Here is a 57,671-nt window from a genome sequence, read left to right on the forward strand (position 1 = left end):
TTATTTAACAACTAACAGAATTGTTCTTCCTTCTCCTTGGTACTCAAAATGGCCTATTCTCTTTGTTGAAAATGTCCGTTTCCAAACATTTTCCTACGCTGTCAATTCAATATGTCTATGAACTTTTTTATTATCCCTTAAGGCGTTTATCTCTTAAGCGGGTGCAAATATAATTACTCTTTTTTTTACCCACAATGTTTTTTGAAAAAAAATTGAAATATTTTTTCAACCCTCACAAAAAACCCAATAAATCCCCAAGAACTTCCACGCCCTTAAACACATCAGTGCCCCGAACGAGGGCGCAAATATAAAACCCTTTTCCTTTCCCAAACAAACTTTTTTTGATAATTTTTTTAGGCCAATCAAACCAACCCTTAATATCAAGGAGTTAGATAGAAAATTTATATTTTCATTAACTAATCATTATATATTGTACATAATTATTTATACCATTATCTTTGCCCATTCAAAATAATATATACGTATATAATGATAGAGATTACTTTACCTGACGGTAGCCTAAAATCAGTTGAGAAGAATTCCACTCCCATGGATGTGGCTAAATCTATTAGTGAGGGATTAGCAAGGAATGTTATTTCTGCTAAATTTAATGATACTACGGTTGAAACCAAAACACCATTAACCGAAAACGGTAGTCTTATATTATATACCTGGAATGATGATGAAGGCAAAAAAGCCTTTTGGCATTCTTCAGCACATATTTTAGCACAAGCTATTGAAGAATTGTATCCTTCGGCTAAATTGTGGGTAGGGCCTGCCATTGAAAATGGTTTTTATTACGATATTGATTTAGGTGATGCAACAATCTCTGATAAGGATTTCAAACGTATTGAAGATAAAATGTTAGAGATAGCCAGAGGCAAACACGAGTTTAACATGCGTGCCGCATCAAAAGAAGAAGCGCTATCATATTATAAAGATAAAAACGAGTACAAAGTTGATTTAGTAGATAACCTTGAAGATGGCACCATTACATTTTGTGATCATTCTACGTTTACCGACTTATGTCGTGGTGGACACATTCCAAATACAGGCATAGTTAAAGCCGTTAAAATATTGAGTGTAGCAGGCGCTTATTGGAAAGGCGATGAAAACAACAAACAACTTACTCGAGTTTATGGTATTTCGTTTCCTAAACAAAAAGAGCTTACTGAATATCTAGAGTTACTTGAAGAAGCAAAAAAGAGAGACCATAGAAAGTTAGGCAAAGAACTTGAACTGTTTACCTTTTCACAAAAAGTAGGACAAGGTCTCCCCTTATGGCTGCCTAAAGGAGCTGCATTGAGAGAACGCCTAGAAAATTTCCTTAAACAAGCTCAAAAGAAAGCAGGCTATGAAATGGTAGTTACACCACATATTGGCCAAAAAGAATTGTATGTAACTTCAGGGCACTATGCCAAATATGGTGAAGATAGTTTTCAGCCTATTCACACTCCAAAAGAAGATGAAGAATTCTTGTTAAAACCCATGAACTGTCCTCACCATTGTGAAATTTACAAAAGTAGCCAGTGGTCTTACAGGGATCTACCTAAACGTTTTGCTGAATTTGGAACTGTCTACAGATATGAACAAAGCGGTGAGTTGCATGGTCTAACACGAGTTCGTGGCTTTACGCAGGATGACGCACACCTATTCTGTACACCAGACCAATTAGATGAAGAATTCAAAAATGTCATTGATTTGGTTCTATATGTATTTGGTTCATTAGGTTTTGAAAACTTTACGGCTCAAGTGTCATTAAGAGATCCTGAAAATCCAGATAAATATATAGGCAGTGATGAGAATTGGGAAAAAGCTGAAGCCGCTATACTGAATGCCGCTAAAGACAAGGGTCTAAATTATGTAGTTGAAACTGGCGAAGCAGCATTTTATGGGCCAAAATTAGATTTCATGGTTAAAGATGCTTTGGGAAGACAATGGCAATTGGGTACCATACAAGTTGATTACAACCTTCCTGAACGTTTTGATTTAACTTATGTTGGAAGTGACAACCAAATTCATAGACCGGTCATGATACACCGTGCACCATTTGGAAGTATGGAGCGATTTGTTGCCATTTTACTGGAACATACTGCTGGAAACTTTCCTTTATGGTTAGTTCCTGAACAAGTTATCGTCTTATCCATAAGTGAGAAATACGAAAAATACGCCAAAAAAGTTTTAAATTTGTTAGAAAATCACGAAATTCGCGCCCTAATTGACAATAGGAACGAGACTATGGGTAAAAAAATTCGGGAAGCCGAAATGAAAAAAATCCCATATATGATTATTGTTGGTGAGAATGAAGAGCAGGAAAATATGATATCTGTTCGTCAGCATGGAGGTGACGATCTTGGCATGATACGTGTTGAAGAATTTTCACAAATAATAAAAAATGACATAAATAAATCATTAAAGCAATTTTAAAATAAGTTAAACTAAAATTTAATAGCCATAGCAATACGTAGAAGAAAACAAGCTCCCAGGCGAGTAAATCAAGAAGATCAGCACAGAATAAACTCTAAAATCAGAGCCGAAAAAGTGCGTGTAGTAGGTGACAATGTTGAAGTAGGTATCTACTCAACTAAACAAGCATTAGCCATAGCTGATGAACAAGGTTTAGATCTTGTAGAAATTTCACCAAAAGCCGATCCGCCTGTATGTAAAGTAATGGATTATAAGAAATTTCTTTACGAGCAAAAAAAACGTGAAAAAGCTCTAAAGGCTAAAGCTTCTAAAGTTGTTATAAAAGAGATTCGTTTTGGTCCCCAAACCGATGATCATGATTACGAATTCAAAAAGAAGCATGCTGAAAAGTTCTTGAAAGAAGGTGCCAAATTAAAAGCCTTCGTGTTTTTTAAAGGACGATCTATTGTTTTTAAAGAGCAAGGTCAAATATTATTATTAAGACTTGCTCAAGATTTAGAGGAATTTGGTAAAGTTGAACAAATGCCAAAATTAGAGGGAAAGCGTATGACTATGTTCATTGCACCCAAAAAAACAAAATAAATACCCGATTAATTCGGGTTTAAGATAATAAGCGAAGTAATAAAACTAGGAAGAAAGATGCCTAAAATGAAAACCAAATCTAGTGCCAAAAAGCGATTTAAAATCACTGGCACTGGTAAAATCAAAAGAAAGCACGCTTTTAAAAGTCACATCTTAACAAAGAAGTCTAAAAAGCGTAAGTTAGCATTAACTCATAGTACTTTGGTACATGAGAATGATGTTGACAGCATTAAGGAACAATTACGTTTAAAGTAATATTGTTCGGTTAAATTATTTTTAAACCCTGGAGTTAGGCTCATTTAAAGTATTGGAAACAATCGCCTACTACAAAAAACAATTAAAATTATGCCAAGATCAGTAAATTCTGTAGCAAAAAGAGCCCGAAGAAAAAAGGTTCTTAAACAAGCAAAAGGTTACTTCGGACGTCGTAAAAACGTTTGGACAGTAGCAAAAAATGCGGTTGACAAAGCGATGCAATACTCGTATAGAGACCGTAGAAATAAAAAGAGAACATTCCGTGCTTTATGGATTACCCGTATTAATGCAGGTGCCAGACTACATGGTATGTCTTATTCGCAATTTATGGGCAAGTTAAAAGCTAATAATATTGAATTAAACCGTAAGGTTTTAGCCGATTTAGCGATGAACAACCCAGAAGCATTTGCGGCTATTGTAAATAAAGTAAAATAAGGCGTTTCGCCTATTGTAAAACATATTTCGCTTATAAAAAGACCGACTCACTTGAGTCGGTCTTTTTTTTGAACTGTTTTATATTATTTTAATCCAGCAAGAGAGCAAGCATATTCAGAAAAAATATAATTTTACTATATGGAGTATATAATAATTTGCTTGGTTGCTTTTGCAGCATCAATCTTAACATTTTTTTCTGGCTTTGGTTTAGGAACGATTCTACTTCCAGTCTTTTCATTGTTTTTTCCAGTTGAAATAGCCATAGCTCTAACAGGTGTTGTCCATTTTTTTAATAATATATACAAGTTCGTATTGGTTGGAAAAAATGCCAATAAAAATGTACTTATTTATTTTGGGCTTCCAGCTGTTATTGCATCATTTATTGGTGCCTATTTATTATTAAATATTACTGATTTAAAACCCCTATATCAATATCAGATAAGCAACCAAGTATTTACTATTACTCCAGTAAAACTTATAATTGCCATTCTTTTAATTGTATTTGCCATTTTAGAGTTACTCCCTTTTTTCAAAAAACTCCATTTTAAGAAAAAACACTTACCTATTGGTGGTTTATTAAGTGGTTTTTTTGGTGGGCTTTCTGGTCATCAAGGTGCCTTGAGAAGTGCTTTTTTAATTAATGCTGGATTGACAAAAGAAGTGTTTATTGGGTCTGCAGTAGTTATTTCAGCCTTTGTAGATTTCACAAGAATATCCATTTACTCAACCAGATTTTTAAAATCTGGTCTAAAAGATAATATTCCGCTTATCCTTTGTGCAACAATATCCGCTATTATTGGTGCCTACTTTGGTAATAAATTATTAAAAAAGATTACATTAGAATTTATTCAGAAACTGGTTGCTATATTACTGATTAGTATTTCTATAGCTCTTGGGGCTGGATTACTTTAGGTTTTTTGCTTTTTCTTTTTGGCTGCGGGAAACAACACATTATTTAATATCAATCTATAACCAGGCGATGTTGGATATAAGTCCAACTCTGTTTTAGGATCACCTACTCTATGTGTATAATCCTCTGGGTCATGTCCTCCATAAAAGGTAAAAAAGCCTTTTCCTTTAATACCGTGAATGTATTTGGCCTCGCCGTTGGTTTTATTTTCTCCCATCACCAATACATTCGATTTAATCTCATCTCTGGTAAACGCTGTTGTCTGCCCCATAAAACCCTTAACCAAAGCCGTGTGATTTTGACAGAGCATTGTTGGTATTGGATCCCATTTGGCTGAAAAGTCCATTAATGTAAAATAATCTGTCATTTTTGGAATTCTCCGTTTTTGAGTCATATCGATTGAAGAAAATTCATATACTAGAGGATTTCTTTCCAAAGTAAAATCCTTGAAGGCAAATGTTTTGTTATAATCTACTTTAGCCTGATAATTGGGGTCGCTTCCATCTCCATCAAACATAGGTTCACAAATATCAACACCTTCTGCAGATAATGCTATATCAAAGCTATCCGTAGCACTACACATGGCAAACATAAAACCTCCTCCAATGACATAGTCTCGTATCTTTTTGGAAACAGCCAGTTTTTCCTCTGAGACCTTATTGTAACCCAATTTGGTTGCTAATGCTTCAGCCTCCTTTTTTTCCTCAATATACCATGCCGCAGTTCGATAATTACCATAAAACTTTCCATATTGACCTGTAAAATCTTCATGATGTAAATGCAGCCAATCAAATAGTAACAAACCGTCATTGAGAACTTCTTCATCGTAAACGGTTTCATAGGGAATTTCGGCATAGGTTAAAACCATGGTTACTGCATCATCCCATGGCAACTTCCCTTTGGGAGTATAAACGGCAATTTTAGGTGCTTTTTCCAATACCACAGCTTCCATATTTTTACTGGGACTAGAAATTTCTTCCAAAATAGATTCTGCTTTAGCGTTTGAAAGTACCTCATATGAAACACCTCTAATTTGGCATTCACGTTGAATGCGCTCTGAATCTGGCAACAAAAAAGATCCGCCCCGATAATTCAAAAGCCATTTAACTTTTAACTGCTGCTCCAATGTCCAATAAGTAATACCATAAGCCTTTAAATGATTCTTTTGACTTTCGGCATCCATTGGAATTAGAATATAAGATGCAAAAGAGTTAACAGAAATTAATATAAAAAGTGTCAGTAAAATCTTTTTCATATTTGAAATATACTCAAAAAATATACCTTTAAAGAGGTTTTAAAATAAATTTAACCTGAATAAAACTTTAGTGCTTACCCGATAGCAAGTTTGCTACAACTTTTGTATTAGGAAATTGCTCCAACATAATTTTTAGGAACACGGTAATTGGAATAGACATTATCAAGCCCGGAACACCCCAAATATAGCCCCACAACATAAGCATTACCAATACTGTAATCACATTTAATGAAAATGATTTACCCATGAAAATCGGTTCAAGTATTGAACCAAATAACACCTGAACACCTGTTATGGAAACAATAAAAAAGAATAGCGTACTTGTTGGATCCAGTTCAATGAATGCAAAAGCTGATAATAAAACAACTGTTATGATGGATCCCACCATTTGAACAAAATTTATAATAAATGCAAACAGACCCCAAAAAATTGGAAAGCTGACATCAAAGAACAAACAAGCCAATCCGGTTCCAATACCAGTAGCCAAACTCACCAAAAACTTCACTTTAATGAACGTAATCAAATCCTTTTCAATTTTAATAAAAGCCTTTACCGAGGTATGCTTTTGTTTTAAAATTGTGCTATTAATAACTTTTTGGATATTGATGGATTCTGCCAACCATAGTACAACAAAAAATGCAGTCATCAGTATCATGGTTACAAACTTCCTCACAAATTCAATCGTGACTGAAATATCTTCTTTATGAATGAATTCCTTCATAAATTCACGCTTGTTTTCTATTTGAAAACCAAATGTTTCTTGCGCAGTTACTAGTAAATTATCAAATTTTTCTTCTGCTTTTACAAAAAAATCTGTTTCAGAATTTAGAATTTCTCGACTTGAAATCTGAATCAATTCAGCTCCAATTTTTAATCCGCCAATAATTAGTAAAACCACGATAACAATGCTCAAAGGCTTTGGCACCCTTTTTTTTCCCAACCAACGCATTAAGGGTAAGAATAAAAGCGCTATAAACATAGAAAATATCAGCGGAATAAAAATAAACGACAATATTTTCAGTAGATAGAATACTAAAGGAATAACTATAACCAATAAGAGAATATTCGTGGTTCGTCTTTGATCCATGATTAATTTTATAAATAGCTTCTGGAATTATTAAAAAGGTACGTCGCTGTCTTCATCATCAGGTGAGCCAAAAGCCTCATTTGCTGAAGGGAAGTTTTCTGGTTTAAAGGTATCATCATTTGCGGCAGCGTTCATTTTAGAATGAAACTCGTGACCAAAAGGCGAATCGAAATCATCCAAATTATCGAATTTACCCAAATGACCAATAAACTTCAACCGGATGTTGTCCAAACCACCATTTCTGTGCTTAGCAACAATAAATTCTGCTTGGCCTTCGGTAGGAGAACGCTCTTCATCATCCCATTCATCAATTTTATAATATTCAGGTCTGTAAATAAAGCTTACAATATCGGCATCCTGCTCTATGGCTCCTGATTCACGTAAATCCGATAACAATGGACGTTTGCTACCACCACGTGTTTCAACAGCACGGGACAATTGCGAAAGCGCAATAACAGGGACACTTAATTCTTTAGCCAAGGCTTTCAAGTTTCTAGAAATTGTAGAAATTTCCTGTTCCCGGTTTCCTCCTTTTTGGCTTCCTCCAGCAGTCATTAATTGCAAATAATCAATAACTATCAATCGGATACCATGCTGTGATGCCAAACGTCTGGCTTTGGCCCGAAGATCAAAAATGGACAATGATGGTGTATCATCAATAAAAAGTGGTGCTTTTTCCAAGCCTTTTACTTTCACATTTAACTGCTCCCATTCGTGCTTTTCCAATTTACCGGTTCTTAATTTTTCAGAGGATAGGCCAGTCTCGCTTGAAATCAAACGTGTGATTAATTGAACTGATGCCATTTCCAGAGAGAAAAACGCCACAGGAATATTTTGATCTACTGCAATGTTTCTTGCCATTGACAGTGTTAAAGCCGTTTTACCCATACCTGGACGAGCTGCTACGATAATTAAATCGCTATCCTGCCAACCAGATGTTAATTTGTCCAGTTTTGAAAAGCCCGTAGGAATACCACTTAAACCCTCTTTATTGGAGATTTCTTCAATTTTCTTTTTGGCTTGTATAACTAAACTTTGTGCTGTTTCACTTGATTTTTTGATATTACCCTGAGTAACCTCATATAGTTTAGCTTCAGCCTTGTCCAATAAATCAAAAACATCCTGGGTTTCATCGTAAGAATCTTCAATAATTTCAGACGAAATTTTTATGAGGCTTCGTTGAATGAATTTCTGCAAAATAATTCTGGCATGGAACTCAATATGGGCAGAAGAAGACACTTTTTGCGTCAAAGAAATGAGGTAAAAATCACCACCAACCAAATCCAACTTTTGATTTTTCTTGAGTTGACTTGAAACGGTTAATAAGTCAATAGGTTCACTATTCTCAAAGAGTTGAAAAATAGCTTCAAAAATATATTGATGTGCTTCCTTGTAGAATGCTTCGGGACTTAAAATATCAATAACCTCATCAACACCCTTTTTGTCAATCATCATCGCTCCAAGTACAACTTCCTCTAAATCAAGTGCTTGTGGTGGTATTTTGCCTTTTTCAAGATTAATTAAGGTGCTCTTGTCCACCTGATATCCTTTTATTTGGTTTGGTTGTTTCATGTAGGCGAAAGTAATTAAAACAACGCTATAAATAAAGCGCTAAAGAAGTTGGGTTGTCAACTATAAGTTAACAATCTAACTGTTAATAAGTTAATTTTATTGTTGATAAGCATAAAAAAATCTGAAATAAACTATTCCAGATTTTAATGTACATTGATTATAGGGAAGTTATCCTTTAAAGACACCCATTTCCAAATATTTTTCCATTCTGCTGGACACTAAATCTTTTGGTGATAAGTTTTTTAACTCCTCATGGGTTTTTAAAATCGCATCTCTAACCGCCAAAAATGTCTTTTCACGATCACTGTGAGCACCGCCAAGAGGTTCTTTGATAATTTCATCAACTAACTTAAGTTTCTTCATGTCGGTTGCTGTTAATTTAAGTGCATCGGCTGCTTGCTCTTTATACTCCCAGCTTCTCCAAAGTATCGATGAACAGGATTCAGGTGAAATAACTGAATACCATGTATTTTCCAACATTAAAACTTTGTCTCCAACTCCAATTCCCAATGCGCCACCTGAAGCACCTTCACCAATAATAATTGTGATTATAGGAACTTGCAGACGTGTCATTTCCAGTATGTTTCGAGCAATCGCTTCCCCTTGACCACGCTCTTCGGCTTCAAGGCCTGGATATGCTCCAGGTGTATCAATTAAGGTAATGACAGGAATTCCAAACTTTTCGGCTGATTTCATTAATCTTAAGGCCTTTCGGTAACCTTCCGGATTAGCCATACCAAAATTTCGGTATTGTCTTGTTTTTGTATTGTAGCCCTTTTGTTGGCCAACAATCATAAAACTTTGGTCTCCAATTTTACCCAATCCACCAATCATGGCCTTATCATCCTTCACATTTCTATCACCATGTAGTTCCAAAAAAGAATCACCACATAAGGCTTTTACATAATCAAGAGTATACGGTCTGTTAGGATGTCTTGACATTTGAACACGCTGCCATGGTGTCAAGTTTTTATAAATTTCTTTTTTAGTAGCTTTTAACTTCTTTTCAATTTGCTTGCAGGTTTCTGTCACATCAACATCACTCTCCTCGCCTATAATCTGACACTTTTCAAGCTGCTCTTCCAGTTCTTTAATGGGTAGTTCAAATTCTAAATATTCCATAGAAATTTGTTATTAAATTTAGTTAGTGTACAAATATAAAAACTTTAAACGGTTAAAATGTTATGACCGTTTCCTTTTTAGTTTTTTTGAATTTTTAAGAATCCCATTAAATAGAACGATTCCAATGATTATGAAAGCTCCGATATAAAAATTAGGGCTCATTTTTTCCTTTTCAGGAAATAATAAAATGGCTAAAATGATTCCATAAACGGGTTCTAAATTGTAGGTCAAAACAACTGTATAGGGGCTCACATAACGCATAACATAAACAGATGCAATAAATGCATAAGCCGTGCAAACTGATGCTAATATTAATAGGTAAATAACATCAGAAGTAGTCAACTTAAAAAACCCTATTGAAAAGCCTGATTTTGCAAAAAACAAATACAGGCTAATGAACAAGACACCACTTATAAACTCATAAAAGGTAATAACAGTTGCCGTAAACTTTTCCAAAAATTTCCCATTCATTACTGCAAATAACGAAGCTAAAAAGGCCGATACTATCCCCAAAACAATCCCTGTCAAATAACGCAGTTCACTTTGAGTAATGATAAACACACCAACAATGACCAATGCTCCAAAAATCAACTCATACCAAATTATTCTTCTTTTATAAATAATGGGTTCGATTAAAGAGGCAAAAAAAGCACCTGTTGAAAACATTACTAAAGCAATTGAAATATTTGATGCCTTAATGGAACCAAAAAATGTAATCCAATGTAAGGCTATAATTACTCCAGCAAAGCCTAATTTTAAAATTGATTTTAATGAAATCTTCACTTTGGCTTTTGAAATTATTGCGAAAATAGCAATCAACACCAGAGCAAATACCATACGATACCATACCAACGGAATGGCTTCTACCGAAATAAGTTCGCCTAAAATTGCTGTAAAACCAGCAATAAATACCAGAACATGTAAGTGAAGGTAATTTTTAAGTTTAGCGCTTGGCATTATAAAGCAGGTAAAAAGCTAAAATACCAAATAAAACATTTGGAAACCACACGGCCACTAATGGCGGGAAATCAGATTGGGAAGCCAAAACACCAAATATTTTGTCAAAGAACACAAATACCATGGCAATACAAATTCCAAATGCCAAGTTCACACCCATACCGCCGCGGCGTTTAATAGAAGAAACTGCCACAGCAATAATAGTCAAAATAAATACTGAAACTGGTAAACTCCATTTTCGATATTGCACTAATTTATATCGGCTAATGTAAGACGAACCTCTTTTTTCTTCCTTTTTTATAAATCTGTTGAGCTCTCCGTAAGGCAGGGTTTCTGCAATATACTCTACTGGTGTTAAGTCTTCAAGATCAAAAGAAAACAACGTATCCTTTCTTCTAGCATTTTCAATAATGTCCTTATTTTCCGTTATCGTTCGCTTGACATAGTTAATCAATCGATAACTTGAATCTTGTTCTCGATAACGAATAGAAGTAGCACTTATCTTGTAAATCAATTTATCATTTTCAAAATGCTCCAACGAAAAGTTTTGTCCCAAACTTTGGGCTGCGTCAAAACTACTTACATATATATAGTCATTATCATTGATCTGCCTGTAAACATTTACATTATCAACGGCACTTTTGTGGCTTTTAAGATACTTGTAGTTAAAGTCATTAAAACCTTTACTGGCCATAGGAGCCAAATAAAGTCCCAATGCTATTGCTAAAGCAGCTACAATAGCCGCACCGATCATATACGGTCTTAAAAACCTAGAAAATGATACTCCTGAACTTAAAAAGGCTATTACTTCAGTATTATTAGCCAACTTTGAGGTGAACCAAATAACCGAAAGAAACAAAAACAAGGGAAATAATAAATGGGCAAAATAGATGGTGAAATCGTAAAAATAAAGCATGACCTCACCAAAAGGCACCTCATTTTCAAGAATTTTACCAATTTTTTCAGCCAAATGGACCGTTATACCAATTGGGATAAAAAGCAAAAGCATTACAAAAAATGTAAACAAATAACGCTTTAATATGTACCAATCTAAAATCTTCATGCAATTATAAACGCTTATCCATTTGCTTGACCATTTTATTCTTCCAATCTCTAAAATCTCCTGCTAATATATGCTTTCTAGCCTCTCGAACCAACCAAAGATAGAATCCCAAATTATGAATGGTTGCAATTTGAGCTCCCAATCTTTCGTTCACACTAAAGAGATGTCTTAAATAAGCTTTTGTATAATCTGTATCAACAAATGTGATACCCATATCATCAACAGGTGAAAAATCAGCTTCCCATTTCTTATTCTTGATATTAATAGTACCATGGGCCGTAAACAACATACCATTTCTGGCATTTCGCGTAGGCATCACACAGTCAAACATATCAATACCTAAAGCGATATTCTCCAAAATATTAATTGGTGTACCAACACCCATTAAATAACGTGGTTTATCTTCTGGGAGGATATTCGTAACCACTTCGGTCATAGCATACATTTCCTCTGCTGGTTCTCCTACAGACAAGCCTCCAATGGCATTTCCAACTGCTCCAGCATTAGCAATATATTCTGCTGATTGCTCTCTCAAATCCTTATAAGTGCTTCCTTGAACTATTGGAAAAAACGCTTGATTATAATCATATTTTAAAGGTGTTTTTTCTAAATGATTGATACATCTATCCAGCCATCTATGCGTCATATGCATAGAACGTTTGGCATAATTATAATCACATGGATACGGCGTGCATTCATCAAAGGCCATAATAATATCCGCACCTATTGAGCGCTGGATCTCCATCACATTTTCAGGAGTGAACACATGATAACTACCATCTATATGCGATTTAAACTTAACCCCCTCTTCTTTAATTTTTCTATTGGCGGACAAAGAATACACCTGATAACCTCCAGAATCAGTCAAGATATTCCGATCCCAATTCATGAATTTATGTAAGCCACCTGCCTGTTCCAGAATATCTGTCTGCGGTCTTAAATATAAATGATAGGTGTTACCTAAAATAATGTCCGGATTGATGTCGTTCTTTAATTCACGTTGATGAACCCCTTTCACTGATGCCACAGTGCCTACAGGCATGAAAATTGGTGTTTCAATTTTGCCATGGTCTGTAGTAATCAAACCAGCCCGCGCTTTTGACTGTAAATCCTTTGCTTTTAAATCAAATGTCATATGCTATAATCATCAGGCGACAAAGATAATTAACTGAATATTTTATGCATTACAATTGTAATTAAATTAACTTATCAACAATAGCCAAACCTTTTTAACAATACAATTTATTTTCTTTTATAAACTATGATAAAAGCATATTTTTGTGCCCATAAAAATCAATTCTTTATCATGGCAAATATCCAACAATTAGAAGATTTAACAACCCAAGTCCGCAGGGACATTTTACGCATGGTACACAAGGTTAATTCTGGTCACCCAGGAGGTTCATTAGGGTGTGCTGAATTTTTTGTGGCTCTTTACAATGAGATCATGGAACGCCATGATGATTTCGACATGGACGGTATTGGTGAAGATATTTTCTTCCTATCAAATGGTCATATTTCTCCTGTTTACTACAGCGTTTTGGCACGATCAGGATACTTTCCGGTAGATGAATTAAACACCTTTAGATTAATCAATTCCCGATTACAGGGACATCCTACAACTCACGAAGGTCTGCCTGGTGTGCGCATTGCATCTGGTTCTCTAGGACAAGGCATGTCTGTGGCGTTAGGTGCAGCACAAGCTAAAAAGTTGAATAATGACTCACATTTAGTATATAGTCTTCACGGTGATGGCGAACTTCAAGAAGGTCAAAACTGGGAAGCCATTATGTATGCCGCTGGAAACAACATTGACAATATTATTGCAACTGTCGATTTAAATGGTCAGCAGATTGATGGCTCAACAGATGATGTTTTACCAATGGGAAATGTAAGAACCAAGTTTGAAGCTTTTGGATGGACCGTTATTGAAATTAATGAAGGTAATAATATTGAAGCCATTTTAAAGGGTATGGCAGAAGCTAAAACAAAAACTGGACAAGGAAAACCTGTTTGTGTGTTACTTAAAACCGTAATGGGTAATGGTGTTGATTTTATGATGTATACGCATGCTTGGCATGGCAAGGCTCCAAACGACGAACAATTAGCTGTTGGATTAGCACAGAATGTAGAAACTTTAGGGGACTATTAATATCAATCAAAAAGCAATTATGAAAACATATACAAACACAGGAAGTAAAGATACTCGTTCAGGATTTGGAGCTGGTTTAACCGAATTGGGACAAACAAATGAAAACGTGGTTGCCCTTTGTGCTGATTTAATTGGTTCACTTAAAATGGATGATTTTAAAGCCAATCATCCCGAACGCTTTTTTCAAGTTGGTATTGCTGAAGCTAATATGATTGGTTTAGCTGCAGGTATGACTATAGGTGGTAAAATTCCATTTACGGGAACCTTTGCCAATTTCTCAACTGGGCGTGTGTATGATCAAATACGTCAAAGTGTTGCTTATTCTGGCAAGAATGTAAAAATATGCGCTTCACATGCTGGATTAACGCTTGGTGAAGATGGTGCCACTCATCAAATTCTCGAAGACATCGGTTTAATGAAAATGCTGCCTGGCATGGTGGTTATCAATCCTTGTGATTTTAATCAAACAAAAGCAGCAACAATGGCTATTGCTGATCATGATGGTCCCGTTTACTTACGTTTTGGACGTCCAAAGGTTGCTAATTTTACGCCTGAAAATCAAACTTTTGAAATTGGAAAAGCTTTGCACCTAACCGAAGGTAATGACGTAACCATAGTAGCTACTGGCCATTTGGTTTGGGAAGCTTTGGAAGCAGCAAAAGAATTAGAGGGAAAAGGCATTTCTGCAGAAGTTATTAATATTCATACCATCAAGCCTTTAGATGAAAAAGCTATTTTAGATTCAGTAAACAAAACTGGTTGTATCGTAACCGCCGAAGAACACAATTATCTAGGTGGTCTGGGAGAAAGTGTATCCAGAGTATTGGCAACCACCAAGCCTACACCACAAGAATTTGTAGCTACCAATGATACATTTGGTGAATCAGGAACTCCTGAACAGCTTATGGAAAAATACGGTTTGAATGCTGCTGCGATTGTCAATGCAGTTCAAACTGTTATCAGAAGAAAATAAATAATCTAGAATCTCGTTCTAGTGTTGTAATCAAAAAAAAAAAACAACAATTATGAGATATTTAGTTTTAAGTTTGTTGACTTGTCTATTATTTTCTAATCAACTATGTTCTCAAAATGCCTATGGCTTTGGGTTTAAAGGGGGAGTTAATTACAACGCCAATGGTGATTACTTTGAATCAATCAATGCCAATGCTAAAAGCCCAGATAGGAATATTGGTTTTCATTTCGGTGTTTTTGGTAAGGTAGGTAAAAAGCTATACTTTAAACCTGAATTGGTCTATACAAGTACTAAAAGTGATTATGATAATGAGAGCTTCAAAATGCAAAAATTAGATGCTCCTCTTTTGACTGGGATAACATTCTTCAGACATTTGAATATTTTCGCAGGACCATCTCTCCAATATATATTGGACACTGAATTTGGAAGATATTCTATAGATAACGTTAAAAATGAGTTTACAGTTGGCCTAAACTTTGGAGTTGGTTTTAGCCTAAAAAAACTAGGGGTTGATTTACGTTATGAGCGTGGCTTTTCAGAAAACGAAGCCACATTTATTAATAATAATGGATTAGGCATTGGAAGAATTGATACACGACCTGATCAGTTAATATTGAGTTTGTCTTTAATTCTATAATATAAAAAAGCCGCTGTTTATTGAGTTTCTCAAAATGCAGCGGCTTTTTTTGTAATTATTAATAATTTTTTATTCAGGCGTTGTATTCTTATCTAAATAATCAGGAGTGCCATCACCATCAGTATCGGTAATTATAACCGTATTTAGAGTAAATGTTCCATCAAAATTATCTTCAATGTTATCAAATATTTCATTTGGCAAGGCATTATTATCAAAATAATCTTGGGCATCCTCTTTTGATGTAAATGGTGTCATGGTTTCATCTTCGGTGTACGCAACCAACTCAATTTCATCTCTTGTAAAATAACCATCACCATCATCTTCATTATCAATAAAATTTGGTCCTAAATCACCATCCGTGTCATCATCATAAAGGTCTCCGTTATTATTCAAATCTTCCATGTAGGAAGGAATGTTATCATTATCGTGATCTTTGATAACGCGTTCGAATAAATTAAACTTAAATATCAAAGGTGTATAACTTGTAACACCAACGAGTGGTTGAGAAAAGTATCCTAATCCCGAAGGAATAAAAACAGCACCAATACCATGGTTATGATAAGAAATGGTTCCATTTCCATTATCTGTATAACTTGTACTAGTCTTAAATTCTATTAACCCTTGTTGAAAGCCCTTCACAACCCCAGCTTCCGTTCCTGTAGTTATTAAATTAAAACCACTTGGTGAAACTGCACTATCAAAGACATATCCAGTTGTTAAACTACCTTCATAAGTCACAAAAGCCTGATCACAAAAATGAACGATGTTGCCGTTACCTTGTCTTATATTTAAATAGTAAAGCTTATAATCAATTCCTGAATCTTCAACTGTTTTGAACAATAGTTCTGGTCTGTCCATTAAAGGATCCTTATCATCATTGACTCCAACTATAATTTCTTCAAAAACAATCTCGAAAGTATCATTAGATGGGTTGGTGTAAAGATTATCAAAATCAAAATCTTCATAGTTGTAGGTATGTGTCATTAAGAATTCTTCGATTTCGGCTAAATCTTCTTCATAAACAACGCCTCTGTCTCTATCTGGAATTGTTGTTGAGCTATCGTCATCGTTATTACATCCTAAAAAAACCACAAAACCTAATAACATCATTAGGGTTAATTTTCTTAATTTCATAATTGCTTATTTTTGTAGAGCAAGATACAATATTTAAATAATTTTGCACAACAACATTAACGTAGTTTTTTGAGTAATTATATGCGTATTGATAAGTATTTATGGTGTGTGAGGTATTATAAGACTAGATCTTTGGCTACAACTGCTTGCAAAAAAGGTCATGTTAAAATAAATAATGAAGTTGCAAAACCTAGTCGTGATGTTTACCCAACAGACAAAATTGATTTACGAAAGAATCAAATCAACTATTCTCTAACAGTCAACGATATTCCTCCTAACAGAGTTGGAGCCAAACTAGTTGATATTTACCGAACGGACACCACACCAAAAGAAGCCTTTGAAGCTCAAGAACTCATTAAATTTTCAAAGGACTACTATAGAAAAAAAGGTACTGGAAGACCAACAAAAAAAGACAGACGGGATATTGAAGATTATACCGATGAATTTGATGGTTAAAAATACGGCTGCTAATAATTTCTCTTTTATCTTTGAAAAAACAAATGCACATGGAGACAGTTGAAAAAAATATTATTCTCAATCACGATGAAATTACGCACAAGTTAAGGCGCATTGCCTATCAAATTTATGAGAGTAATGTTAACGAAAGTGAAGTTATATTGGCTGGAATTGATTCCAATGGCTATATCTTGGCTAAAAAACTAAAGACGATTTTATCTAAAATCTCTCCTATTTCCCCTGTTTTATGTCGTGTTGTGATTGACAAAAAAAATCCTCGTAACCCAATTAAAACCTCATTAAAGATAGAAGATTACACCAACAAATCTGTGGTACTGATTGATGATGTCCTTAATTCAGGGACTACATTGATTTATGGTGTAAAGCACTTTTTAGAAGTCCCTTTAAAACGATTTAAAACGGCTGTTCTGGTGAATAGAAACCATAAAAAGTATCCTGTAAAAGCCGATTTCAAAGGAATTTCGTTGTCTACTTCGCTTCATGAACATATAGATGTGGTTTTAGACTCAAAACCTTATGAGGCTTTTTTAAAATAACCGCAGAACAATCTCCTCAATTATTTTTTCAGGACTATTATTTCCATTTATGATTATATCTGCTTGATTATAGAAATTGATTCTTTCAAATAAATGCTTGCCCACAAATTCCTCCATATCATCTATTGAGCTCACATACTTCAACAATGGTCTTGCTTGTTTTTCTTTCAGCAGCCTTTTAGACAATTCAGCAACACTAACATTAATATAAATGACTTTGGTATTTTCTCTACTTTTAATGATTTGCATATTATCATAATAACAGGGTGTACCACCACCAAGTGCTATTATTGAATTTGTGCTTTTGTTCAATAATGCCTTTAAATAATGGTGTTCTATTTTTCTGAAATAAATTTCTCCTTTTGTATCGAATATTTCATTAATCGTCGACCTTTCATTTTCTTCAATAAAACCATCAAAATCGATAAATGGCATCTGTAAAGTTTTGCTTAATTCTTGACCGATAAAGGACTTGCCCGACCCCATATATCCTAATAAAATGACATTCATATTCTAGATTGAAATTGATAATTAATTTACTATCAAATTGTTCAACAAAAAAACAAAAATTAATCTGAAAAAAGTATTGTTTTATTAATTAAACATTTTATATTTGCACCCTCATTAGAGAGAACAAATGACCGGGTAGCTCAGTTGGTAGAGCATCTCCCTTTTAAGGAGAGGGTCCTGGGTTCGAGCCCCAGCCCGGTCACAAAAAGTTAAGCAAATGCTTAACTTTTTTTATTTTTACCAAACTTAATGCGCACGTGGCGGAATTGGTAGACGCGCTGGCTTGAGGGGCCAGTGACCGTTTAGGTCGTGGAAGTTCGAGTCTTCTCGTGCGCACTTTAAAGCTATTCCTTTTTCAAGAGGTCATCTAACAAGGATCTCACTGACTCGCTATTCCAATTGGCAGCACCATTTTTTTCAATAACAATATTGCCCAATTTATCAATAACATAGGTCTGTGGTATACTAGATGTATACAACAAATCGGGCTCTTCACTTAAAGGCATGTAGAAGTTGAAATCATAGTTATTCTTCAAAATAAAATTTGATACTTTTTTTTCATTTTCACTCGTGACCAACAGAAAGACCACATCGTTATTATAATCTTTATAAAGTTCATTAATACTTTGCATTTCAGCTATACAAGGCGGACACCAAGTAGCCCAGAAATTTATAAAGACAACCTTTCCTTTTGCATTGTTAAAATTATAAATAGTAGCATCACCACCTTGTAAATTCCAATTGTAATTAGACAAGGTTTTTTGATCAGATTCTTCGACTTTTGAAGGGCTTATTAGGGCCAAACCCTTATGGATAAAAACTTGAATAGGTTTACGCGTAGTTGGAACAATCAATAAAATGATAACGACCAAAAATAAAATATTACTGAATTTGACTTTTAAAAACTTCATAGAACAACTTAAGGTATAGTTTCTTTGACAAAACTATACCTTAAAACTTACAAAATATATGTGCTATTAATAAATTATCTAGTTACTGTTCCCGATAATGAAACAGTTGGACCTTCTGCCATATTAATGGCAGAATGTACCATAGCATCATTCGGCACTACATGAGCTAGAGGTTTTAAAGTAAATGGCATAGGGCTATTGTCAGGGTATGGCTCAACCGATATGACGACAGTTGCCCCTCTTAAATCTGTTGGAAAGCTTAAACCATTTGGAGCATTTTGTAAAAAATCTTCTCCCGGGTAACTTGGTCCATTACCCGAATCACCTTTATATGGAGATGTTGCAGCGTTGTTATCAAAATCCATAATATCTGTAAACGTCCCAGTACTAACTGGCATACCATCAATAACAGCCCAACCTTCATATTTCCAGCCATTTTGCAGCGTAGGTAAATCCAATCCCACCATAGGACTACCAGTGGTATTATCCAAAAACCAAACACCACTGGCTTCATTAGTATCATCCATATCTGTAGGAGTTGCTAAAATATAAGTCCCTGAAGCGGATCTAAAATCTCCAACGATACTATTACTATCAACTTGTGCTGAACTTCCAGAAAAAGGTCCAGCTAAAATTTTAGTTTCAGCAGGCGCTGGATCTGTATCTATAGCTGGCTCAATTGACAAGACAAACATCGTTGCATTATTTAATTGCGATCTGTTAACCGTAAAAGACTGTGGAAATGTGACACTTGAAAATGTTCCCGTTGAAATGGGCTCTCCATCTACAATAATCCAACCTTCATACACAAAATCTGGTCCGAGTGGCTCTAATCCGTTTAAGTTTAATGTTAATTCTGAATTTGTAGGCAACACTATTTTACTGTCATCATCACTACTGCATGACATAAACAAAATCATAGAGCTTAATACTGAAAAAATTACTTTTTTTATCATTGCGTTATATTTTTAAATTAATACTCAAAAATATATTTATGCAATGATTCAAAATGTTAGCTAGCTAACACTAAATGGCTTTTTTATAAATTCTGATTTCCTTTCTGGAAAAATCAAGGTAGCTTTCGTCTTTAAGCTCTTTTAGTAGGATATTTAAAGTAGGTCTGGATGTTCCAATAAGTGATGCCATATCCTTTTGTGTATATGGATGTTTAATGACATGATCGCCTGTTTTAGCGCAGTCATAACCATAATCTTCGCATAGTTCTTCCAAAAATTCAATGAGCCTAGTTTTGGTGTCCTTAAAAAGTAATAATTGGAGACGTCTTTCTAGTTTTTTAAACTTCAATCCAATGAACTTATATATTTTGAAGCTAAAAGTTTGGTTGTCTCGCATTAAATCATGCATGGTTTGCACACCAATAGGACAGATTGATGTGGTATTTTCTACAGATTGGGCAAACTCATCTCTTTTTGATTCGCCGAGAATGGCTTTTTCACCAAACAATTCACCCTTAGTTAAAATCGCTTTAACGACCTCCTCACCATCTTCACTGTAGTATCCTATCTTGACCTTACCTTTTTCTATGAGATATATCTTATTGGCAGCATCCTCTTCAAAGTAGATATAATCTTTCTTTTTGAAGGTATTAAAGCTGTGACTCTTCTTGTATGCTTTAAATTTATGAGGACAAAGCACCTTAAATAGATTAACATCTTCAAAAAACCAGATTGTATTCATAATATAATAATTCGGATAGATGTAATAGCTGTCGTAATAATCAACAAAACATTACAGTAAAGAGACAAAGTCCTATTTTTACTGTCAAAAAGTTAACTTTGATCACTATAGCCATAACCATATCCATAGTTATAGCCATAACCTCTTGATTTGCTAGCCCCAACACTATTGACCACGTAAGCCATATTTTTCAATTTACCTGACTCCACAAGTTCTTTTGAAAACTCTAATAAATTCTTTTCAGTAAAGTTGGCTTTAACTATGTACACATTGGTGTCGGCCAAATGTGAAATCAACATCGTGTCAGTAACTAAAATAGTTGGTGCGGTATCAACTATGATATAATCATATAGTTTTTTAGCTTCTTCAATCAACGAATCAAAACGACCGTTAGTTAGCAAATGTGCCGGATTAGGCGGTATTGAACCCGAAAGTAAAACATCATGTGTTTGATGATTTTTAAAACCTTTAATTAGCATGTCTTTCCAATCCAATTTAAAATCATGAAGGTAATTCGATAATCCAAGTGCATTCTTGTCTTTTGTTGAATAAGCATGTATTTGCGGATTTCTTAAATCAGCTCCTATCAATAGTACTTTTTTATTTAAACTAGATAATGCTAACGATAAATTGATACTCACATAAGTCTTACCCTCTCCTTTAATTGTTGAAGTACAAAAAATAACTTGACCAACATTATTATTGTTTTTTGGCAATACATACCTGACATTGGAACTCAAAATCCGAAAAGATTCAGCTAATATTGATCGGTCATTAGGGTTTTCAAAAATTAGACCATCTTTATCCTTAACTTCTGGAATTTGGCCTATAATCGGTACATTTTTAACAGCTTTCTCAACATCTCGCTTATCATGTACTTTAGTATCCAACATAAAAAATAAGTATAAAGAAGCAAAAGGTAACAACAACCCTCCTAAAATCGCTGCTGCGTAAACAATGTTTGGTTTTGGAGAAATTGGATTCGATCCTGATAGCGCATATTCAACAACCTTTATGGAAGGTTCAGTAATTTCGTAATTAATGGCAGCTTCTTCTCTCTTTTGAAATAAAAACAAGTATAGACTTTCTTTTATTTGCTGCTGTCTATCAATTTCTCGTAGTAATTTTTCCTGAAGAGGCAGCTGACTAACCTCACCTCTAAACTTGCGATCTCTAGCATCCAGTTGTTTCTTTGATGCTTGCAATTGACTTTTGTAAGAAACTAATGATTGATTGATATTATTTTTTAAGTCGGCGATAGTAGCATTCAATTGCTTAACCATAGGGTTGTTTACACCTCCACTGACTACATATTTATTGCGTTCCAATATAGCTGAATTATATTGCGATATCAACTCATTAATACCGCCACTTTCAATTCCAATATTTGAAGGTAATAACCCATCTGAAAAATCCTGGTCTTTCAATGCATCCTCAATCAAATCGGCTAAGGCCAGCTGACTTTCAATTCTAAAAACCTCCTCTTCGGATTTAGATCTCTTTTGAATACCTAGTTCAGCATCACTCGGTAAAAAAACTAGATTATTTCTTTGTTTAAACTCTTGTTTGTTATCTTCAATTGAATCGAGCTCAAATGCTAAATATTCAAACCGATCATCAATAAATCTTGTTGTCGTAAGAAATACTTCTCGCCTATCATCAATCCCATCCTGATTAAATGTCCCAACTAAAGAATCTAAAACCATTTCGGACCATTTTGGACTCTCTCCTTTAATAGTCAATTTCAGTAAATGGCTTTGATCACCTATAGCCTCCGTTTTTATTCTATTTTTTAAACTTAAAACTGTTGACTTAAGTGGTGTGAATTTAACAATATAGGTTTTACCGATTATGGCTTGCAAATCAGAAGTATCATATACTTTGATATCAAATGGTAATCTGTGTGACTTTAAATATGAATCATGATTTGGAAATGTTATTGATTTTTCTGTTTTCAAGTTTGTAATCTCAAACTTATCAGAATCCACATAAATCTCATATTGCATACTAGTGAGGATACTATCTACTTGTATTCTTTGTTTAAAAGAAAATGGCAACTCGGCCATTTGAGATGTTTGTATTTGACCTTCCTCAAAAAAAGTAGTATTAAGATTAAGTTTTTTAACAACATCTTCTATTATTCTGTAAGAATTTAATATTTCTATTTCATTCTCAAGATTGATATTGGACCGTTTGAAAATAAAAGCAGAAGACGGTAATTCTAATCCATCAGCTTCATCTAATATTTTAATTTTAGTAACTGTTTGATAAATTCTAGGAGAATACCTTAAATACAAATAAGCTCCAGACAGCGCAATAAAAATAGCTAAAGCAAACCAAGGCCAATACCTTAAATACCTTTTGATTTCATGTTTAAAGTCGACATTATCATCCTCTTGACCAAAATATGGGTTATTTGAATTCATCTCCATAATTAACGACTTAATAAAATAACAATACTTAAAACAACAGTGGTAACAGCTAACAATGTACCAACGTCTCCAATAAAACCTGCAGTTTTAACTTTGGGGTTGTTTTGATTAACCACAATCACATCATTAGGCTTTACATAGTAAAAAGGGCTATTCAACAATTCAGCTGAAGTTAAGTTTAAATGGGTTATTTTACGAACACCATCTATTTCACGAACCACTAATACGTCTTCTCTAACACCTTTAATCGTCAAATCACCAGCATAGCCTAGAGCTTGAAAAATAGAAATACTTTCTTCTGAAAACGAATAAGTACCAGGATTTTTAACCTCCCCCAATACAGTTACTTTTGCATTTAAAATTCTTACACTTACCGTTGGATCCACCAAATGCCCACCTTCCTTTAGCCTGTCTTTTAAATACATTTCCAATTGGGCTGTAGTCATATTTTCAACTGTTATCTCTCCTAAAACAGGAAAAATTATCTTTTTCTCTTTAGAAACAAGGTAACCTTCCAACTTTAACAAGTCTATTGAATTTTGTGGAGCATTATCACCTAACTTTCGGTTATAAGGTATTGCTGTTTCAGGCACTAAAGCACCTACGCTTATGTTCAATATATCATTTGGTTGAATTGTAATACTGCTATAATCTATAATAGTATTATTGGCATCATCTGCATTTTGCAAATACAAGATTTCTTTCTTAGAAACACAAGATGAAAGCGCTAACAACAAAACAATTCCCAATAATTTAATTCTCATACTGTCTGCATTTAAAAACAAATATAAGCGCATTTGAATCAACCGCAAAGGCTTTAATTGATTTAGAAACATAAGTAATATAAAATCAAGTCCCAATTTCAGCTTTTAATTTTCCTCGCAGTAAAACAAACGGTAAAACATACAATAGGCTTCCATAAAAAAGGAGTAAAGCAATTTGAGTGTTTAAATTTAAATGAAGTAAATTGAATGCAATTCCAATTATGGCAACATTAATCACAATAATAATAGTTGTGGTCATAACATGACTGAATCCCATATTCAATAAACAATGGTGTATGTGTTTTTTGTCTGGCTTAAACGGATTGCTTTTTAAAATTAACAACCTTACCAATACAACTCTCAAAGTGTCTATAAGAGGAAAAAATAAAATGGCTATTGCCAAAGCTGGCGATGCTTTGTGGTATTGTGAATTGACATTTAATTGCGCTTCAGAAATGAAACTAATTGTAAAAAAAGCCAATAGAAATCCAACTATCATTGAACCCGTATCTCCCATGAAGAGCTTGTTCTTATTTGAAAAGTTCAATCTTAAAAATGCTATTAATGCACCCATCAAAGCTATCGCAATTGTTGCCAAACTAATCATATCTGCTTTTATAAATAAAATAGAAAAAACAGCACTTGCAAAAAAAGCGAATGCCCCAGCTAATCCATCTACACCATCAATTAAATTATAGGCGTTTATTATTAAGATGTAAACGAACAAAGTGAATCCAATAGACACCCAGTAAGGCAAAGTTTCTACGTCCAATATTTTTGAAAAACCAATTATTCTAGTATCTGTAAAAACTATTAAAAGTAATGCGGCAAATAGTTGTCCCATGAATTTTTTTCTAGCAGAAAGAACGGTTAAATCATCCTTGAGGCCTAAAAAAAATAAAATGGTTATAGCTCCCATAACCAAAAGCAAAACTTTAGTATTCAAGAATGCTCCAGTGATTGTCATAACAACAACCAGACTTATAAAAATACCGATGCCTCCCAACGTAGGAACTTTATAAGAGTGTGTACTTCTGTCATCAGGTTCATCTAATAAATGCTTCTCTTTGGCAACATACAAAATTGTAGGAAACGTATTGTATGCAATAAAAAAAGCCATAATAAACGCCGAAATCAACCAGACAATTATATGTTCTTCAGGATTGAATATATTAATTAAAGATTCTATCATTAGGGCACTCTTTTGTGATGGTTAATACAAATATCCGTCAATTAATTGAACTATACACGAATTTGGACATCAATATTATCTTTAGGCAAAAACTATTGACTAAAACCTATGAGAGTATCAACAATTCGTTGAGAAGTTTTCCCATCCCACAATGGTATATTTTGAGCTTGTTTCCAAGACCCTGAAAACAATTTATCTAAATAGGTCTTCATGTTTTTGGGGTTTGTTCCTACCAATTCATTAGTACCTAGTGTCATCGTCTCTGGACGTTCTGTATTATTCCTTAAAGTCATACATGGCACATTCATAATTGATGCCTCTTCGGTAATGCCTCCTGAATCCGTAATGACTGCTTTCGCATTTTGAACGAGATAATTAAATTCAAGGTAGCTTAAGGGATTGATTGTATGAAGACGATTATGATTAATACTTAATTTATCAAGAATTTTTGCTGTTCTTGGGTGTACCGGAAAAACAATAGGCGTGTTTTGAGTATTTAACATGATCTCATCAATCATTGACTTTAATTGATTTTCTTCATCAACATTGGCCGGACGATGCAAAGTCATGACAATATACCCCTTTGGCTTTAATGACAATTCATTCCAGACTAAAGGTTTTTTGAAATTTGGCATTTGTTTCATAAGAGTATCAATCATGGTATTACCCACAAAAAATATTTGATGGTCTTGTACACCACTCTTCTTAAGATAATCATTTGCCGTTTCTGAAGTTGTAAAAAAATAATTAGTAATACTGTCCGTTACTAATCTGTTAATTTCTTCAGGCATAGTCCAATCGTTAGATCGAATTCCTCCTTCTACATGAGCCACTTTTGTATGTAGTTTTTGGGCTACCAAAGCACAAGCCATTGTAGATGTCACATCTCCTACTACTAAAACTAAATCTGAAGGATTTTCCATCAAATCTTTTTCAAAAGCAACCATAATATTTGCTGTTTGTTCAGCTTGGGTTCCGCCACTACATTCTAAATTAACATGTGGCTCTGGAATTTGCAACTGCTCGAAAAAATCGCCAGACATGTTTTTATCATAATGTTGTCCTGTATGGACCAATCTAAAATCAATATCCTTTCCTTGTTGCTTTGCTTTATCGATTTCATGAATAATTGGTGCTATTTTCATGAAATTTGGTCTTGCACCAGCAATAATGGTTATTTTGTACATAAAAGAAAATGTTTTAGTATCTATTCAAATGCAAATTAACAAAGAATTTCACCAAATGTATTTGCCTTTTTATTCTCGAGGGTTGATTTATTAATCGATAAGTCCATTCTAAATTGTTTTTTACCCACCATTCAGGAGCTCGCTTGACATTACCCGTGTAAACATCAAAACTTCCTCCTAATCCTTGATATACTGCTTGATGCTCTTTTTGCATTTGTTCCATAAGTAATTCCTGTTTAGGTGATCCCATGGCAACAAAAACAATATCTGGTTTATGTTTTAGAATGTCAGCAATCAAATCAGTTTCTTCAACTTCCGTTTTCAAGTAGCCATTTCTAAAATTACAGATGTTTATACCCGTGAAATCTTCCTTTAACTTTTCAACTGTTTCTTCAATAACTTCCTGTTTTCCTCCAACAAGATAAAATGATTTTTCTTTGTAAAACCTTTGAACAATATCCAACCATAATTCACAGCCAGGAATTTTTACAACGGATTGATGACCTTTTTTCTTTAAGGCCCAAACAGCTCCAATACCATCAGGATATCCTAAATTTCTATTAATGAGATTGCGACTTTCATCAGTTGCATGTAATATTTTTTCTGCATTTACTGCTATCATGATACTTTTATGTAGCATTGCATAATCCATTAACTCCTTGCGTGAATTAGGAGCATAGGTTTTTATTCCGTTAAGTTGTTCAGCAATCATCAGATAGATTTGGTTTCTAGATTATAATGCGCCATAGCATTAAACATAAAAGCATTGCTCCAACGCATGTAAGGAATTTTAGAACTCAATCCTTGTTTTAACTGATAGTAAAAGTAACCTTTTTTATGCTGCATGTTGTCTATAGTCCAATTCAGTACCTTTTCTAAAAGACCTTGATAAGTTTTAAAAACATCTAGTTTAGAGCAGGTTACTATTATTTGAGCCGGGCAATGAATATCAATAGGATAAGTTTTATTATGGTAATATTTGGGCATGCCACTATCTTCAAAAAAATGTTTGACGTAAAAATCCATGCCTTTTTTAATATAATCTTGAAAAGAATTATCTCCTGTGTTTTTCTGATAGGTTTCTATGGCATCTAAATTGAAACCCGTATGGAAACTATCAATCCAAGATTGGATAGGCAATAAACCATATATCCAAGAACCATCTTCCTCTTGTAATTCACATGCGGCAAGCACAGCTTGTTTGGCTAATTTTAGATGCGCTTCGTTTTGGTTATACTTATATGAATAACTTAAAATTTTAGCTCCCAAAAGCGAGGCATTGATAACCGTATTGTTACCAACCTTCACGCTATAAGAAAACAAAAAGCCGCTTCTTTGAGGGGTTCTCGACAAATCATTGGTTACAAAATCTGCAGCCGTTAAAGCCTGTTTTAAAACTGTTTCATTTTTAGTGATTTCATAACTCTCCAAAAGAGCCTCTACACAAAAAGCAGTAGCCACAACGGTTGGTGTATGTTTTTTGAACAAAAACAAGCGTCTGGCCTGCCAATCAAAATTATAACCCCAACAAACTCCAGAATAGCCTTCAGATTTCATACTTAAAAGTAATTCTGTCAATTCATTGATATGCTTTAAAATAGAAGTAGTGGAGCCATAAGTTTCATCACCTTTTAAAGATGCTTTGAACAATTTACAATAGCCTAATAAAAACAAAGCCACGCCTTTAGCATTGTGCTCTTTGGGTACCAGTAACAAATTCCTGAAATTTATTGGACTTCTTTTAAATCCTTGAATCCAAGCCAATCGAGCTAAATCCCAATGCTTAAATGGCAAAGCTTGGAATACTTTGGAATTTAAACCGTCATAAGGATCCCAGCCTTTAAAACCCTCCTTTTCACAATAGGTTTTTAATCTTAAAAAACTGTCTTGAAATTTAGATGTCAATCTGCTCTCCTCCACGCTTTATAGATTCAACAATTGCAAAACATGTTTTGGATACAGCCACCACTTCATCAAAAGAAATTGGCGCTTTTCCATCTTTTAGCAAACCATCAACATAAGCTTTTACCATTTCTTTTTGACCTTTATTCTGATTCAATAGTTTTTTCTTTTTGGGCTTTCCTTTTCCATACACTTTCAGCTCCTTAAAGTCATGGATAATCCCTGAAAAACCAGCTGAAAAAACCTCAATATATTCTTTAGTCAATGATTTTGATCCATTTGAATAATAAGCAATTACACCTGATGAACCGTTTTTGAATTGAATCAACACATTAAGTGTGTCGTTTAACTGATTCGCATCTGGTATTGCTGTGGCCGAAACCTTAATCGGCAAGCTTCCATTCATGTAAGTTAAGTAGTCAACAAAGTGACAAACTTCTCCATGAATTCGGCCACCACCAATTTCCATATCTTGTATCCAATTATCCTTTGGAATAGCACCTGCATTAATTCGGTAAATCATGGATACTGGATTGTTGCCCAAAGATTTTTTTAGCTTTTTAGTTAAAGGTGAAAAGCGTCTGTTGAAACCAATCATGACTGATTTGCCAGATACTTCTTTCAATTCAATGATTTTTTCTAATTCCTCCTCTTTTAAACACAAAGGCTTTTCAACAAACACATGCTTATTAGCTTGCAAGGATTTTATAGTATACGGTCCATGAGAATCATGACGCGTTGCAATAAAAACCGTATTGGTATTTTCGTTTAAAATATCGTTTTCTTCACTAGCGCAAAACTGAAACTTAAATTTTTCAGCAACCCGTTTAGAGGTTGTTCCTGTATTAGTTAAAACACCAACTTTAGTAACCTCTGAATGCTCTGGAATGTTTGGCAATAAATTACCTTGAGCGTAACTACCAGCTCCAATAAATGAAATATTGACTTTCCCTAATGCTTCGGAATCTGAAGTCTTAACGGAAGCTTTTGATGGTTCTTTGGCAGTATCATATTTTAGTGCAATACCAGTAAAAGGTTCTGACTTTTCAACCACCAAATCAAAAGCCTGTTTGGCATTGTCGAAATCAAATTCGTGGGTGGTCAAATAGTCAATATTGATTTTATTTGTGATTAAAAGCGATTGGAAGGCTTCCATATTGCGCTTTTCAGTCCATCTCACGTACGCTACAGGATAATCAATCCCTTTTTCTTCATAGTTCAAATCGTAACGACCAGGCCCATAAGAACAGGCCATTTTAAGCTCCAACTCTTTTCTATACCAAAACGGATCCCGATCAAATCCCGTAGGAACAGCACCTAAAACAACCACCTTGCCTTTTTTTCGAGCTATCGCTCCTGCAAAATTTATGGGATCTAAACTAGAAGTTGCGGCAGCAATAATAACCGCATCAGCGCCAATACCATTAGTGGCATTCAAAATTTGCTCTTCAATACCAGCCGCATTTCGAACAAGTCCAATATCCACAGCGTTGTTTTCAATGGCTTGATTCACTGCTGATTCAGCTACATCAACTCCTATAACTGTTACACCTGATGCTTTTAGTATTAAAGCGGCTAATTGTCCTAATAAGCCCAAGCCTATTACAACACATGATTCTCCCAATCTTAAATCAGCTTGTCTGATGCCTTGCATGGAAATCGCTCCAAGTGTATTGTAGGCGGCGTTTTTCAAATTTGTGGTTTCATCAAGTTTTACACACAGATTAACTGGCACTGAAACAATTTCCGCATGATTGGCATAGCCAGCACCTGCACAGGCCACCCTATCACCTACTTCAAATTCAGTAACACCTTCCCCTACTTCAATGACCTCACCAGCGCAACTGTACCCTAAAGGTGAATAGGCATCCAGTTTTTTCATAACAGCCCTATAGGTTTGAATTGGGCCTTGCTTTTTTAAAGTATCAATCACCTGATTAACCTGTTGTGGTCTCTCTTTAGCTTTTCCAATAAGGCTTTTTCTTGCCGCTTGCACTGTAGATCCTTCTGTTCCAGCGCTAATTATTGAGTAATGATTTTTAACAATCACCATTCCTTTTCCTAATTGAGGATAAGGTACTTCTTGAATAACCATATCGCCCGAACCGAGCTTTTGAGTGAGTTGTTGCATGTATTTATAACTTATGAACCTTTGGTAAAGGTTTATAGGGTTTTTGGATTTCTTTTATTATTTTAATTGGGTTACCAACTGCTACCACACCTTCTGGGACATCTTTATTTACCACTGAACCAGCACCTATAATGCTATGGCTTCCTATTGTAACGTTTCTCATAACAACCGTATTTACACCAATAAAAACATGGTCACCAATTGTAACATATCCTGATCCATCATCTTGATCATCCAACACATGAGCTGCACCATCATGGGACAATATATAACATCCATGTGTTATCAAACAATGGTCACCGATGGTTATTTTACCTCGTCTTACATCTATCTTCGCCCCTAAACTAATCATAGTATTTTTTCCAATTTTGGCACCAGATGCTCTTAAAAATGTCAGTTGAAAGAACCGTAAAATATTACCCAAAAGATGTATCGCTAAACGAACAATTTTTTTCATTTTGGAATCGTACTATTTATAATATTCTTAAAATCATCAACTATTTTTTCTACCGAAAAATCATTGACAACATATTCTCTATTTTCTAATCCCATATTTTTAAGCTGGTCAGGATTAGCCAGCATATTTGTTAAGACATTTTGCATTTCATTGATGTTTCCTGGATCAAAAACGTGTCCGTTTATTCTATCTTTAAGAACTTCTCTGTGCGCTCCAACAGGCGTATAGGCCAATGGTTTTCCAACAGCCATGGCTTCCAATAGCGACCTTGAAAAACCTTCTGAATAAGACGCTGTCAAAAATATTTCAGAAGATTTTAGATGTCTTAATTTATCCTCGCCTTCAATAATTCCCAAATTTACGTAGTTGTTTTTGAATGCCGAGTCCAGAATGCGTTTTTCTTCAACAAAAGGATCTTCATAAATTATTTTCTCACCAGTAACCTGATTATAAAAAACACCTCGCTCACCTTTGCGCATATTACCAGCAAAATAAAACTTTGCTTCTGAGAATACTTTACAAACTTCAGGAATAGCTTTTAAAATATCTGTATAGCCTTTAGCTTTAGTCATATGACCAATAACTAGAATTTTACCTTTTTCAACTGGATAATTTTCGTCGTATTTAAATTCATTAATGTCCATTGCCTGATAAAGCACTGCAACTTTCTCTTCGGAAATGAAAGGACTAAACTGATCTTTCAGGTATTTAGCCTGCACTATTGCTTTGTCAACATGTTTGAGAGCAAAAGCTATTAGCTTTTTGGCTATAGCACTAAACTCGTTAAAATTTAATTTAAAATGGCTACCCCGAAGATGGATGATTATTTTAGCACCGAAAAGTTTACTCAACAAAATAGTCCATACATCTCTACCTAACCAACCAATTTGGGTTGGTGTTACAGGATAATAGACACATTTAGGTCTATTTAAAACCAAATGTTTTAAAAGCTTAAAAAAAAACAAAAAAAACTGTGTAACCATTGACAGTCCAAACTTTCCCTTTTTTGTATTGTCGGTTCTAAAGTTGGTTTTTAAAAAAGATATTTCGAATGAGTTATTAAGAGATTTTGATTCCAGAAATTGCTGCATACTCAATTCGGGACCTGAATACGGAGGCGGTGTTGGACCAATAAATAATATTTTAGGTCTTGACTTACTCATGCAGTAAACTACTTTTAACTTGTTTGACCCAATTTTCAACAGAAAGCTCTTCTCCTTTTTGTTTGGCATTTATACAAAATTGCTCAAGCTTGACTCGGTCAAAAATAAGTTCATTAATTATCTGAATGTCTTTATCTAAAATTCCTTCTAAAATATAGCCGTTTTTACCATGGATCAAGTAATCTAATTCAGGGCCATGCTTTTCAGCCTTCATGGTCAAGTATGGCCTTCCATATGCAAAAGCATGGTTAATTGATAATCCAGAAAGTCCAGGAACAAAAACCATGGAGCATCTCTGCATTATAGGAGCAATTTTATCTTCTTCGACTAAAGTACCATGCCACAGAATATCTCTATCTTTTACGACACTATCCTCAACAATATTTCTTTCAGGACCATCTCCTATTATTTCCAATTTTAAATTACTGTGCTGTTTTTTGAGTTCCTTGTAATAAGTAAATAAATCGGTCACACGTTTTGATGAAATTAAACGTCCAATAAATAATATTATGGGATGCCCTTCTGGTGGCATTTGAAAACTATAATATTTGTCCACTTCAGAGCTGTCTATGGTATTGTTAGCCCAAAATGCTTTTTCAGATTTGATTAGTCCTTTTCTTATAGCATTTTGACAGGCACTTTCAGAATAAAATACGACTCGATCAAGTTTATGGTAATAGTATTTTGTAAGCATCTTATCTGTAATAGACAAAAACTTGTTCCCTGATTTAAGTGCCTCGTGATTGTAAGAAAATATTTTAAATGTGCTCGTCTTTTTTCTTTTAGTTAATATGAAATGAAAAAGTGATAAGTTTTTCTTTTCAGCGGGTAACATAATCCAATCGAATTGGTCACAAATGACATCGATCTCATGCTTCACTTTTATAGATCTTCCAAATTGTTTTTTAGGCACATCTACCTTCATTAGGGTGAAGCCCCATTCTTGATCTAACTCTTTATCCCCATATCTTTCCCTTCCCGAACCTGACAAAACAGTTAATTGAATATCAGAGTCAGAAGACAAGTGATTTAGAAAACGAGCCTTGTAATGATTAAAATTTGGTGATAACCACAATATATTTAGCATAGATTTCTTTTGTTCGTTTGAGAAATTATAGCAACAATAAAATACATCATTGCTCCAGATGCTAACATTGGCAATGAACTAATCCCATACAAAATTAGTACCAATACAGTTGCCAACATCAGATACTTCAATTGTGTTATTTTAACTTTAATAGCATTCTTTATTAGGTAAATCAAAAATGTAAGATAACAAATAGCACCAACGATTCCAGTTGAGAAAAATAACCTCACATAATCACTATGCATACCACCACTCATCATTACACGTGATTTTAAATGCTGTGCAAAACCAGCACCAAGCCATTGTGAAATCACATTAAAACTCTCCCATATCGCGAAATACCTTTCCCAAATCCAAACCCTACCATTTAAGGCGGCGCTATCACGAGCATCACCCTCGTAGACTTGAATATCTTTGGCAAATAATTCATTGAATATTTCGATATAAAAATAAGCACCTACCCCAATCATTATTATCACAAAGCTTATTAATTGGTAAGGTGCTACCTTTTTTCTTACAAAATAAACAAAGGTTAAAACTAAAGTTAACGAAACAGCCCAAGATGCTTGATGCCTTAAATTATAGATACCTACAAGTGTTATTAAGAGTATTATAAGGAAGCCAAATTGTTTAAAAAAGAAGGATTTTTTCTTCCGATCAAGATATTTTATGAAAAAATAACAATAGCATATAAATCCGCATATTAAATGACTCATATAACCAAATAAATCCGCATAAAAACCACTTAAACGAAGTCCGCCACCTCTAGATTCAGTATTGTATACTTCACGAATAGGATCGAACAATATTTCATAATACAAGGTTGCAATTGGAAAAATAGATGCAACTAGAAATGTTATTAAAAACCCTTCAATATCAATTAACGAATTGATATTTTTTCTAAAATAGAAGAATAGAACAAAAGGCAACATCGTTCTAATAGTATCTCCAAATTGCGCTATGGATTGCTCAAATGTTAATACAAGTAGTAAATTAAAAAATAGCAGAAACAAAAAGATATAAAAGGTGGCAATTAATTTTTTCGTTTTTATTCGTTTTTGCATATTAGACATAATTGCAAAACCAAAAACTAATAGTCCCAAAACCTGTAATGGCGAAAATCCTGAAGATTTTTTCATTTCCCATGTTGCTGCAAAAAAGGGAAACACTAATATAACCAGCAGCATCCACTTAAGGTTAAGTGGTCTTGATTTAAACCATTGCTTATATAGCCGTTTATTCCAAATTAAGTTATTTGCTTCCAAAACCATGTTTTAGATTAAAACCACTTTTTAAACCAATTCATTAAGAAATAAATAGTCCAAACATTATTGGTATATTGCTGATTACCATCCTTTAGCAGTTGCAATTGATTATTTACTTCATCCAAATTAAATAAATTCGTTTCCTTATTAAACAGAGTAATATCACTTTTTACACCATTATATATGGTTTCACTTGCCCATTCTCTAATAGGCAGATTGAATCCCATTTTTTTTCTATATAAAATATCGTCTGGCAAGATTCTTTCTAATGCCTTTTTTAGTATATATTTATTAACCCTATTCTTAATTTTATAGGCTCCGGGAATAGACAATGCAAGTTGCACCATTTCATGATTCAGAAATGGACTTCTAGCTTCTATTGAATTTGCCATCCCAAGTCTATCTGCTCTAAACAAAAACTTTTCTGTTATAGCTTGTCTATAGCCAGAATAGCATAGCCAGTTCACGAAATCATAAGGATGACCATCTAAAAAATTCAAATAATCTTGTTTCAGTTCCTTGACGTAAAAATATGAAGAATGCCCCTCAATTTGCTGTTTAAAATTGTCCGACAATAATTTATTTTTAACATGCTCTTTCATACCACCAGCACCAGGCCAATAAAAGTCCTGATGTTTAAGCAAACGGTTAGTCATTTCGGACCATGGACTATCTGGTTTAATTATTTCAACAGCTTTATTTACAACGCTTTTTAAAACTCTTGGCGCTTTTTTTCCCATCCGATAATAACAATAGCTATTGACATACCGCTGATAATTTGAATAGCCACTAAATAATTCGTCAGGACCATCGCCATTTAAAACAACTTTGATGTCATTTTCTTTAGCCAGTTTTGAAATAAAATATATAGGGATGGCAGTTGGATCTGCTTGTGGCTCATCATAGATATCAGTGATTTTAGGTATGAAATCCAACAAATCTTGAGGTGTGACAGTTTTTACAAAGTGATTGGTATGATAGCGATGCGCAATTTGCTCGGCATAGTGAAGCTCATTATAATCTGGTTGTCCCTCAAAACCTATCGTAAATGTTTTTATTTCATTTTTGGTATTTTCACGCATTAGAGCAACTATAGCCGAAGAATCTACACCTCCACTTAAAAAAGCACCAACTGGAACATCCGAGATCATTCTTAATTTAACAGATTCATCTAATTTGTTATAAACCAAATCCGTTAACTCATTTTCAGTTGAGAAATTAAGCTCTTTAAATTTTAAATCATTAAAGGAACCATAGTCTACAATACCATTATTATCGACTACCATATAATGTCCTGGTTTAAATTTTGATATACCTTGGAACATTGTATTTGGTGTTGAAACAGTATTAAAAGTTAAAAAATCGTATAATACCTTATTATCAATTTCCTTTCTTACATACGGTAACTCGAAAAGGGCCTTTAATTCAGATGAAAATGTAAAACCATTATTCATCTCTGTATAATACAAGGGCTTCTTACCAGAACGGTCTCGTGCTAAAATTAACTGCTCTTTTTTGGCATCCCAGAGTCCAAAGGCGAACATACCGTTCAGATATTTTAGCATTTCCAGACCAAACTTTCGGTATAGTTTTAAAATAGTTTCAGTATCTGAATGTGAATCAAATTTCTCATCTCGTAAAAATTGATCATTCAGAATTTTATAATTAAATATTTCACCATTATAGACAATTACATTACCTGTGCTTTTCTCAATCATGGGTTGATGTCCAGCATCTGATAAATCTAAAATACTTAATCTGGTTTGACCCAAGGCTAAATTCCCGTTCTCATGTGACCATGTGCCATTATCATCAGGTCCTCTATGTACCAACTTTTTATTCATGGTAACTATAGCAGATTTCAAATCTAGCCCATCAGATTTTCGAACAAAAACACCGTTTATACCGCACATAATCTATTAGAGTTTTGGTTTGATTTGATCAATGACATCAAGCCATTCTCTTTTAAAATATTCAGAATCAAATTGTTTAACATAACTATATCCTATGACACCTAATTCATCTTTGTGATTTAAACCATTTTCAATTGCCATATTTAAGTTGGTTAAATCATGAACAATTTTTTGACCAGAATTCTGCAATAATTCCATCATTCCTCCAGAGCCTGAACCAATAACTGGAGTTTTCATTAAAAGGGCTTCATGAGCAATCCTGTTCCACCCCTCTGGCATGGTTGACATAGCTAACACAATATCAGCAACATCTAACAGAATTGGAAATTCATGCCTTGATAGAAAAACAGACTTATACTTATTTGAACTCGAATCATTTTTTCCTGTAGCTATTAAATTATACTTCTCAACATTAATAAACTCCATAACCTTTTCTACCCCCTTACCTTTACCAAGTTTACCTAAATAAATAGTTGGTTTGGCAGGATCTAATTGCAGTTTTTCTTTTAATTGATTACGCTGTTCTTCACTAATCCGGAATTCATCCAAATTATATGAATTATAAATAATCTGACTCTTTTTTACGCCTAATTCATCTACGTAGTCCTTCCAATATTTTGAAACGACTATTACCAAATCAACTTTCTTTAAATGTTGTTTTAATCGCTTTAAAAATAGCTTCCCAAATATTGACTTTTGAGCAATGGATTCATCTATATGATGAATCATAGCTATATTATACTTGTCATAGTTAAGTTTATTACAAGCCAAGACAAATGGATCTACTACGCAAATATCCGATTGAATAGTTTTCACATGATTCTTGTAAAGATACTTTATAATGTTTTCGGTTTTTACAAAATGAAAATTTACAGAAACAGGGTATTTAGTAATAATAGATTTAATAGCATCGATTTCATATAGTGTTCCACCTGTAAATGCTGTCGTTCTATCACCTTCAAAATAGGCTTTCATAGCATTTGACTTGGTAAGCCATTCTATTTTTAAACCTTTTTCTGACATTACTTATAAACCTTTAAACTTGAAGTTAATGTCATAAAAAATGGTAAGTGGTTTTTATTATAACTATCTACCGTTTCAGCATATTTAAAATACGAACTTATAATTTCAGGAGGATTTACATTCAAAGGAACCTGAAAGGTAAATTGATTCATTCGGTTTAAGGCCTTAAAATATTTTTTATCCAACAAATTAAAAAAGTCAGGCCATATTAAACCTCTTCTATTATACCCCAACGCATTATCATTTTGAATTTCGATATTTGGTGCTATTTTAAATTGTAATGCTGGACTAAACATCTTTTGTTTATCAAACAATTTCACTAAAAAAGATTCGTAACTAATAAAAAATTGTTTGAACCAACTAATAACAGTATCGCTAGGTATAGTTTCATGGAACCAGTTATTTCTTAATTCTATTCCTTCTTGAACCATTTCAAGCAGTGCTTTTGGCTCAATATTTAAAAATTCAAAATCATATGGCAATGCCTTAATATGCAAGAATAGAGATCGCAGTTTTATAGTATTATAGCTTTTTTGAATAGCCAAGTTTATGTACATTTTAAATAAAAACTCCAAGGCAATTTGTTCTTTAAGCTCTTTTTGTAAATAATCCGGTGTAGGATTACTCAAATCCAGTTCTTCACCGTACAAATGTCTGAAATTGTGAAAAAAAGTAAATTTTAAACAAGCGCTAAAATGAGATTTAGAGGCGCCGTACAATCCATGCGTAAACAAATAATTAGCGACTGCAGAATTAGCAATTCTTGGATTCTCTTCAAATTTAAAATTATCTTTAAAAACAACGACTAAATCAATATCCGAAATTCCTGGTGTAGAAAGTCCTCCAATTTGATATATAGACAAAACTCCTTCAGATTTTGATAAATAATTGACTTGATTGTTTATCGCCTCATGGTAGGCAGCTTCATTATACTTATTTGGAATATCTATAATCTTCATAAAACTATCAGTAATTATATTTTTTTAATACATCAGAAAAATGGTTATCAAAATAAGCCTTGTTTTGAGGTGAAAAGTAACGTTCCCATTTTTTTGTTTGCACTGATGAAATATGTGGATTATTTTCTATTTCTTTTTTACTCATTTTGCTCAAATCTTCCTTATTAGCAATTGATTTTGCAAAATTCAATTGATTTGGTGTCAGTTTGCAAAAATCAAGAATCTGGATCATTACCGCTTCGTAATCAGACATTAAATCTTCGAATTTTAATTCAAGACAATTTGTTTTATCAAAATCCCATTTCAACATATCTTCTATGGTCCATTTACCATAGTGATTCATTTCAAAGTGAATTCCATCTTCTTGATTCAATGAATTTATATATTCTTGATATGATTTTCCATTTAAACTCTTTAAGTATGCAATTTTCCAGTCTTCTGACCTATACATTTGTGAATTGGGTACTTGAGGATATTCAATAGGTTTGTTTGTCTGAAAATTTTTATTAATACACCATTCCTCAATAGTCCTTTTATGATATAAATAACCAGAAACAATGATATCCCTTGGATCTCTGACCACATGAATACCTATATACTCTTTGGGCAATTTATCGTAATTGACCTGTGAATGAAGAAAAAACAAAACATCGACATCAGGAATGGTATCTACATGGCCAGGAATACTTTTGAACGTCCAACCATATTTCAAACTTAATTCTAAAAAAATCTTCCCTAAAAGTTTTGTGCCACATTTATGGTATCCAAAAATAAAAATAGGCACCTCTCTTCTTGATTTAAAAAGTCGTTTTAAGAGATGATATTTAAGTAATTTGAGATTTTTATTCATAAAACATTAGTCAAGCTACAAATATATCCTTATTAATTTTTTTGATAAATAATTTTAAGCTTTTAAAAAAATCTTCATTAATAGTGTCAAAAATTTCTTTGCTAGGTTTAGGCGCAACCATTTTTTTTGTCAACCTTCTGAAAAATATTTCTGGCCTTGTCATAACAAACCTTTGAATTGGGTTTAAATTATATGACCAGTTTCGCCTGATCAACGTGGCCATTTCTATGCATGCCCATTCTTCTTCTTTAAATTCGAATCGAACAGCATCAAAACTTTGTTTTTTAAATATTCCTTTTTCATTCTTTGCCGCATAATACATTGAAGGAAGCAACATAATTTTACTTAAAAAACTTTTAAGCTCATAAACCCTTACATCCTTAAAAGACTCATAATTAATATATTGCTTTTCAATACTATTTATTAATTGTTTTAAGCTTTGCATATAATCGAGGCTTTCAATATTAAAAACAACCTGTAACTCCAACTTCTCAATTTTTGGATAAATAACTTTAGATCCAATTAAAACTTCATGTGGCAAGTAACTTTGCGGATAATTTGATAATTGAGACTCGGTTATTTGAAACCAACCATGATGTTGAAGGGGATCAAATTTCAAAATCAATTTCATGGATTCAAACTTGAATTTTTCTAACTGCTGCGAATTAATAAAATGATCCTTTACTATGAGCAATCCATCAAAATCACTATACGGTATAATTTCATTGGTACCAACGCTTCCGTGAGCAATAACAGCAAAAAACAATTCAGAATATTTACCTTCTATAAGCTTATTTAAACTTAATAAGAAGTCCATATTTTCATCGAATCCATTTACTATATATTCCTCTTTTTTCATTAAGACCCTGCCTTTGCTTTATTTTTAATAATTAGAAAAATCTCGTTAATTAAGGTTCTGTGAATTGAATAAATAATAATGGTTGCAATTAAACACATTAAAATCAGTGAAAACCATTCATTTATGGAGACCTTGTTACTTTCAAACAAAACGAACATCACGCTTAAAATAAGTAAGGTTAAAAGAGATGCTTTAAGGCTGTTTAATATGGCATGAATCGAGATTGAAATATGATAATTTAAAATGATTAAAAACATTATAAACGACATTAATTTTGCCAATACCAATAAGTAGGCAACCCATAACACACCATATTGAACACCAACAATTATAGCTATGACAGTTAAAATAGATCGAGCAGCAGAAATGTACAATCTAACTTCAGGCTTACCAATACTTGAAAAAATAACACCTCCGAATTGACTAATAGACTGTATGGCACCTGCGAAGCACAAAATTTGGACAATTGGAATTGCTGCATCCCATTTCTCACCAAATACGGTCTGGATAATAAACTCTGCATTAAATGCAATAATGCTCATTACTGGAATTGAAACCATTCCAATTAATCGCAGTGACTTATAATAACCGCTTATTATTTTTGTACTGTCGTCCTTTATTGAGGAAAATGATGGAAATAAAATATCACTAAAAATATAGGAAATTCTCTTAACCGGTGTGTACATAATGTTATATGCAAAAGCATAATAACCCAAAATAACACTCGTGAAGAATTTACCTAAAATTAAATAATCGACATTACGCTCAAAATACAAAGCCATATCAGAAGCTTTAAATTTCATTGAATACCATACCATTTGCCTAATTTCCTCGAAATTGAAATGCAATTTTGGTCGCCACTTTTTAAGGAGTAATACCAATACCAACCGAACCATAACTGCCATTAATGTTTGTAAGATTAGAGCATAAACGCCTAAGCCAATAAAAGCCCCAATGATTGCAGACAAAGACCCAATAACGATACTTGCTAAATTTACTTGTGATATGATTCTAAATTCTAAATCCCGTTCAAGTAATTTGTAATGAATAATGAAAATAGGATTTAACAAAATACTTAATGCCGCAATTTGGACAATGGAAGTTAATTTAGGTTCATTATAAAAACTTGCAGCTAGTTGTGCCGAAGCAACAATTATGATAAATGATCCTATAGACAAAGTATAGTTAAGCCAAAAAAGTGAAGATAGTTGATTTTGTGATGAATTCCTCTCATGAATTATGGAAGATCCAAATCCCATATTTGTAAATAAGGTTATAAACCCAATAAAGGTCATCGCTAATGCTACTAATCCAAAATCTTCAGGCAACAAGAGTCTAGCCAAAACAATATTGACAACAATAGCCAATAATTGAGATAATACATTAACAATTGTTAAATAAAAACCACCTTTTATTATTTTGTTCTTATCCAATTAAAAAAGTTGCTCATTTAATGCGTTCAAAATAAACTTTGAAGCGTCTGTAAATGTATTACGCATTACATACTCACGCCCCTTTTGAGCCCGTTCTGTGTAATGGTCGTAATTATTTAAAATATGTTCTATTTTTTCTGACAAGCTCTTTGAATCATTAGGCTTTACAAATGACACCATGCTTTCTGGAAACCGCTCTCTCAAACATGGTAAATCCGTAAACACCACAGGATTACAACTTTGCAAATAAGCGCCTCCCTTACCTGGGCTTAAGGTGTATCTATTGTAGTGTGTATCTTCATAAGTTGCTACCAAAACATCTGCCGCATTTACAAACTTTAAATAATCAGAATAAGTTTGAAAAGGATACAACAGTAAATTGTTGTAATTATGACTATCATATTCTTTCATTAAACCTGGGGTTGCACCAACAATTACAAATTTTACGTCTTCAAAAACATTTGATGCTTCTGCAAAAATTTTAATTCTGTTCAACTTCTCACCAGCTTTACCGGCATAAACAATATACCTCGAATTCACCTCCCAATTCAATTCATTTCTAATTTCAATTTTATTTTCGACTTTCGATTCCAAATAATCCGTTTGAAATCGTATTGGTGATTTAACTATCCTCTCTTTTTCAATACCAAAGTTTTTTACTGCAAAGTCTTTCACAAAATCGGTCATCACAACAATCATATCGACTCGTTTTACTATAAACTTATGATAAGAATTCTGCTTTAAGAACGGTGTCTCAAATACTAATTTGCAACGAATCAATTTTAGAGTTCGCAATACAATGTAGGGTATTGTAGAAATATAACATTTACTATAAATCAAAACATTTTTATTACGTAGGCTTTTTAAATTATTCAGTATGAATACAACAGTAAAAAGTAGCTTTTTTACAACAAGTGAAATAGTAGACGACTTATTTTTTACTTCTTTAATCTTAGTCCTTAACTCTGTTATAGTGAAATTTTTTGGCACATCATAAAGTGAAAATATATCATCTTTTGACACCTTATAGTCCTTTCGCTTTATACTTGGCGCTACTAATTCAACATCAACCCCATTATTGGAAAAAGCTGCGCAGCTATACATAATATGTACGGCATCTGCACGATTTTTCCTCATATCTCGTGGTGAGATATAATATAATTTTTTAATATGATGTTCAGATTGTTTCATAAAAAGCCCTTCTACTCATAACCAAATTTCTCCATTAATTCTCCTGAAACAGATACAATTTCTTCGATTTCAGATTGAGTAAGCTGTTTTAAATATTTTTGGGTATTATTTTTATCCAATTGCTGATTTGTTTTCTTTTTCCAATCTAAAAGTTCTGAAGGCTCCATGTTATTTTTATAAAAATCCATCATGCTATACTCAAACTCTAGATCAAGAAGGTTTGTACACTTTTCTAATTCCAATTCAGGTTGGGAGAGTAAATCTTCATATTTTACAATTTTGTAAGTAGAAGGGTTAATTGATTCTAAAAATTCGGCTATTTTCATGTTTTTACTATACCAATCCAAACTCATTTCCTTAATAGTATTTGGAAATTTAGGTTTGTATTCAGAACTTGTTTGAAGGGAATTAACATTCAAATAACTACATACAACATCTCTAGGATCCCTTATTATGACTAAAAATTTTGCATTAGGGTATGTTTGTTTTAAAAACCTTAAATAATCGATATAGTAATTGTTTTTATCTCCTAAAACAGATGGTTTTTTTCCATTTTGAAAAGCATATTGCAATATTACCATATTCATTAATTGGGAATAACTCACTGGGGACTCTTCAATAATTAATAATTTGAGGGCTTTAAAATCTAAACCCCAAGTTTCAATTTTTTTTGACGTTTTTAAATCTGTTAAAAAGTCATTTAGCATCCTTTCTGATTGACTAGAGCTTTTATTCCAATCTTTATATTTTTCATACCACCATTGAATAAAACCACATTCAGGAGGCACAACAATGGACTCATGACTACTTAGCATCATCCTGAACATAGATGTTCCTGACCTAGGGCTTCCAATAATAAATAGGTTTTGATAAATCATGTTCTAAAGCTTTCTATAAATATCGTCATTGGATTGAATCCAAAATTAGGTCACAGATTTTTCTGATATTTTTTTCTTCTAATTGGTAATACAGAGGGAGGCACATGACTCTTTTTGAAAGTTTATCAGCAATAGGTGTATCATCTTTATTTACATAAGGCAAACTTGATAGCGAAGGATAAAAATAACGCCTTGGGAAGATATCGTTTACACTCAAGAATTTTTCCACTTTGAGTAAAGTTTCTTCAGAATTAAAAATAATTGGGTAGTAACTATAATTCCATTTGGTATTTTCTCTAATCTTAAGTCTACTAACTTTAGAAAAATCCAATAAAGCATCATACAACTCGCAAACTCGCTTTCTATCTTCAATTATCTGATCGATATACGGTAAAACACTCAATCCCATAGCCGCTTGAAGCTCACTAATTTTGGCGTTTATACCTAATCCATGATATTCAAGAGGTCCATTGTGCCCAAAATTATGCCTATAAAGCATCTCTTTGTAAGTTACTTCATCTTTACAAAATAAAGCTCCACCTTCTCCAGTATGAAACAATTTTGTGGCATGAAAACTGCAAATGCTCACATCACCATAGTTAAATAGGGATTGGCCTTTATAAGTTACTCCAAAACAGTGAGCAGCATCATAAATCACTTTTAATCCATGATTATTGGCTATTGCTTCAATGGCTTCGATATTACAAGGATTACCATATACATGAGTCACTAAAATTGCGCTTGTTTTGCTGGTTATAGCCTGCTCTATCTTTGTTTCATCAATTGTTAAATACTCTGGGTGAATGTCCACAAAAACTGGCGTGCATTTTTCCCAAACGATACTTGATGTGGTCGCGACATAGGAAAATGGTGTTGTAATCACCTCACCTTGATTAGCATAAGCATTTAAGGCAATTTGAATAGGGAGAGTTCCATTAGTCATTGGTATCAAATAATTGACCCCCAAATACTCTTTTAAGTTAGCCGTAAGCTCCTTACTTAATTGCCCATTATTTGTTAACCATTTATACTCCCATATTCTATCTAATTGAGATTTATAGTCTTCTATTGGAGGAAAAAAAGTTTTAGTGACAGTAATCATAGACGTCTTAATCTTCTTTATAATAAGGACAATATTAAATATTTATTTTGACTGGAAAAATGATTAAACAAAATTATATTTTATGGAATTACTTTAAAATACAATCTCCACCAAATAAACAATATCTTAATACTATTTTTTTGATTTAATTGTCATTAATTAACAGCTAAAAATATTTTTAGCAAAGATATCTTATATAAAGCCATTAACAAGACTTTTCTTATGTTGATTATTTATTTTTGTTAATTATTTAGTTTTACTACCTTTGAATAAGCCCATATTAAGAACAACATCTGTATTACCCCTCTAAAATTCAGGTATTTAATAAAATTATTATGAAAAAAATTTACTTATTGATATCATTTTTGAGTATGATTTCCCTCTCCTATGCACAAAGTCCTATTGTAACTGTTGACAGAGCCAATGTTTTCGGGACAACTATTTCTGGCAATTCACCTCTTATTACCTCAACTGGTTTGACAAGAGGAGCGGGAATTAATAGACGTTCTGGTGCAGACTTATTTAATTCCAGAGATTGGGATGCCTCATCACTTGCTGAAGCTATTATTAATGACGAGTATGTTGAATGGACTGTAACATCTAATGAGAACTTTGATATAGAGGTCACTGAAATTGATTTAAGGGTTCGTGGAAATAGTAATGGCCCTGATTTTTGGCAAATTCTTTATAGCGCTGATGGTTTTGCAACTACTGGAACGCCTATAGGTTCGCCAACCACTGTTCCATTAACAGCTACTGATTATAATTTAAATGGGTTGAGTATTAATGGTTCAGATGAAACAATCACCTTTAGATTATATGCTTGGGGTCCAAGTGTTGGAAGTGGTTGGTTTCGATTTGAAGACAATGCGGCTTGGGCAGATTTTGGCATCTCATTACCTGGATTAAGATTAGTAGGAAATATCACACCTACCACGAGCAATAGTATTGAATCCAACATTGTTCGTTCAACAACTTTTGATGAACCCGATAACATACTTTACTTAAATTATAATGCTACTTCAGGGCTTACTACTTCTAATGCCATAAAAGTTGGTGAATTTATTATTCAAGACGGTGGTGATGATTTAAACGATAGTGATGCTGTAGGAACCATTTTAACCGATATAGAGTTCACTGTTTCAAATCCTAATAGTATTGCTGCACTAGCTGTTTTCGATGGAACCACCAATTTGGGAGAAGGAGTACAATCGGGGGCAACTTTTATTGTTTCTTCATTAAGTGGAGGATCTGGAATAACTGCAAATGATGATGCTGCCAAATCATTTGACCTCTATGCAACTTTTACAAATACTGTTATTGACAACGAACAATTGGTATTTAGTATAAATTCTGCAACAGCTGATGGCGTTAGTGGTTCAACATTCGTTGACCTGAACGCTGGTGGTGCACAAACTTCTACAGATGGAGATAACAATAGAATGGAAGTTGTTGCAACAAGTATAGCATTTGGTACTCAACCTGTAAATGCCTATTTAGCTGAAACAATGACACCCTTTCCAACAGTTATCACTGTTGACTCTAATGATAATCACGATTTAGATGCATCGGGATCCATCACTGTTGATTCAACAGGAGATTTGTCTGGAGCTCCAATAAATTACACCATTGTAAATGGTACCGCTTCATTGGACTCACTTATATTTAATCTTCAAGAATCCGATATTTCTCTTTTAGCAATAAGTTCTGGTAGCCTAGGTTTTGCTTTAAGTGATACTTTTAATGTTTTAGGACCGCTTATTTGTATTGCTGTCCAAGATTTTGATGGTAGTACCCCGGAATGGACTTACTCTAATGATGTTCCGTTTTTTGATAATGGCTGGAGTGTTGATGGATACTATGGACCAATTGATGTATCAAACATAAGTCCATTAGATTATCCCACATTTAGTGGGAACATTTTGGGAGAAAACGACTTGCAAGATGAAGGAGGAATTGGAACCAGTGGTTTTGCCAATCTCATATTTAGCGAAATTGATATTAGTAGCTATGAAAATGTAAATCTGTCTTTTGATTGGCAGGTAATTGGTTACAATGCTAATCCAGATGATGCACAATACGAATTATTTTATGATGGCGTCAGTCAAGGGGTTGTAATTTTACATGACGGTAATAATGCTGAAACAGATAATCAAGGCACTGTCAATATTGTAATACCATCAAGCGTGGCAACTGTTTCTTTAATTGTTTCAGTTAGAAATAATGGCGAAACAGGTTTTTCTGGCTTTGATAATTTCAAATTAACTACGGAATTTACTGGATTGATATACACAAATAGTGCATGGACTCCTTACCCTCCATCAGACATTACAGGATCTGATAATGCTTATGTTAAGGACGGTAATTATATATTAGGTTCGGATATTGCACTAAACAACCTTATAGTTGAAGATGGAGCTACTGTGAGTGTTGCAGCTGGCCAATCAATTACGCTTAACAACAATTTAGCCAATAGTGGTTCGGTTTTACTGAATTCAGTATCTACCAGTTACTCAAGTTTGATAGTTGAAAATAAATCTTTAGGGAATGTTACCTACAGCAGACATGTCAACACTAATGCCGCTAGTGGTGGTAATGATTTAATATCTGCCCCAGTAACTGGAGAAACTTTTGGAGTTTTTGCGGCTAACAATAGTAATATTGTTTCCAATCCATCAAATACAACCGAAAAATTGTTTGGACCATTTGATAAAACCGTTGGTCTGTATTTAACTTATGACACTAATATTCCTGCTGAATCTGCTGTAATACTGGACCCAGGAGTTGGGTACAGGGCTGCATCCACTGATGGATTAAATTTTGATTTTAATGGTATAGTCAATACTAATAATATTGATGTTGCTATTGTAACTGCAGGACCTAATAATCCAGAATGGAATTTAATTGGTAATCCATATCCATCTTATATTAGTCTATCAGAGTTTTTAGCTGTCAATAATGCTGCTTTTGCTCCTATAAGTTCTGGTGTATATGGATACGATGGTGATGCTTCTGATGGATGGGAAATTTGGAACCAAGCCTATTCAGATGCTAATCCTGGTGCCCTAATTACGCCTGGCCAAGGCTTTTTGGTAGCTGCTGCTACTGCAAATGAGATAGTTTCATTTACTACTAATATGCGATCTGTTGGCACTACTGATGATTTTATTCCTGGAAGAGTAAGGAATCCTGATATTTCGCATTTGGAATTATCTTTGAGCAATGCATCAAAAACTTATAATACCGATTTTTATTTTACTGAAAATGCCTCATTAGGTTTAGATCCTGGTTATGATTCTGAAACATTTGGTGGTTCTGTACCAGAATTTTCAATCTATTCTCATTTAGTCGATGAAAATTCCGGGAATAATATGGCTATACAATCTTTGTCTGATTCAGATATATCTGATGTTATTATCCCTCTTGGTATCAACGCCAACCAAGGAGAACAAATAAATATAAGTATTTCTCAATCAACTTTACCTGCTTCAGCTGAAGTGTATCTAGAAGACAATGTCCAAAACACATCAACATTATTAACCGAAAACGACTTTATTCTTACTCCTGCTACAGATTTAAATGGTACTGGTCGTTTTTTCTTAAGATTTTCAGATGCATCACTATCAGTTGACGAATTAGATTACAACGACACTATTCAAGTTTATGCAACTACTAACCCTAAAAGTCTATACATTTTAGGTTATTTAAACAGTCAAACATCTGTTAAAATTTATGATATGCAAGGCCGTTTAGTAATGAATACTAGCTTGAATACCTCGAACAATAAAAATGAAATTGATTTGTCAAATTTAGTGTCAGGGATTTACACAGTTTCTCTAATTAACGAATCCGTTTATAAAACCAAAAAAATAATAGTAAGATAAACCTTTATTTTGGACATTAATTGGATGTTATCACAAATAAATTCAATTAATGTGCAGATTGTATAAATTAAAAGCTAATATGCTCATTTAATTTATTTATTTTTGAAATGATTTATATATTTGTACCATGAATAAAAAAATGTCCAAAAACCAAATTACACGTAAAGAAGCGTTAAAAAAGATGGGGAAATATGCAGCTATGACTGCCGTTGGTACATTTTTAATATTAAGCCCAAAAAAAGCTCATGCAACTTCACCTCCTGATCCGGGTGGTGATCCTTGGGATTAATCTCATTTAATTTGAATTCAGAATTAGCTCCAAAATATATACGCCAAATTAATGGTAAGTATGTTCTTTGGTTTGAATATTCCAATAGATATATTCTTCTAGAAGAAGAAACCATGCATCTTATGGATATTTATTTTGATAGCCAGTCTAAAGATGAATTCATTAGTAGTTTAAAGGCATTAAATACCAAAAATTATTACAGACTTTTTGATGAGATAGATCAACTCATAATAGAAAGCAGAGAATATAACCCTCCAAAAATTAATGAAAACATATCATTAATCAATCCCAAAGGAAATTGGATCACAAAAAACTACAATGTAGATTCCTACTGTTTTCGTATAAATTATTCTATTAAAAACATTCAAAAAATTCTTCATCCACAAATTGCTCATCTCGAAACAAAAAATTCGAATGGAAATTTTACTGAATTTCATGTTGCCTTAAATGACGACTATTTACATTTATACAAAAATCTTAATTTTTGTAACAGTTTTCCAAAATCCCAATTTCATCTACTACAAGGTCAATTTGCTATGGAATTACTTTGTGCTTTAACCCAAAGTACAGAAGATGATTGGCTTGGCACCTTTCATGCATCAACTGTTGCAAATAATAATGAAGCTATCATGTTAATAGGTGAATCAGGAAAAGGCAAAAGTACACTCTCTGCTATTCTAATGTCCAACGGATTTAAGTTACTTGCAGACGATTTCACGCCAGTAATGGCAAAATCAAAGCTAATATATCATTATCCATCCGCAGTTTCAATTAAAGAGGGTTCTTTTGAGATATTGCAATCGTTAATTGATAATTTTCATGATTTTCAAGCTTTCAAAAGTCTTGGTTCTAAGGGCAGTATTAAATACATAGCCCCTAATGATAAAAGCTATCAAAAACCACTGCCCTGCAATAAAATAGTTCTTGTAAATTATGAAGATAGCGCTCCCACCTTACTTGAAGAAACACCAATTGAAACCATTTTAAATACACTAATACCAGATTCATGGCTCTCACCAAAAGCAGAAAATGCTGAACATTTTTTAAATTGGTTGGAAACACTAACTTTTTATAAATTAACCTACTCAAATAATATTGAAGTAATAGAAATTTTTAAAGATTTGTTCAAGACTAATTAGTACCTTATCAATAGAGAAATTCTCCAATAATCTTTTATTCCAATGGCATCATTGCACCAGACTTTTACTCACATAGCGAACATAATCAGCTATAAAAGTGACCAAATTAAGCTTTGCAATGACATTAAAAATAATTTAATAGATTGGGATGATGTTGTAAAAGTTGCTAGCGACCACCTGGTTTTAACAACGGTTTTTTGTAGACTTCAAGAAAAATCATTACTCAATTTAATTCCAAATGACCTAAAGCAATATTTAGAGGAAATAACCGCAATAAACAGAAATAGAAATTTAGATCTTTTAGAAGATATTAAAAGTGTCTCTTCGCTATTGAGCAAGGCTCACATCAATCATGTTTTCTTAAAGGGTTCAGCATTGTTGGTTTCTGATTATTTTGAAGATTTAGGCGAACGTATGATTGGTGACATAGATATTTTAGTTGATGCTAACCAAATAACTCTAGCAAAAATAAACCTTATAGAACATGGGTATAAAAAAATCCCGTTGCGATTAAGCGATAAATACCAAAAAAAAAGGCATATTCCCAGATTAGTCAATAATGAAAAGCTAGCCGCATTAGAGATTCATAGTCAATTATTAAGAGTTGGACATACACACAAACTTGAAGCTCTTAAAGTTCTACAAAACAAGCGAAACATGAATGGAGTTTTTGTGCCGAGTTCAAAAGACTTAATGGCACATAACATATTAGATTTTCAAATTAACGATCGTGGTAATTATTACAATTCCATTCATTTAAAGCACATATTTGATGGCTTGGTCATTGCAAAAAAAGATAAACTTTTAAGAATAGACACGATTCCTGATTACAGAAAATACTTTCTTTTTAGCTCTATTTATTTTCTTGATTTTGATTCGGTTAATAAAACCATTTGGGATAAAATATTGCATGGTTTTTTTCTGTTAAGGCTAAAACAAAAACCATTAAATAATATTTGGTGTTTTCTAATCAAGAAGATAGTCTATCTAAAAGTTTTGTTTAAAAGAGGTATATTATTCCTGACAAACAGCGACTACAGAAAAGACATCATTAAAGTCATTAAACCGAAACCATAAAATCAAACGTAAAAAATAAATAACTCTTAATGTTGTATTTATTGAAACATCGCTTATTATCCAAAATTAAGTTTGATAATGTTTTAATTAATCTTATTTTTACTCTTAAATTCGTCATTTTATGAATAAGTATTTTTTTATAGCATTGTTTTTTGTGTCGTCATTGGCGTCTTCTCAATCTGTCAATTTAGACACAGATGTACCTTGGACTATTGGTATTGGTGTGAATATTGTAGATAATGACGGTTTTAGGTTTGACAAACCATTTGATACAAATAATTGGAATTTTAAAAACCCACTATCCATTAATGTTGAGAGAAAATGGCGGGATTTTTTGTCAACAAACTTGGCCATTACACTTAATAAATTAACAAAAGATAATAAGCAAAATAACGGATACTTAACTGAATCTAGCAACCTATTTGCTCTTGACCTAACTGGACGTTTTATATTTGACCAATACATATGGGAACAAAACCCCAGAATTGATCCTTTTGAAGGTTACGCACTACTAGGTGTTGGCTATACTTCTGTTTTAAACACTGACAGCATTATGCTGGATGTTGGATTAGGTTTTAATTTTTGGTTATATGAAGACATTGGTTTAAGACTTCAAACCATGGGTAAATTTGGCTTTAATGATAACCAATATCTTAAAAATTATATTCAACATACCGCTGAATTTATCATTCGGTTTTAATTTTTGTGATTACATAAAAAAAGCTCTTGAAAATTTCAAGAGCTTTTTTTATTTCTAATACTTTTTTCATAATCATCTATGAAGCATTTTGCTTTTTAATTAAATTTAAAGCAGATCCTTCATTGTACCAATCTATTTGAGCTTGGTTATACGTGTGATTGACCTTGATAACATCTTTTGTTCCATCTTTATGAACAAACTCAATATTTAATGGTTTATCAGGTGCAAAGCTATCTAAATCTAAAAAACTGATAGTATCATCTTCCTGAATCAAATCATAATCGTTTTCGTTAGCAAATGTTAAGCCCAGCATACCCTGCTTTTTGAGGTTTGTTTCATGTATACGAGCAAATGACTTAACAATAACGGCAGCAACACCTAAATGTCGTGGCTCCATGGCAGCATGCTCACGTGAAGAACCCTCACCATAGTTATGATCACCAACAACGACTGAATAAATACCTTTGGCCTTATATTGTCTGGCAACATCCGGCACCCCTTCATAATCACCTGTTAATTGATTTTTAACAAAGTTTGTCTTCTTATTAAAGGCATTTACTGCTCCTATTAGCATATTATTCGAAATGTTGTCCAAATGTCCACGAAAACGTAACCATGGTCCAGCCATTGATATATGATCAGTAGTACATTTACCAAATGCTTTTATTAATAATTTAGCACCCTTAATAGAATTCCCTATTGGCTCGAAAGGTGTTAAAAGTTGTAATCTTTCAGAAGTTGGACTTACTGATACAGTAACATTACTTCCATCAGCTACTGGTTCAACATATCCAGCATCTTCTACATCAAACCCTTGAGGCGGTAATTCTATTCCCTCTGGTTCGTCCAATTTCACCTCTTGACCATCTTCATTTAATAGCGTATCATTCAATGGATCAAAATCTAAACGCCCGGAAATAGCTATAGCTGCCACCATCTCTGGCGATCCAACAAAAGCATGAGTATTTGGATTGCCATCGGCACGTTTAGAAAAGTTTCTGTTAAACGAATGTACAATGGTATTTTTCTCTTCTCCTTTTAAATCACTTCTATCCCATTGACCAATACACGGTCCGCAAGCATTTGTGAAAATAGTGGCATCCAAATCTTCGAAAATCTTCAAAATGCCGTCGCGTTCTGCAGTATAGCGAATTTGTTCAGATCCTGGATTAATACCAAAATCTGATTTTGCTTTGATATTCTTGTCAACGGCTTGTTTGGCAATCGATGCAGCACGCGTTAAATCTTCATAAGATGAATTGGTACAAGACCCTATGAGCCCCCAATCAACCTTAATAGGCCATCCATTTTCTTTAGCTTTTGGTCCTAGTTCACCTACTGGTGTTGCCAAATCAGGAGTAAACGGTCCATTTAAATGAGGACGTAAAGTATCCAAATCTATTTCAATAACTTGATCAAAATAAGTCTCTGGATTTGAATAAACTTCATCATCTCCAGTTAAATATTCACGAATTTTATTTGCCTCATCAGCTATCTCACTTCTATCAGTGGCACGAAGATAACGCTCCATAGAGTCATCATATCCAAATGTAGATGTTGTAGCTCCAATTTCGGCACCCATATTACAAATAGTACCCTTTCCTGTACAAGAAAGATTTTTAGCTCCAGGCCCAAAATATTCAACAATGGCTCCAGTACCTCCTTTAACAGTCAAAATTCCTGCCACTTTGAGAATCACATCCTTTGCTGAAGTCCAACCGTTTAATTTACCTGTTAGTTTAACACCAATCAATTTTGGAAATTTTAGCTCCCATGCCATTCCAGCCATAACATCAACAGCGTCTGCACCACCAACTCCAATAGCTACCATGCCAAGTCCACCAGCATTAACCGTATGAGAATCTGTACCAATCATCATGCCTCCTGGAAAGGCATAGTTCTCCAGTACTACTTGGTGAATAATACCAGCTCCTGGCTTCCAAAAGCCAATTCCATATTTATTGGAAACTGATGCTAAAAAATCAAATACCTCATTACTGGTTTCATTAGCACGTTTTAAATCGGCTGCTGCTCCTTGTTTGGCTTGAATCAAATGATCACAATGTACTGTTGTTGGCACTGCCACTTTAGACTTTCCTGCTTGCATAAACTGCAACAAAGCCATTTGAGCAGTAGCATCTTGACAAGCAATACGATCCGGAGCAAAGTCCACATAATCTTTACCTCTTACAAAGGCTTTAGTTGGTTCACCATCCCATAGGTGAGCGTATAAAATCTTTTCTGAAAGTGTTAACGGTTTACCAACGATTTCACGTGCCTTATCAACGCGTTCAGCCATATTAGCATAAACCTTTTTGATCATATCTACATCGAATGCCATATACAATAATATTTTTAGGTTTGATTAATTTTTTAAGTCTGGCAAAATTACAAAAATTAACAGACATTTAAAAATTATGTAACGAAATACTGTTTTTAATGAGAATTATTTAATTTTAAGGGATAAAAATATATTAATTTTATAATATCTGTAATTTTAACTCTAAAATAATAATAAATTAACAATAAAAATGTGAAGAAATATTAGAACAAATCTTTAATTATTTGTTCTTCTGTTATGCCTTCGGCTTCGGCTTTGTAGTTTTTGATGATTCGATGTTTAAATATTGAATTAGCTACGGCTTGAACATTTTCAATATCTGGAGAAAATTTCCCATGAATAGCAGCATGAGTTTTAGCGGCCAAAATAAGATTTTGTGAAGCTCTTGGTCCTGCACCCCAATCAATGTAGTTCTTGACTAAATCCGTTGCTTCTGGGCTTTTTGGCCTGGTTTTACCAGTCATTCTTACAGCATATTCAATGACATTATCTGCCACTGGAATTCGCCTGATTAAATGTTGAATATCAATAATCTCTTGGGCAGTAAATAATGAATTTACTTTACTTTCAACATCTGTAGTTGTCGATTTAACAACCTGCACTTCTTCTTCAAAAGAAGGGTAATCCAAATTTACCGCAAACATAAAACGATCTAGCTGGGCTTCTGGTAATGGGTACGTTCCTTCTTGTTCAATAGGGTTTTGGGTAGCTAATACAAAGTAAGGCAAATTAAGTTTATAATGATGTCCTGCAACTGTTACAGCCCGCTCTTGCATAGCTTCCAAAAGTGCCGCTTGGGTTTTTGGTGGCGTTCTATTGATTTCATCTGCCAATATGATATTGGAAAAAACTGGTCCTTTTATAAACTTAAAATTTCTATTTTCATCTAAAATTTCACTACCTAAAATGTCACTGGGCATTAAGTCTGGAGTAAACTGAATTCTTTTAAATTCTAGGCCTAGGGCTTGAGAAATTGTATTAACCATGAGGGTTTTTGCTAAACCAGGAACACCAATAAGCAAGGCATGACCTCCTGAAAAAATAGCAATCAAAATTTGATTAACAACCTCATCTTGCCCAATGATTACTTTGGCAATTTCAGTCTTTAATTCTTGATACTTTCTTACAAATCCCTCAATAGCAGCTACATCCGACATATTTATTTTTTTAACCAGTTTCCAGTAAATTCACAATCTCGATACTCACCATTTATCTTAATATAAGTATCCATAATTTTCTCCTCTTGCCATTTATCAATCGCTCTAAAACGCTTTTCACTTAAAGCTAAATCTTTAATCTTTAAATAGTCCTTTGAATAATCAGCCACATGTTCATCAACACGATCACTAACCTTAAGTATTTGAAACTTGACATTTCCTGTTTGACCACGATCAGTTTGAACCAAACTAATTTCACCTTCTTTCAAATCTTGAATTTGACCATACAATTCAGGGTCCATTTTAGTCAACTCAAAATTATAATCTTGAGTAACCGGATTTATCAAATAGCCACCTTCACTTTTTGTTTCCTTTTCATCACTTGATTCTCTGGCGGCATCCTCAAAACTAATTAAACCATCAACAATGCGTTGTCTTATTTTAACAAGTTTCTCACGAGCTTCCTTAACAGCATCATCAGACACCTTCGGAATTAAGAGGATATGACGAACATCATATTCTTGCCCTCTTACTTTTTCTAAATAAATAATATGGTAGCCAAAATCTGTTTCAAATGGATCTGAAATTTCGCCTTCCTGCAATGAAAAAGCCACTTCACGGAACTCCTTTACCATTCGCGGTTGTTTTCTATTTAGTGTATAGAGTCCTCCTTGAGGAATAGATGCTTTATCATCAGAATATAAAACTACTTTTGACCTAAAACTAGCACCATTTTCCAAAACGTCAGCTTTAAATTGCTTCAATTGGTCAATAACACGTTGCTTTTCTTCTTCAGAAACTTGCGGTTCAATAACTATTCGTGAAACTTTTAATTCAGTTCCAAAAGTAGGACGTTCATCCTTAGGAATATTATTAAAAAACTGACGAACTTCTTCAGGAGTCACCTCAATTTCATCAATAATTTTATTTTGCATTTCACTTGCAAGCTTATTACTCTTGTTGATTTCATACATCTCATCCCTGAAACTTTTTTCATCAGGCTTATTGTAAAATGCCACTAACTCTTCCATTGACTTGCCCGATTGCGCCAAAAATTGTTGAATCTGGTAATCTACATTGGAGCGTATTTCGGCATCTGACACCTCAATACTATCTTGAATGGCGTGATGCGCATATAGCTTATCTTCCAATAATTTACCAAACAATTGACACCTTGTTACACCTTCTAAAGATGCTCCTTGAGCTTTTAATTGAATAATGGTTCTATCAATATCGGAATCTAGCACAACATAATCACCCACAACAGCGGCAACACCATCTAACTTTTGAGCTCCAGCAGTTAAAACACTGTCAACTTTTTTTGGTGCTTCTTTGGTCTCTTCTTCAATAATTTCCTGGGCTTTGACCAATTCAGGTAATAGCAAAAGGAAACCTAAAAAAAGCGTTTTAGTTAAAAATTTCAAATTGTTTGTTTTTGATAGCATCAGTAATTATATCTTTTTCTAATTCTTTAATAAGTTCTAATTTTCGCTTATTGATGACGATTTGATCAATGGTTGGTTTTACATATTCTAAAGGCGCTAAACTATTTCGTTCAAGGACATCTTCAATTTGCATCAAATATAGTCCTAATGAATCTTTGAGTTGTATAAAATTAGATTTTTTTAACAATTCATTTTTGTTTTCAGTTGTAATAGCGGGTATTTTGTCAATAGCTTGAGTAACCTTAATCCAAATGGAATCATTCAATGAATAAGATTTAAATTGAATAGCAATGGAATCTAACTCTTTTTTATCCTCATCATTGAACCGCGTGAATTTTGTCTTCAAATCGGGTAATTCAAATCTGTTCTCGTCAATATTGATATATCGGAATTTTATGAGTTCTTCATTTAACTTGAAGATTTCCTTGTTCTCATTAAAATAATTTTCAGCTACAGACCAAGATACCACGGTATCAATGTTTCTGGTAACTAAAGCTTCGATGTAAGCATTGGAGTATAAGTCGTTTTTATATTGACTGGCTAAATCATCAAATCTTTTAAGTTTTTCATCATTTAAATTTCGTTTGGCACCATCAACCAATAATTGTTCAGTTGCCCATTTATTAATAAAGTTGCTCAATCTAATCAAACTATCCTCTTCTGAAATGTTTTCAGTAAATAAATGAGCTACATCATTAGGGTATAAAAAATTATCATTGACTCTTGCCAACGGATTTAAATCATCCTCTTGCTTATAAAAATAACTACATGAAGTTGATAAAATAATTAATGATATGACCAGAAATCCAGACCTTCTCAATTAGCTTTTAATTTGTTTTTTAACCCTAGCTAGTACTTCTTGGTTGATAACAACAGGATATTTTTTTGCCAACTCTTCCAACCACTTCTCTTCCTTATAAACCTGATAATCACTCATAATCTGACCTTTGGCATCTTCATAAGCTTTAGGTTCTTTGGGCAATACCGCGTTTACCGAAGCAACTATATAGGCATCATTGTGCGGATATATATTTGATATCCCGTTTTTGAATTCAAAATCTTGCGGTAGCGCTTGATGCTCTTTATCCATGATACCAGTTGTAAAAATAACATTTACGGTTTCTTTGGTGTTTAATGCCTCTTTAATTTCATTTTCAG

52 protein-coding genes and 2 tRNA genes (1 of these 54 running past the window's edge) are annotated in these 57,671 nt (G+C 33.5%); 17 read left to right on the forward strand and 37 right to left on the reverse strand.

The features are described 5' to 3' along the window. The first annotated feature begins 489 nt into the window (after positions 1 to 489). The 5 genes from thrS to C1T31_RS06980 all read left to right on the forward strand — a co-directional run bounded on the left by thrS (position 490) and on the right by C1T31_RS06980 (position 4,611). Positions 490 to 2,427: a threonine--tRNA ligase gene (gene thrS, locus C1T31_RS06960; RefSeq protein ID WP_103051777.1), complete on the forward strand. Its 1,938-nt coding sequence runs from the start codon at positions 490 to 492 to the stop codon at positions 2,425 to 2,427. A 27-nt stretch (positions 2,428 to 2,454) separates the two neighbouring features. Next, on the forward strand, positions 2,455 to 3,009 hold the full coding sequence (infC, locus tag C1T31_RS06965) for a translation initiation factor IF-3 (RefSeq protein WP_207764269.1): 555 nt from the start codon (positions 2,455 to 2,457) through the stop codon (positions 3,007 to 3,009). Between the two features lie 57 nt (positions 3,010 to 3,066). Then, complete coding sequence (rpmI, locus tag C1T31_RS06970; protein ID WP_103051779.1) at positions 3,067 to 3,264, forward strand: 50S ribosomal protein L35; 198 nt, start codon at positions 3,067 to 3,069, stop codon at positions 3,262 to 3,264. Positions 3,265 to 3,354: 90 nt separating this feature from the next. Continuing rightward, positions 3,355 to 3,699 (forward strand): 50S ribosomal protein L20, encoded by a 345-nt coding sequence (gene rplT / locus C1T31_RS06975; protein WP_103051780.1) that lies wholly within the window; start codon positions 3,355 to 3,357, stop codon positions 3,697 to 3,699. A 138-nt stretch (positions 3,700 to 3,837) separates the two neighbouring features. Beyond that, positions 3,838 to 4,611, forward strand: coding sequence for a sulfite exporter TauE/SafE family protein (locus tag C1T31_RS06980; protein ID WP_103051781.1), 774 nt, complete (start codon positions 3,838 to 3,840; stop codon positions 4,609 to 4,611). Here the strand turns inward: C1T31_RS06980 and C1T31_RS06985 are convergent. The 7 genes from C1T31_RS06985 to tgt form a co-directional block, all read right to left on the reverse strand. Continuing rightward, positions 4,608 to 5,792 carry an asparagine synthetase B gene (locus C1T31_RS06985; protein WP_103051782.1) on the reverse strand — a complete coding sequence of 395 codons (1,185 nt, stop codon included), beginning with the start codon at positions 5,790 to 5,792 and terminating at the stop codon, positions 4,608 to 4,610. The genes C1T31_RS06980 and C1T31_RS06985 overlap by 4 nt on opposite strands. Before the next feature lie 139 nt (positions 5,793 to 5,931). Further along, positions 5,932 to 6,951: an AI-2E family transporter gene (locus C1T31_RS06990; protein WP_103051783.1), complete on the reverse strand. Its 1,020-nt coding sequence runs from the start codon at positions 6,949 to 6,951 to the stop codon at positions 5,932 to 5,934. A gap of 30 nt (positions 6,952 to 6,981) precedes the next feature. Then, a complete protein-coding gene (dnaB, locus tag C1T31_RS06995) occupies positions 6,982 to 8,523 on the reverse strand; it encodes a replicative DNA helicase (protein ID WP_103051784.1) in 1,542 nt (513 codons plus the stop codon). A gap of 168 nt (positions 8,524 to 8,691) precedes the next feature. Continuing rightward, positions 8,692 to 9,645, reverse strand: a complete 954-nt coding sequence (locus C1T31_RS07000) for an acetyl-CoA carboxylase carboxyltransferase subunit alpha (protein ID WP_103051785.1) — start codon at positions 9,643 to 9,645, stop codon at positions 8,692 to 8,694. Between the two features lie 60 nt (positions 9,646 to 9,705). Next, a complete protein-coding gene (locus tag C1T31_RS07005) occupies positions 9,706 to 10,602 on the reverse strand; it encodes a DMT family transporter (protein ID WP_103051786.1) in 897 nt (298 codons plus the stop codon). After that, positions 10,589 to 11,665, reverse strand: a complete 1,077-nt coding sequence (locus C1T31_RS07010) for an LptF/LptG family permease (protein ID WP_103051787.1) — start codon at positions 11,663 to 11,665, stop codon at positions 10,589 to 10,591. Before C1T31_RS07010 ends, C1T31_RS07005 begins: the two co-directional genes overlap by 14 nt. Positions 11,666 to 11,669: 4 nt before the next feature. Beyond that, on the reverse strand, positions 11,670 to 12,800 hold the full coding sequence (gene tgt, locus C1T31_RS07015) for a tRNA guanosine(34) transglycosylase Tgt (RefSeq protein ID WP_103051788.1): 1,131 nt from the start codon (positions 12,798 to 12,800) through the stop codon (positions 11,670 to 11,672). Positions 12,801 to 12,971: 171 nt separating this feature from the next. On the opposite strand from tgt, the gene C1T31_RS07020 reads away from it, so the two are divergent. The 3 genes from C1T31_RS07020 to C1T31_RS07030 are packed head-to-tail and all read left to right on the forward strand — an operon-like array spanning position 12,972 to position 15,427. Continuing rightward, positions 12,972 to 13,817 (forward strand): transketolase, encoded by an 846-nt coding sequence (locus tag C1T31_RS07020; protein WP_103051989.1) that lies wholly within the window; start codon positions 12,972 to 12,974, stop codon positions 13,815 to 13,817. Between the two features lie 19 nt (positions 13,818 to 13,836). Then, the gene (locus tag C1T31_RS07025) at positions 13,837 to 14,790 is read left to right on the forward strand and encodes a transketolase family protein (RefSeq protein ID WP_103051789.1); all 954 of its coding nucleotides are present in this window, start codon (positions 13,837 to 13,839) and stop codon (positions 14,788 to 14,790) included. A gap of 52 nt (positions 14,791 to 14,842) precedes the next feature. Next, the gene (locus C1T31_RS07030) at positions 14,843 to 15,427 is read left to right on the forward strand and encodes an outer membrane beta-barrel protein (RefSeq protein ID WP_103051790.1); all 585 of its coding nucleotides are present in this window, start codon (positions 14,843 to 14,845) and stop codon (positions 15,425 to 15,427) included. 69 nt (positions 15,428 to 15,496) lie between these two features. On the opposite strand, the gene C1T31_RS07035 is transcribed toward C1T31_RS07030, so the two are convergent. Then, the gene (locus tag C1T31_RS07035; RefSeq protein ID WP_103051791.1) at positions 15,497 to 16,561 is read right to left on the reverse strand and encodes an FKBP-type peptidyl-prolyl cis-trans isomerase; all 1,065 of its coding nucleotides are present in this window, start codon (positions 16,559 to 16,561) and stop codon (positions 15,497 to 15,499) included. An 81-nt stretch (positions 16,562 to 16,642) separates the two neighbouring features. Here C1T31_RS07035 and C1T31_RS07040 point away from each other — a divergent pair, with 81 nt between their 5' ends. Together C1T31_RS07040 and C1T31_RS07045 are read left to right on the forward strand one after the other, a co-directional pair. Then, positions 16,643 to 17,017, forward strand: coding sequence for an RNA-binding S4 domain-containing protein (locus tag C1T31_RS07040; RefSeq protein ID WP_103051792.1), 375 nt, complete (start codon positions 16,643 to 16,645; stop codon positions 17,015 to 17,017). Between the two features lie 50 nt (positions 17,018 to 17,067). Then, a complete protein-coding gene (locus C1T31_RS07045; RefSeq protein WP_103051793.1) occupies positions 17,068 to 17,574 on the forward strand; it encodes a phosphoribosyltransferase family protein in 507 nt (168 codons plus the stop codon). On the opposite strand, the gene C1T31_RS07050 is transcribed toward C1T31_RS07045, so the two are convergent. Continuing rightward, positions 17,566 to 18,084 carry a shikimate kinase gene (locus C1T31_RS07050; protein WP_103051794.1) on the reverse strand — a complete coding sequence of 173 codons (519 nt, stop codon included), beginning with the start codon at positions 18,082 to 18,084 and terminating at the stop codon, positions 17,566 to 17,568. The genes C1T31_RS07045 and C1T31_RS07050 overlap by 9 nt on opposite strands. 129 nt (positions 18,085 to 18,213) lie before the next feature. On the opposite strand from C1T31_RS07050, the gene C1T31_RS07055 reads away from it, so the two are divergent. Together C1T31_RS07055 and C1T31_RS07060 are read left to right on the forward strand one after the other, a co-directional pair. After that, positions 18,214 to 18,286: transfer RNA gene (locus tag C1T31_RS07055), tRNA-Lys, on the forward strand. A gap of 49 nt (positions 18,287 to 18,335) precedes the next feature. Continuing rightward, positions 18,336 to 18,420: transfer RNA gene (locus C1T31_RS07060), tRNA-Leu, on the forward strand. 8 nt (positions 18,421 to 18,428) lie between these two features. On the opposite strand, the gene C1T31_RS07065 is transcribed toward C1T31_RS07060, so the two are convergent. The 23 genes from C1T31_RS07065 to C1T31_RS07175 form a co-directional block, all read right to left on the reverse strand. After that, the gene (locus C1T31_RS07065; RefSeq protein WP_103051795.1) at positions 18,429 to 18,995 is read right to left on the reverse strand and encodes a TlpA family protein disulfide reductase; all 567 of its coding nucleotides are present in this window, start codon (positions 18,993 to 18,995) and stop codon (positions 18,429 to 18,431) included. Positions 18,996 to 19,069: 74 nt separating this feature from the next. Then, positions 19,070 to 19,951, reverse strand: coding sequence for an anti-sigma factor (locus tag C1T31_RS07070; RefSeq protein ID WP_103051796.1), 882 nt, complete (start codon positions 19,949 to 19,951; stop codon positions 19,070 to 19,072). Positions 19,952 to 20,021: 70 nt separating this feature from the next. After that, entirely contained in the window at positions 20,022 to 20,693 is a 672-nt protein-coding gene (locus C1T31_RS07075; RefSeq protein ID WP_103051797.1) for a Crp/Fnr family transcriptional regulator, read from the reverse strand. A 92-nt stretch (positions 20,694 to 20,785) separates the two neighbouring features. After that, entirely contained in the window at positions 20,786 to 23,119 is a 2,334-nt protein-coding gene (locus tag C1T31_RS07080; protein ID WP_165780082.1) for a GumC family protein, read from the reverse strand. An 8-nt stretch (positions 23,120 to 23,127) separates the two neighbouring features. Next, on the reverse strand, positions 23,128 to 23,889 hold the full coding sequence (locus C1T31_RS07085; RefSeq protein WP_103051990.1) for a polysaccharide biosynthesis/export family protein: 762 nt from the start codon (positions 23,887 to 23,889) through the stop codon (positions 23,128 to 23,130). An 85-nt stretch (positions 23,890 to 23,974) separates the two neighbouring features. Continuing rightward, positions 23,975 to 25,081, reverse strand: a complete 1,107-nt coding sequence (locus C1T31_RS07090; protein WP_103051799.1) for an MraY family glycosyltransferase — start codon at positions 25,079 to 25,081, stop codon at positions 23,975 to 23,977. A gap of 92 nt (positions 25,082 to 25,173) precedes the next feature. Then, the gene (gene wecB, locus C1T31_RS07095; protein WP_103051800.1) at positions 25,174 to 26,268 is read right to left on the reverse strand and encodes a non-hydrolyzing UDP-N-acetylglucosamine 2-epimerase; all 1,095 of its coding nucleotides are present in this window, start codon (positions 26,266 to 26,268) and stop codon (positions 25,174 to 25,176) included. Between the two features lie 13 nt (positions 26,269 to 26,281). Continuing rightward, complete coding sequence (locus tag C1T31_RS07100; protein ID WP_103051801.1) at positions 26,282 to 26,980, reverse strand: WecB/TagA/CpsF family glycosyltransferase; 699 nt, start codon at positions 26,978 to 26,980, stop codon at positions 26,282 to 26,284. Further along, positions 26,980 to 28,188: a delta-aminolevulinic acid dehydratase gene (locus C1T31_RS07105; RefSeq protein WP_243398904.1), complete on the reverse strand. Its 1,209-nt coding sequence runs from the start codon at positions 28,186 to 28,188 to the stop codon at positions 26,980 to 26,982. The genes C1T31_RS07100 and C1T31_RS07105 overlap by 1 nt, the downstream gene beginning before the upstream one ends. After that, complete coding sequence (locus C1T31_RS07110; RefSeq protein ID WP_103051803.1) at positions 28,163 to 30,301, reverse strand: Gfo/Idh/MocA family oxidoreductase; 2,139 nt, start codon at positions 30,299 to 30,301, stop codon at positions 28,163 to 28,165. The genes C1T31_RS07105 and C1T31_RS07110 overlap by 26 nt, the downstream gene beginning before the upstream one ends. 4 nt (positions 30,302 to 30,305) lie before the next feature. After that, entirely contained in the window at positions 30,306 to 30,758 is a 453-nt protein-coding gene (locus C1T31_RS07115) for an acyltransferase (protein ID WP_103051804.1), read from the reverse strand. Continuing rightward, entirely contained in the window at positions 30,755 to 31,921 is a 1,167-nt protein-coding gene (locus C1T31_RS07120; protein ID WP_165780083.1) for a glycosyltransferase family 4 protein, read from the reverse strand. The genes C1T31_RS07115 and C1T31_RS07120 overlap by 4 nt, the downstream gene beginning before the upstream one ends. Beyond that, the gene (locus C1T31_RS07125) at positions 31,914 to 33,008 is read right to left on the reverse strand and encodes a glycosyltransferase family 4 protein (protein WP_103051806.1); all 1,095 of its coding nucleotides are present in this window, start codon (positions 33,006 to 33,008) and stop codon (positions 31,914 to 31,916) included. Before C1T31_RS07125 ends, C1T31_RS07120 begins: the two co-directional genes overlap by 8 nt. Next, positions 33,002 to 34,273, reverse strand: coding sequence for an O-antigen ligase family protein (locus tag C1T31_RS07130; protein ID WP_165780084.1), 1,272 nt, complete (start codon positions 34,271 to 34,273; stop codon positions 33,002 to 33,004). The genes C1T31_RS07125 and C1T31_RS07130 overlap by 7 nt, the downstream gene beginning before the upstream one ends. A 14-nt stretch (positions 34,274 to 34,287) precedes the next feature. Next, positions 34,288 to 36,186 carry an asparagine synthase (glutamine-hydrolyzing) gene (gene asnB, locus C1T31_RS07135; protein ID WP_103051808.1) on the reverse strand — a complete coding sequence of 633 codons (1,899 nt, stop codon included), beginning with the start codon at positions 36,184 to 36,186 and terminating at the stop codon, positions 34,288 to 34,290. A 6-nt stretch (positions 36,187 to 36,192) separates the two neighbouring features. Continuing rightward, positions 36,193 to 37,209, reverse strand: coding sequence for a glycosyltransferase family protein (locus tag C1T31_RS07140; RefSeq protein ID WP_103051809.1), 1,017 nt, complete (start codon positions 37,207 to 37,209; stop codon positions 36,193 to 36,195). After that, the gene (locus C1T31_RS07145) at positions 37,209 to 38,168 is read right to left on the reverse strand and encodes a hypothetical protein (protein WP_103051810.1); all 960 of its coding nucleotides are present in this window, start codon (positions 38,166 to 38,168) and stop codon (positions 37,209 to 37,211) included. Before C1T31_RS07145 ends, C1T31_RS07140 begins: the two co-directional genes overlap by 1 nt. 7 nt (positions 38,169 to 38,175) lie before the next feature. Continuing rightward, positions 38,176 to 39,018, reverse strand: coding sequence for a sulfotransferase domain-containing protein (locus C1T31_RS07150; RefSeq protein ID WP_103051811.1), 843 nt, complete (start codon positions 39,016 to 39,018; stop codon positions 38,176 to 38,178). A gap of 10 nt (positions 39,019 to 39,028) precedes the next feature. Then, positions 39,029 to 39,877, reverse strand: a complete 849-nt coding sequence (locus C1T31_RS07155) for a hypothetical protein (protein WP_103051812.1) — start codon at positions 39,875 to 39,877, stop codon at positions 39,029 to 39,031. Beyond that, on the reverse strand, positions 39,877 to 41,310 hold the full coding sequence (locus C1T31_RS07160) for a lipopolysaccharide biosynthesis protein (protein ID WP_103051813.1): 1,434 nt from the start codon (positions 41,308 to 41,310) through the stop codon (positions 39,877 to 39,879). The genes C1T31_RS07155 and C1T31_RS07160 overlap by 1 nt, the downstream gene beginning before the upstream one ends. Beyond that, on the reverse strand, positions 41,311 to 42,501 hold the full coding sequence (locus tag C1T31_RS07165; RefSeq protein ID WP_103051814.1) for a glycosyltransferase family protein: 1,191 nt from the start codon (positions 42,499 to 42,501) through the stop codon (positions 41,311 to 41,313). It lies immediately after the preceding gene. Between the two features lie 11 nt (positions 42,502 to 42,512). Next, positions 42,513 to 43,379, reverse strand: a complete 867-nt coding sequence (locus tag C1T31_RS07170; protein ID WP_103051815.1) for a sulfotransferase family protein — start codon at positions 43,377 to 43,379, stop codon at positions 42,513 to 42,515. 25 nt (positions 43,380 to 43,404) lie between these two features. After that, positions 43,405 to 44,481: a DegT/DnrJ/EryC1/StrS family aminotransferase gene (locus C1T31_RS07175; protein ID WP_103051816.1), complete on the reverse strand. Its 1,077-nt coding sequence runs from the start codon at positions 44,479 to 44,481 to the stop codon at positions 43,405 to 43,407. A 335-nt stretch (positions 44,482 to 44,816) separates the two neighbouring features. Between C1T31_RS07175 and C1T31_RS07180 the strand changes: the two genes are divergently transcribed. From C1T31_RS07180 to C1T31_RS07195, 5 genes are all read left to right on the forward strand, one after another. After that, positions 44,817 to 48,365, forward strand: a complete 3,549-nt coding sequence (locus tag C1T31_RS07180) for a T9SS type A sorting domain-containing protein (protein ID WP_103051817.1) — start codon at positions 44,817 to 44,819, stop codon at positions 48,363 to 48,365. A gap of 139 nt (positions 48,366 to 48,504) precedes the next feature. Further along, on the forward strand, positions 48,505 to 48,654 hold the full coding sequence (locus C1T31_RS14045; RefSeq protein ID WP_165780081.1) for a hypothetical protein: 150 nt from the start codon (positions 48,505 to 48,507) through the stop codon (positions 48,652 to 48,654). Between the two features lie 11 nt (positions 48,655 to 48,665). Further along, entirely contained in the window at positions 48,666 to 49,793 is a 1,128-nt protein-coding gene (locus tag C1T31_RS07185) for a phosphoenolpyruvate carboxykinase (ATP) (RefSeq protein WP_123912641.1), read from the forward strand. Positions 49,794 to 49,835: 42 nt separating this feature from the next. After that, positions 49,836 to 50,870 (forward strand): nucleotidyltransferase family protein, encoded by a 1,035-nt coding sequence (locus tag C1T31_RS07190; RefSeq protein ID WP_103051819.1) that lies wholly within the window; start codon positions 49,836 to 49,838, stop codon positions 50,868 to 50,870. Between the two features lie 121 nt (positions 50,871 to 50,991). Beyond that, positions 50,992 to 51,570: a hypothetical protein gene (locus tag C1T31_RS07195; RefSeq protein WP_103051820.1), complete on the forward strand. Its 579-nt coding sequence runs from the start codon at positions 50,992 to 50,994 to the stop codon at positions 51,568 to 51,570. Positions 51,571 to 51,646: 76 nt separating this feature from the next. Here the strand turns inward: C1T31_RS07195 and C1T31_RS07200 are convergent, their stop codons facing one another. The 5 genes from C1T31_RS07200 to C1T31_RS07215 form a co-directional block, all read right to left on the reverse strand. Next, complete coding sequence (locus C1T31_RS07200; RefSeq protein ID WP_103051821.1) at positions 51,647 to 53,911, reverse strand: aconitate hydratase; 2,265 nt, start codon at positions 53,909 to 53,911, stop codon at positions 51,647 to 51,649. A gap of 203 nt (positions 53,912 to 54,114) precedes the next feature. Next, complete coding sequence (locus C1T31_RS07205; protein WP_103051822.1) at positions 54,115 to 55,068, reverse strand: AAA family ATPase; 954 nt, start codon at positions 55,066 to 55,068, stop codon at positions 54,115 to 54,117. Between the two features lie 2 nt (positions 55,069 to 55,070). Then, positions 55,071 to 56,513, reverse strand: coding sequence for a peptidylprolyl isomerase (locus tag C1T31_RS07210; RefSeq protein WP_103051823.1), 1,443 nt, complete (start codon positions 56,511 to 56,513; stop codon positions 55,071 to 55,073). Continuing rightward, entirely contained in the window at positions 56,476 to 57,333 is an 858-nt protein-coding gene (locus tag C1T31_RS14135) for a peptidyl-prolyl cis-trans isomerase (protein ID WP_207764266.1), read from the reverse strand. Before C1T31_RS14135 ends, C1T31_RS07210 begins: the two co-directional genes overlap by 38 nt. Then, positions 57,334 to 57,671, reverse strand: partial view of a peptidylprolyl isomerase gene (locus C1T31_RS07215; protein WP_207764267.1) — the 3' portion only. The gene runs 1,606 nt beyond the window's last position; only the last 338 of its 1,944 coding nucleotides appear in the window; its start codon lies off the right edge, out of view; it ends in the stop codon at positions 57,334 to 57,336. It abuts the gene before it with no gap.

This window comes from Hanstruepera neustonica, assembly GCF_002895005.1.
Lineage (GTDB): Bacteria > Bacteroidota > Bacteroidia > Flavobacteriales > Flavobacteriaceae > Hanstruepera > Hanstruepera neustonica.

What these genes read in the sequence shown, in the direction of transcription:
- thrS (WP_103051777.1), top strand. Translation starts at nt 490, where the DNA reads ATGATAGAGATTACTTTACCTGACGGTAGCCTAAAATCAGTTGAGAAG.
- rpmI (WP_103051779.1), top strand. Translation starts at nt 3,067, where the DNA reads ATGCCTAAAATGAAAACCAAATCTAGTGCCAAAAAGCGATTTAAAATC.
- rplT (WP_103051780.1), top strand. Translation starts at nt 3,355, where the DNA reads ATGCCAAGATCAGTAAATTCTGTAGCAAAAAGAGCCCGAAGAAAAAAG.
- C1T31_RS06980 (WP_103051781.1), top strand. Translation starts at nt 3,838, where the DNA reads ATGGAGTATATAATAATTTGCTTGGTTGCTTTTGCAGCATCAATCTTA.
- C1T31_RS06985 (WP_103051782.1), bottom strand. Translation starts at nt 5,792, where the DNA reads ATGGATGCCGAAAGTCAAAAGAATCATTTAAAGGCTTATGGTATTACT.
- C1T31_RS06990 (WP_103051783.1), bottom strand. Translation starts at nt 6,951, where the DNA reads ATGGATCAAAGACGAACCACGAATATTCTCTTATTGGTTATAGTTATT.
- dnaB (WP_103051784.1), bottom strand. Translation starts at nt 8,523, where the DNA reads ATGAAACAACCAAACCAAATAAAAGGATATCAGGTGGACAAGAGCACC.
- C1T31_RS07000 (WP_103051785.1), bottom strand. Translation starts at nt 9,645, where the DNA reads ATGGAATATTTAGAATTTGAACTACCCATTAAAGAACTGGAAGAGCAG.
- C1T31_RS07005 (WP_103051786.1), bottom strand. Translation starts at nt 10,602, where the DNA reads ATGCCAAGCGCTAAACTTAAAAATTACCTTCACTTACATGTTCTGGTA.
- C1T31_RS07010 (WP_103051787.1), bottom strand. Translation starts at nt 11,665, where the DNA reads ATGAAGATTTTAGATTGGTACATATTAAAGCGTTATTTGTTTACATTT.
- tgt (WP_103051788.1), bottom strand. Translation starts at nt 12,800, where the DNA reads ATGACATTTGATTTAAAAGCAAAGGATTTACAGTCAAAAGCGCGGGCT.
- C1T31_RS07020 (WP_103051989.1), top strand. Translation starts at nt 12,972, where the DNA reads ATGGCAAATATCCAACAATTAGAAGATTTAACAACCCAAGTCCGCAGG.
- C1T31_RS07025 (WP_103051789.1), top strand. Translation starts at nt 13,837, where the DNA reads ATGAAAACATATACAAACACAGGAAGTAAAGATACTCGTTCAGGATTT.
- C1T31_RS07030 (WP_103051790.1), top strand. Translation starts at nt 14,843, where the DNA reads ATGAGATATTTAGTTTTAAGTTTGTTGACTTGTCTATTATTTTCTAAT.
- C1T31_RS07035 (WP_103051791.1), bottom strand. Translation starts at nt 16,561, where the DNA reads ATGAAATTAAGAAAATTAACCCTAATGATGTTATTAGGTTTTGTGGTT.
- C1T31_RS07040 (WP_103051792.1), top strand. Translation starts at nt 16,643, where the DNA reads ATGCGTATTGATAAGTATTTATGGTGTGTGAGGTATTATAAGACTAGA.
- C1T31_RS07045 (WP_103051793.1), top strand. Translation starts at nt 17,068, where the DNA reads ATGGAGACAGTTGAAAAAAATATTATTCTCAATCACGATGAAATTACG.
- C1T31_RS07050 (WP_103051794.1), bottom strand. Translation starts at nt 18,084, where the DNA reads ATGAATGTCATTTTATTAGGATATATGGGGTCGGGCAAGTCCTTTATC.
- C1T31_RS07065 (WP_103051795.1), bottom strand. Translation starts at nt 18,995, where the DNA reads ATGAAGTTTTTAAAAGTCAAATTCAGTAATATTTTATTTTTGGTCGTT.
- C1T31_RS07070 (WP_103051796.1), bottom strand. Translation starts at nt 19,951, where the DNA reads ATGATAAAAAAAGTAATTTTTTCAGTATTAAGCTCTATGATTTTGTTT.
- C1T31_RS07075 (WP_103051797.1), bottom strand. Translation starts at nt 20,693, where the DNA reads ATGAATACAATCTGGTTTTTTGAAGATGTTAATCTATTTAAGGTGCTT.
- C1T31_RS07080 (WP_165780082.1), bottom strand. Translation starts at nt 23,119, where the DNA reads ATGAATTCAAATAACCCATATTTTGGTCAAGAGGATGATAATGTCGAC.
- C1T31_RS07085 (WP_103051990.1), bottom strand. Translation starts at nt 23,889, where the DNA reads ATGAGAATTAAATTATTGGGAATTGTTTTGTTGTTAGCGCTTTCATCT.
- C1T31_RS07090 (WP_103051799.1), bottom strand. Translation starts at nt 25,081, where the DNA reads ATGATAGAATCTTTAATTAATATATTCAATCCTGAAGAACATATAATT.
- wecB (WP_103051800.1), bottom strand. Translation starts at nt 26,268, where the DNA reads ATGTACAAAATAACCATTATTGCTGGTGCAAGACCAAATTTCATGAAA.
- C1T31_RS07100 (WP_103051801.1), bottom strand. Translation starts at nt 26,980, where the DNA reads ATGATTGCTGAACAACTTAACGGAATAAAAACCTATGCTCCTAATTCA.
- C1T31_RS07110 (WP_103051803.1), bottom strand. Translation starts at nt 30,301, where the DNA reads ATGCAACAACTCACTCAAAAGCTCGGTTCGGGCGATATGGTTATTCAA.
- C1T31_RS07115 (WP_103051804.1), bottom strand. Translation starts at nt 30,758, where the DNA reads ATGAAAAAAATTGTTCGTTTAGCGATACATCTTTTGGGTAATATTTTA.
- C1T31_RS07120 (WP_165780083.1), bottom strand. Translation starts at nt 31,921, where the DNA reads ATGAGTAAGTCAAGACCTAAAATATTATTTATTGGTCCAACACCGCCT.
- C1T31_RS07125 (WP_103051806.1), bottom strand. Translation starts at nt 33,008, where the DNA reads ATGCTAAATATATTGTGGTTATCACCAAATTTTAATCATTACAAGGCT.
- asnB (WP_103051808.1), bottom strand. Translation starts at nt 36,186, where the DNA reads ATGTGCGGTATAAACGGTGTTTTTGTTCGAAAATCTGATGGGCTAGAT.
- C1T31_RS07140 (WP_103051809.1), bottom strand. Translation starts at nt 37,209, where the DNA reads ATGTCAGAAAAAGGTTTAAAAATAGAATGGCTTACCAAGTCAAATGCT.
- C1T31_RS07145 (WP_103051810.1), bottom strand. Translation starts at nt 38,168, where the DNA reads ATGAAGATTATAGATATTCCAAATAAGTATAATGAAGCTGCCTACCAT.
- C1T31_RS07150 (WP_103051811.1), bottom strand. Translation starts at nt 39,018, where the DNA reads ATGAATAAAAATCTCAAATTACTTAAATATCATCTCTTAAAACGACTT.
- C1T31_RS07155 (WP_103051812.1), bottom strand. Translation starts at nt 39,877, where the DNA reads ATGAAAAAAGAGGAATATATAGTAAATGGATTCGATGAAAATATGGAC.
- C1T31_RS07165 (WP_103051814.1), bottom strand. Translation starts at nt 42,501, where the DNA reads ATGAAACAATCTGAACATCATATTAAAAAATTATATTATATCTCACCA.
- C1T31_RS07170 (WP_103051815.1), bottom strand. Translation starts at nt 43,379, where the DNA reads ATGATTTATCAAAACCTATTTATTATTGGAAGCCCTAGGTCAGGAACA.
- C1T31_RS07175 (WP_103051816.1), bottom strand. Translation starts at nt 44,481, where the DNA reads ATGATTACTGTCACTAAAACTTTTTTTCCTCCAATAGAAGACTATAAA.
- C1T31_RS07180 (WP_103051817.1), top strand. Translation starts at nt 44,817, where the DNA reads ATGAAAAAAATTTACTTATTGATATCATTTTTGAGTATGATTTCCCTC.
- C1T31_RS14045 (WP_165780081.1), top strand. Translation starts at nt 48,505, where the DNA reads ATGTCCAAAAACCAAATTACACGTAAAGAAGCGTTAAAAAAGATGGGG.
- C1T31_RS07190 (WP_103051819.1), top strand. Translation starts at nt 49,836, where the DNA reads ATGGCATCATTGCACCAGACTTTTACTCACATAGCGAACATAATCAGC.
- C1T31_RS07195 (WP_103051820.1), top strand. Translation starts at nt 50,992, where the DNA reads ATGAATAAGTATTTTTTTATAGCATTGTTTTTTGTGTCGTCATTGGCG.
- C1T31_RS07200 (WP_103051821.1), bottom strand. Translation starts at nt 53,911, where the DNA reads ATGGCATTCGATGTAGATATGATCAAAAAGGTTTATGCTAATATGGCT.
- C1T31_RS07205 (WP_103051822.1), bottom strand. Translation starts at nt 55,068, where the DNA reads ATGTCGGATGTAGCTGCTATTGAGGGATTTGTAAGAAAGTATCAAGAA.
- C1T31_RS07210 (WP_103051823.1), bottom strand. Translation starts at nt 56,513, where the DNA reads ATGCTATCAAAAACAAACAATTTGAAATTTTTAACTAAAACGCTTTTT.